This window comes from Petrotoga sp. HWHPT.55.6.3, from assembly GCF_002895495.1.
In the GTDB taxonomy this organism is placed as follows: domain Bacteria; phylum Thermotogota; class Thermotogae; order Petrotogales; family Petrotogaceae; genus Petrotoga; species Petrotoga mobilis.
In genome coordinates, this window is the sequence record NZ_AZRJ01000023.1 from 1 (window position 1) to 50,927 (window position 50,927).

59 protein-coding genes are annotated in these 50,927 nt (G+C 34.9%); 10 read left to right on the top strand and 49 right to left on the bottom strand.

What is annotated here, in order from left to right; translation table 11 throughout:
* Positions 1–184: 184 nt before the first annotated feature.
* From rpsM to X926_RS07390, 42 genes are all read right to left on the bottom strand, one after another.
* On the bottom strand, positions 185–550 hold the full coding sequence (rpsM, locus tag X926_RS07185) for a 30S ribosomal protein S13 (protein ID WP_103065573.1): 366 nt from the start codon (positions 548–550) through the stop codon (positions 185–187).
* A 30-nt stretch (positions 551–580) separates the two neighbouring features.
* Positions 581–697, bottom strand: a complete 117-nt coding sequence (rpmJ, locus tag X926_RS07190; RefSeq protein WP_012208593.1) for a 50S ribosomal protein L36 — start codon at positions 695–697, stop codon at positions 581–583.
* Between the two features lie 49 nt (positions 698–746).
* Positions 747–977, bottom strand: coding sequence for a translation initiation factor IF-1 (infA, locus tag X926_RS07195; protein ID WP_041534284.1), 231 nt, complete (start codon positions 975–977; stop codon positions 747–749).
* Between the two features lie 525 nt (positions 978–1,502).
* Positions 1,503–2,255, bottom strand: a complete 753-nt coding sequence (map, locus tag X926_RS07200; protein WP_103065574.1) for a type I methionyl aminopeptidase — start codon at positions 2,253–2,255, stop codon at positions 1,503–1,505.
* Positions 2,252–2,899: an adenylate kinase gene (locus tag X926_RS07205; protein ID WP_012208596.1), complete on the bottom strand. Its 648-nt coding sequence runs from the start codon at positions 2,897–2,899 to the stop codon at positions 2,252–2,254. The genes map and X926_RS07205 overlap by 4 nt, the downstream gene beginning before the upstream one ends.
* A gap of 7 nt (positions 2,900–2,906) precedes the next feature.
* A complete protein-coding gene (gene secY, locus X926_RS07210; protein ID WP_012208597.1) occupies positions 2,907–4,187 on the bottom strand; it encodes a preprotein translocase subunit SecY in 1,281 nt (426 codons plus the stop codon).
* A gap of 1 nt (position 4,188) precedes the next feature.
* Entirely contained in the window at positions 4,189–4,644 is a 456-nt protein-coding gene (rplO, locus tag X926_RS07215; protein ID WP_012208598.1) for a 50S ribosomal protein L15, read from the bottom strand.
* A gap of 32 nt (positions 4,645–4,676) precedes the next feature.
* Positions 4,677–4,862, bottom strand: coding sequence for a 50S ribosomal protein L30 (gene rpmD, locus X926_RS07220; protein WP_012208599.1), 186 nt, complete (start codon positions 4,860–4,862; stop codon positions 4,677–4,679).
* Between the two features lie 3 nt (positions 4,863–4,865).
* Positions 4,866–5,399 (bottom strand): 30S ribosomal protein S5, encoded by a 534-nt coding sequence (gene rpsE, locus X926_RS07225; RefSeq protein WP_012208600.1) that lies wholly within the window; start codon positions 5,397–5,399, stop codon positions 4,866–4,868.
* A gap of 16 nt (positions 5,400–5,415) precedes the next feature.
* Positions 5,416–5,784 carry a 50S ribosomal protein L18 gene (gene rplR / locus X926_RS07230; RefSeq protein ID WP_012208601.1) on the bottom strand — a complete coding sequence of 123 codons (369 nt, stop codon included), beginning with the start codon at positions 5,782–5,784 and terminating at the stop codon, positions 5,416–5,418.
* Between the two features lie 30 nt (positions 5,785–5,814).
* Positions 5,815–6,375 (bottom strand): 50S ribosomal protein L6, encoded by a 561-nt coding sequence (gene rplF, locus X926_RS07235; protein ID WP_103065575.1) that lies wholly within the window; start codon positions 6,373–6,375, stop codon positions 5,815–5,817.
* 12 nt (positions 6,376–6,387) lie between these two features.
* Entirely contained in the window at positions 6,388–6,792 is a 405-nt protein-coding gene (rpsH, locus tag X926_RS07240) for a 30S ribosomal protein S8 (RefSeq protein ID WP_012208603.1), read from the bottom strand.
* Positions 6,793–6,806: 14 nt separating this feature from the next.
* Positions 6,807–6,992 (bottom strand): type Z 30S ribosomal protein S14, encoded by a 186-nt coding sequence (locus X926_RS07245; protein WP_012208604.1) that lies wholly within the window; start codon positions 6,990–6,992, stop codon positions 6,807–6,809.
* A gap of 16 nt (positions 6,993–7,008) precedes the next feature.
* The gene (rplE, locus tag X926_RS07250) at positions 7,009–7,566 is read right to left on the bottom strand and encodes a 50S ribosomal protein L5 (protein WP_012208605.1); all 558 of its coding nucleotides are present in this window, start codon (positions 7,564–7,566) and stop codon (positions 7,009–7,011) included.
* Between the two features lie 68 nt (positions 7,567–7,634).
* On the bottom strand, positions 7,635–7,955 hold the full coding sequence (rplX, locus tag X926_RS07255; protein ID WP_012208606.1) for a 50S ribosomal protein L24: 321 nt from the start codon (positions 7,953–7,955) through the stop codon (positions 7,635–7,637).
* Between the two features lie 9 nt (positions 7,956–7,964).
* Positions 7,965–8,333, bottom strand: coding sequence for a 50S ribosomal protein L14 (rplN, locus tag X926_RS07260; protein ID WP_012208607.1), 369 nt, complete (start codon positions 8,331–8,333; stop codon positions 7,965–7,967).
* Positions 8,314–8,646, bottom strand: a complete 333-nt coding sequence (gene rpsQ, locus X926_RS07265; RefSeq protein WP_012208608.1) for a 30S ribosomal protein S17 — start codon at positions 8,644–8,646, stop codon at positions 8,314–8,316. The genes rplN and rpsQ overlap by 20 nt, the downstream gene beginning before the upstream one ends.
* Before the next feature lie 5 nt (positions 8,647–8,651).
* Positions 8,652–8,852 (bottom strand): 50S ribosomal protein L29, encoded by a 201-nt coding sequence (gene rpmC, locus X926_RS07270; protein ID WP_012208609.1) that lies wholly within the window; start codon positions 8,850–8,852, stop codon positions 8,652–8,654.
* On the bottom strand, positions 8,852–9,277 hold the full coding sequence (gene rplP / locus X926_RS07275) for a 50S ribosomal protein L16 (RefSeq protein WP_103065576.1): 426 nt from the start codon (positions 9,275–9,277) through the stop codon (positions 8,852–8,854). The genes rpmC and rplP overlap by 1 nt, the downstream gene beginning before the upstream one ends.
* Positions 9,278–9,446: 169 nt before the next feature.
* Complete coding sequence (gene rpsC / locus X926_RS07280) at positions 9,447–10,079, bottom strand: 30S ribosomal protein S3 (protein WP_012208611.1); 633 nt, start codon at positions 10,077–10,079, stop codon at positions 9,447–9,449.
* A 15-nt stretch (positions 10,080–10,094) separates the two neighbouring features.
* On the bottom strand, positions 10,095–10,544 hold the full coding sequence (gene rplV / locus X926_RS07285; protein WP_103065577.1) for a 50S ribosomal protein L22: 450 nt from the start codon (positions 10,542–10,544) through the stop codon (positions 10,095–10,097).
* Between the two features lie 12 nt (positions 10,545–10,556).
* Complete coding sequence (gene rpsS / locus X926_RS07290; protein WP_012208613.1) at positions 10,557–10,850, bottom strand: 30S ribosomal protein S19; 294 nt, start codon at positions 10,848–10,850, stop codon at positions 10,557–10,559.
* Between the two features lie 146 nt (positions 10,851–10,996).
* Positions 10,997–11,821 (bottom strand): 50S ribosomal protein L2, encoded by an 825-nt coding sequence (rplB, locus tag X926_RS07295; protein WP_103065578.1) that lies wholly within the window; start codon positions 11,819–11,821, stop codon positions 10,997–10,999.
* A 16-nt stretch (positions 11,822–11,837) separates the two neighbouring features.
* The gene (rplW, locus tag X926_RS07300; RefSeq protein ID WP_012208615.1) at positions 11,838–12,134 is read right to left on the bottom strand and encodes a 50S ribosomal protein L23; all 297 of its coding nucleotides are present in this window, start codon (positions 12,132–12,134) and stop codon (positions 11,838–11,840) included.
* Positions 12,134–12,799: a 50S ribosomal protein L4 gene (rplD, locus tag X926_RS07305; RefSeq protein WP_103065579.1), complete on the bottom strand. Its 666-nt coding sequence runs from the start codon at positions 12,797–12,799 to the stop codon at positions 12,134–12,136. The genes rplW and rplD overlap by 1 nt, the downstream gene beginning before the upstream one ends.
* A gap of 16 nt (positions 12,800–12,815) precedes the next feature.
* On the bottom strand, positions 12,816–13,457 hold the full coding sequence (gene rplC, locus X926_RS07310) for a 50S ribosomal protein L3 (protein WP_103065580.1): 642 nt from the start codon (positions 13,455–13,457) through the stop codon (positions 12,816–12,818).
* A gap of 59 nt (positions 13,458–13,516) precedes the next feature.
* A complete protein-coding gene (rpsJ, locus tag X926_RS07315; protein WP_103065581.1) occupies positions 13,517–13,828 on the bottom strand; it encodes a 30S ribosomal protein S10 in 312 nt (103 codons plus the stop codon).
* Positions 13,829–13,905: 77 nt separating this feature from the next.
* Complete coding sequence (gene tuf, locus X926_RS07320) at positions 13,906–15,105, bottom strand: elongation factor Tu (protein WP_103065582.1); 1,200 nt, start codon at positions 15,103–15,105, stop codon at positions 13,906–13,908.
* A gap of 34 nt (positions 15,106–15,139) precedes the next feature.
* A complete protein-coding gene (fusA, locus tag X926_RS07325; protein WP_103065583.1) occupies positions 15,140–17,227 on the bottom strand; it encodes an elongation factor G in 2,088 nt (695 codons plus the stop codon).
* Positions 17,228–17,252: 25 nt separating this feature from the next.
* On the bottom strand, positions 17,253–17,720 hold the full coding sequence (rpsG, locus tag X926_RS07330; protein ID WP_103065584.1) for a 30S ribosomal protein S7: 468 nt from the start codon (positions 17,718–17,720) through the stop codon (positions 17,253–17,255).
* Positions 17,721–17,739: 19 nt separating this feature from the next.
* Positions 17,740–18,114 carry a 30S ribosomal protein S12 gene (gene rpsL, locus X926_RS07335; protein ID WP_012208622.1) on the bottom strand — a complete coding sequence of 125 codons (375 nt, stop codon included), beginning with the start codon at positions 18,112–18,114 and terminating at the stop codon, positions 17,740–17,742.
* A gap of 204 nt (positions 18,115–18,318) precedes the next feature.
* Complete coding sequence (locus X926_RS07340; RefSeq protein ID WP_103065585.1) at positions 18,319–20,439, bottom strand: ATP-dependent helicase; 2,121 nt, start codon at positions 20,437–20,439, stop codon at positions 18,319–18,321.
* Between the two features lie 15 nt (positions 20,440–20,454).
* Positions 20,455–21,699 carry a sigma-70 family RNA polymerase sigma factor gene (locus X926_RS07345; protein WP_012208624.1) on the bottom strand — a complete coding sequence of 415 codons (1,245 nt, stop codon included), beginning with the start codon at positions 21,697–21,699 and terminating at the stop codon, positions 20,455–20,457.
* Positions 21,700–21,761: 62 nt separating this feature from the next.
* Positions 21,762–23,078 carry an RNA-guided endonuclease IscB gene (gene iscB / locus X926_RS07350; RefSeq protein WP_012208625.1) on the bottom strand — a complete coding sequence of 439 codons (1,317 nt, stop codon included), beginning with the start codon at positions 23,076–23,078 and terminating at the stop codon, positions 21,762–21,764.
* A gap of 322 nt (positions 23,079–23,400) precedes the next feature.
* Complete coding sequence (gene dnaG / locus X926_RS07355; protein WP_012208626.1) at positions 23,401–25,140, bottom strand: DNA primase; 1,740 nt, start codon at positions 25,138–25,140, stop codon at positions 23,401–23,403.
* A gap of 44 nt (positions 25,141–25,184) precedes the next feature.
* A complete protein-coding gene (rpsI, locus tag X926_RS07360; protein ID WP_012208627.1) occupies positions 25,185–25,592 on the bottom strand; it encodes a 30S ribosomal protein S9 in 408 nt (135 codons plus the stop codon).
* 15 nt (positions 25,593–25,607) lie between these two features.
* The gene (gene rplM, locus X926_RS07365; protein ID WP_012208628.1) at positions 25,608–26,063 is read right to left on the bottom strand and encodes a 50S ribosomal protein L13; all 456 of its coding nucleotides are present in this window, start codon (positions 26,061–26,063) and stop codon (positions 25,608–25,610) included.
* Between the two features lie 13 nt (positions 26,064–26,076).
* Positions 26,077–26,637, bottom strand: coding sequence for an ECF transporter S component (locus X926_RS07370; RefSeq protein ID WP_012208629.1), 561 nt, complete (start codon positions 26,635–26,637; stop codon positions 26,077–26,079).
* 7 nt (positions 26,638–26,644) lie between these two features.
* Entirely contained in the window at positions 26,645–26,914 is a 270-nt protein-coding gene (gene rpmA / locus X926_RS07375; protein ID WP_012208630.1) for a 50S ribosomal protein L27, read from the bottom strand.
* A gap of 4 nt (positions 26,915–26,918) precedes the next feature.
* Positions 26,919–27,215 (bottom strand): ribosomal-processing cysteine protease Prp, encoded by a 297-nt coding sequence (locus X926_RS07380; protein WP_012208631.1) that lies wholly within the window; start codon positions 27,213–27,215, stop codon positions 26,919–26,921.
* 5 nt (positions 27,216–27,220) lie between these two features.
* Entirely contained in the window at positions 27,221–27,535 is a 315-nt protein-coding gene (rplU, locus tag X926_RS07385; RefSeq protein WP_012208632.1) for a 50S ribosomal protein L21, read from the bottom strand.
* 115 nt (positions 27,536–27,650) lie between these two features.
* The gene (locus X926_RS07390) at positions 27,651–29,696 is read right to left on the bottom strand and encodes a transglycosylase domain-containing protein (RefSeq protein WP_103065586.1); all 2,046 of its coding nucleotides are present in this window, start codon (positions 29,694–29,696) and stop codon (positions 27,651–27,653) included.
* 483 nt (positions 29,697–30,179) lie between these two features.
* Between X926_RS07390 and X926_RS07395 the strand changes: the two genes are divergently transcribed.
* The 5 genes from X926_RS07395 (at position 30,180) to X926_RS07415 (ending at position 34,590) form a co-directional block, all read left to right on the top strand.
* Positions 30,180–30,935 (top strand): YebC/PmpR family DNA-binding transcriptional regulator, encoded by a 756-nt coding sequence (locus tag X926_RS07395; protein ID WP_103065587.1) that lies wholly within the window; start codon positions 30,180–30,182, stop codon positions 30,933–30,935.
* A 71-nt stretch (positions 30,936–31,006) separates the two neighbouring features.
* Entirely contained in the window at positions 31,007–31,774 is a 768-nt protein-coding gene (locus tag X926_RS07400) for a hypothetical protein (protein WP_103065588.1), read from the top strand.
* Between the two features lie 15 nt (positions 31,775–31,789).
* A complete protein-coding gene (locus X926_RS07405) occupies positions 31,790–32,599 on the top strand; it encodes a protein-glutamate O-methyltransferase CheR (protein ID WP_103065589.1) in 810 nt (269 codons plus the stop codon).
* A 314-nt stretch (positions 32,600–32,913) separates the two neighbouring features.
* Positions 32,914–33,963: an S-methyl-5-thioribose-1-phosphate isomerase gene (mtnA, locus tag X926_RS07410; protein WP_103065590.1), complete on the top strand. Its 1,050-nt coding sequence runs from the start codon at positions 32,914–32,916 to the stop codon at positions 33,961–33,963.
* 159 nt (positions 33,964–34,122) lie between these two features.
* The gene (locus X926_RS07415; RefSeq protein ID WP_158245216.1) at positions 34,123–34,590 is read left to right on the top strand and encodes a metallophosphoesterase; all 468 of its coding nucleotides are present in this window, start codon (positions 34,123–34,125) and stop codon (positions 34,588–34,590) included.
* Positions 34,591–34,602: 12 nt separating this feature from the next.
* Here X926_RS07415 and X926_RS07420 read toward each other — a convergent pair whose 3' ends face one another.
* The 6 genes from X926_RS07420 to X926_RS07445 are packed head-to-tail and all read right to left on the bottom strand — an operon-like array spanning position 34,603 to position 41,052.
* Complete coding sequence (locus X926_RS07420) at positions 34,603–35,730, bottom strand: family 1 glycosylhydrolase (protein WP_103065592.1); 1,128 nt, start codon at positions 35,728–35,730, stop codon at positions 34,603–34,605.
* A 14-nt stretch (positions 35,731–35,744) separates the two neighbouring features.
* Complete coding sequence (locus X926_RS07425) at positions 35,745–36,953, bottom strand: ABC transporter permease (RefSeq protein WP_103065593.1); 1,209 nt, start codon at positions 36,951–36,953, stop codon at positions 35,745–35,747.
* Complete coding sequence (locus X926_RS07430) at positions 36,940–37,638, bottom strand: ABC transporter ATP-binding protein (protein WP_103065594.1); 699 nt, start codon at positions 37,636–37,638, stop codon at positions 36,940–36,942. The genes X926_RS07425 and X926_RS07430 overlap by 14 nt, the downstream gene beginning before the upstream one ends.
* Positions 37,635–38,714: an efflux RND transporter periplasmic adaptor subunit gene (locus X926_RS07435; protein WP_012208642.1), complete on the bottom strand. Its 1,080-nt coding sequence runs from the start codon at positions 38,712–38,714 to the stop codon at positions 37,635–37,637. Before X926_RS07435 ends, X926_RS07430 begins: the two co-directional genes overlap by 4 nt.
* The gene (locus X926_RS07440) at positions 38,711–40,054 is read right to left on the bottom strand and encodes a TolC family protein (RefSeq protein WP_103065595.1); all 1,344 of its coding nucleotides are present in this window, start codon (positions 40,052–40,054) and stop codon (positions 38,711–38,713) included. The genes X926_RS07435 and X926_RS07440 overlap by 4 nt, the downstream gene beginning before the upstream one ends.
* Positions 40,051–41,052: a TolC family protein gene (locus X926_RS07445; RefSeq protein ID WP_103065596.1), complete on the bottom strand. Its 1,002-nt coding sequence runs from the start codon at positions 41,050–41,052 to the stop codon at positions 40,051–40,053. The genes X926_RS07440 and X926_RS07445 overlap by 4 nt, the downstream gene beginning before the upstream one ends.
* A gap of 254 nt (positions 41,053–41,306) precedes the next feature.
* Between X926_RS07445 and ftsH the strand changes: the two genes are divergently transcribed.
* The 5 genes from ftsH to X926_RS07475 all read left to right on the top strand — a co-directional run bounded on the left by ftsH (position 41,307) and on the right by X926_RS07475 (position 48,358).
* Positions 41,307–43,199 (top strand): ATP-dependent zinc metalloprotease FtsH, encoded by a 1,893-nt coding sequence (ftsH, locus tag X926_RS07450; protein ID WP_012208645.1) that lies wholly within the window; start codon positions 41,307–41,309, stop codon positions 43,197–43,199.
* Positions 43,200–43,235: 36 nt separating this feature from the next.
* Entirely contained in the window at positions 43,236–43,505 is a 270-nt protein-coding gene (locus X926_RS07455) for a metal-sensitive transcriptional regulator (RefSeq protein ID WP_012208646.1), read from the top strand.
* A gap of 40 nt (positions 43,506–43,545) precedes the next feature.
* Positions 43,546–44,826, top strand: a complete 1,281-nt coding sequence (locus tag X926_RS07460; RefSeq protein ID WP_103065597.1) for a S41 family peptidase — start codon at positions 43,546–43,548, stop codon at positions 44,824–44,826.
* A 1-nt stretch (position 44,827) separates the two neighbouring features.
* Positions 44,828–45,517 carry a hypothetical protein gene (locus X926_RS07465; RefSeq protein ID WP_103065598.1) on the top strand — a complete coding sequence of 230 codons (690 nt, stop codon included), beginning with the start codon at positions 44,828–44,830 and terminating at the stop codon, positions 45,515–45,517.
* A gap of 438 nt (positions 45,518–45,955) precedes the next feature.
* A complete protein-coding gene (locus X926_RS07475; protein ID WP_158245217.1) occupies positions 45,956–48,358 on the top strand; it encodes an RND family transporter in 2,403 nt (800 codons plus the stop codon).
* Here the strand turns inward: X926_RS07475 and X926_RS07480 are convergent, their stop codons facing one another.
* Positions 48,359–50,803, bottom strand: coding sequence for a hypothetical protein (locus tag X926_RS07480; protein WP_103065601.1), 2,445 nt, complete (start codon positions 50,801–50,803; stop codon positions 48,359–48,361). It lies immediately after the preceding gene.
* Positions 50,804–50,927 lie beyond the last annotated feature (124 nt).

A 50,927-nucleotide genomic window follows, 5' to 3' on the forward strand; every position in this document is an offset into this window, starting at 1 on the left:
CCCTTCGCCCCGCTCCCCACCCATGTGGAAGAGGGACCTGCGGTCCTTTAAACCCTGCTACTCCCTCATAAGGTTAAATTAATTTTTATCCATTTACATAGCTTCCCACCCATGTGGAAGAGGGACCTGCGATCCTTTAAACCCTACTATTCACCTTTAAGGATGATGTGAGGTTCCATTTTTGTTATCTCTTTTTGATCTTGGTTAGTCTTGGTCCCTTTCTGGTTCTTGCGTTGGAGTGGGTTTTCTGCCCTCTTACGGGTAACCCCGCTTTGTGCCTTTTCCCCCTGTAACTGCCGATGTCTATCAAACGCTTAATATTTTTGTTAATTTCTTGCCTTAGTTCACCTTCAACTTTATAATTTTCGTTGATGTGGTGACTTAGTTTTGAAATTTCATCGTCGGTTAGTTCTTTTGCTTTTTTGTTTGGGTCAATCTCTAAGGTATTTAATATATCAAGTGCTGTTTTTCTTCCTATTCCATAAATATATGTTAATCCTACAAATAATGCTTTATTATCTGGTACTTCCACACCTAAAATACGCGCCATCCTTTTATCCTCCTTATAAAGAAATTCATATTATCCTTGTCTTTGCTTGTGCTTTGGATTTTTAGAACAGACAACCCAAACCTTTCCGCCTCTTTTTACTATTTTACAGTGCTCACATCGTTTTTTTACAGAAGCCCTCACCTTCATAATTAATTTCCTCCTTCTTGATTCTCATCATCTATATTAATCCATTTTTTCAATCTTTGTTGACTTTTTCCCTTTTAACAATTCTTCCTTTGTTTAAATCGTAAACGGAAACTTCCACAGTAACTCGGTCTCCTGGAAGTATTTTGATGAAATTTTTTCTCATTCGCCCAGAAATATGGGCTAATATTTCATGCCCATTATCTAATTTAACTTTAAAATTTGCATTAGGTAAAGCTTCAATGATGTATCCTTGCATAACAACGACGTCTTTTTTAGCCAATACAATCCCTCCTTTTTCAGGGATTTTTACTGTCATTAGAAACTGTAAAGTACGATTTAGCGCCCTTCGCCCCGCTCCCCACCCATGTGGAAGAGGGACCTGCGGTCCCTTTAGACCCATTCGTTAAGGGGCAAGCCCCTTAAAAACCCCAAATTCGTGTATCATCATTTGCATACGTCATTTGCGAAGCAAATGAGGGTATGGAAATTATTCTAAAACAATTACAAAAAGACGTTTTGCACGAAGCAGCAAAAAACTTTTTGCATAAGGCTGCAAAACCATTTTGCACAAGACCGCAAAAGGGCTTCACCCTGTGACCCTTTTAAAAGTAGAACGTTTTTTGTGAGTTAATAGTTAGCATCGTTTTCTCGTAAGCTGCGTTTAGCCTTTATTAGCGTCCTTCCCCCGCTCCCCACCCATAAGGATAAAAGGCTTTTTATCCATTTGCAAACCGCAGCCCACCCACAAGGATAAAAGGGATAAAGTAAGGATTCTCCATGTTGACCACAAAAATAAACCCTTAAATTATAGTTGTGTTAGTATTTCCGGGCCATTTTCTGTCACGGCAATTGTGTGTTCAAAATGTGCTGCTTTTGATCTATCTCTGGTTACCGCTGTCCAACCGTCTTCTAAAATATCTACTTCATAGCTTCCCATAGATACCATTGGTTCTATTGCAAGGGTCATGTTTTTTCTTATTTTTGGACCCCTTCCTTGCCTTCCATAATTTGGAATTTGGGGATCTTCATGCAATTTTCTTCCTACCCCGTGACCTACGTATTCCCTTATTACAGAAAAACCCTTACTTTCAATGTAAGTTTGAACTTCGTAGCCAATGTCACCAATGGTATTACCAACAACAGCTTTTTTTATACCCATGTACAAAGACTCTTTGGTCGCTTCAACCAATTCTTTTTCCCTTTCAGAAACTTGTCCAATTATGTAGGTTCTGGCTGAATCTGCTATGTATCCTTTGTAAGTTAAACCACAATCTACAGATACAATATCTCCATTTTTTAAAACTTTACTTCTCAATGGAAATCCATGGACAACTTCTTCATTTACAGAAAAGTTGATCGCATATTTGTAACCATTATAACCTTTGAAGGTGGGTATAGCATCTTCCTTTTCCATGTATTCTAAAACATATTTTTCAATTCTTTCTCCGTTAACGCCTTCTTTTACTATTTCAGGAAGTAAAGCGTCAAGAAGACGGGCAAGCTTCTTTCCAGCCCGTCTCATCATTTCTATTTCTTGATCAGTCTTAATTATTATCATTGTTTGTTAAAACTCCTTAGTATATTAAACAATTCTTTTGTAACGTCTTCAACATTTTGGGCACCGTCTATTGTAATTATTTTGTTATTTTTTCTATAATATTCTATTACGGGCTCGGTATTTTTCTTATATACTTTATACCTTTCTCTGACTACTTCTTCTTTGTCATCGTCTCTTTGAATTAATTTTGTACCACATACATCACATTTTTCGTCTTCTTTTGGTTGAAGGGTAATTAAATTATATACTTTTCCACAGTTTGGACAGACTCTTCTATTACTTATCCTTTTTACTATTTCTTCTTCGGAAACGTCAATTAGTACTGCCGCATCTATTTCTTTTTGTAACTCTTTTGTTGCTTGGTCTAAAAATTTTGCTTGGTCTAAAGTTCTGGGGTAACCGTCAAGAATAAAAGAATCTAATTCTTCCAATCTTTCTTTTACCAAACTGTTCATTATTTCATCCGAAACTAATTCTCCACGATCCATAATTGCTTTAGCCATTTTACCTAATTCTGTACCTTTGCTAACAGCATCCCTTAAAATATCTCCGGTGGATATGTGTACAATTTGAAACTCCTGGGCAACTTTTTTGGCTTGGGTTCCTTTACCTGCACCAGGCGGTCCGAAAAATAAAAGTCTCAAAGAAAATTCATCTCCTTCCTCGTAACCTTCCTTTTTTCATGAAGCCTTCATATTGTCTTACTATCATGTGTTGCTCCATCTGTTGGACAATATCTAAAGCAACTCCAACGGCTATTAGTGTACTGGTACCACCTATCCAGATTTGCTGCATCCCTGAAGCGCCTCTGATAAAGTAGGGAACCAAGGCAATTACTACTAAAAAGATCGCTCCTATGAAAGTTACCCTGGTCATGACTGAAGTGATGTAATTAACAGTCGGTTTTCCTGGTCTTAAACCTGGTATGAACCCACCATAATTTTGTATGTTATTTGCTACGTCGTTTGGATCCATAACAACAGAACTGTAGAAGTATGTAAAAAAGAAAACCAGCAAACCATACAACACAAGATAAAGTGGAGAACCTATAGCAAATAGTCTATCGTCTACGGTAGTGTTTGTTACCCCAGCAATCATACTGGGTAGGGTCATAATAGCGGAGGCAAAGATTATGGGAATTACCCCTCCACCATTTACCTTAATAGGTAAATATGTTGAGGAACCTCCATAAATTTTTGTGCCGACTACTCTTTTTGCATATTGAATATTAATCCTTCTTTCAGATGTTTGAACCGCTACTACAGCTATTACTATAAATATAGCAACAGCGGCTAAGAGTATCCATTCTAATGGGGTTAAACCTATGAGAGCTTCGGCTGCATATGTAGGGTATCTGGATACTATACCAGCAAATATTAAAACAGATACCCCGTTTCCTATTCCTTTTTCGGTGATTAATTCACCTATCCATAGTAAAAACATCGTTCCTGCAGCTATAGAAACGGTTGCTAAAGTTACAAAGAGAACTGGTGATAGATTGGGGGATCTGTAATTGTTGGCAGCTATGGACATTAGTAATCCTTGTCCAAAAGCTAATACTAAAGTTAACATCCTCGTGTAGTGAGCGAATTTTTTTCTCCCACTTTCACCTTCTCTCAACATCTCTTTCAAACTAGGTATTATAGAAGAGAGAAGTTGAAAAATGATCGAAGCCGTAATATAGGGTGTCACTGAGAGAACAAATATTGATAAATTGCTTAACGCCCCTCCAGCAAAGACATCAAAAAAACCTATGAATCCTCCAACCGCTCCTTGGGATGCTCCACTTAAAGCAGCTTGCCAGGCTTCTACATTTATTCCCGGAATGGGGATGTATATACCTATTCTAAACCCTATCAACGCTAAAAAGGTGAATATAACTCTATCCCTTAATTCAGGAATCCTAAAAACGTTTCTAAAGGCTTTGAACATGTTATTCAATCACCTCTATTTTCCCGCCAACAGCTTCAATTTTCTCTCTAGCGGTTTGAGAGAAAATGTTAGCTTTGACAACAAGAGGTTTTGATATTTCTCCTTTTCCTAATATTTTTACTCCATCGTTCAATTTTTTTATCAATTTCTTTTCTAAAAGTATGTCTGGAGTTACTTCTTCATTTTCTGAGAAATACTTTTCTAATGTTTCTACGTTTACAACAGAATATACTTTTTTGAATGGTGCATTAGAGAATCCAAATTTTGGAGTTCTTCTAATAATGTTTGTTTGTCCACCTTCAAATGTTCTACCAATTTTACCTCTTCCTCTAGCCTTTTCACCTTTATGCCCTTTGCCAGCTGTTTTTCCTAATCCTGAGCCTATTCCTCTTCCTAACCTTTTTTTGGGTTTCCTTGATCCTGGTGTAGGTTTTAGATCTTCTATTTTAAGTGGCATGTATATAGCCTCCTTATTTACAATTTGTTTAATTAAGAATCGATTTCTTCCCACTCAACTAAGTGATGTACAGTCCTTATCATTCCTCTAATTTGGGGATTGTCAGGTTTTATTACTACTTTATCTTTTCTAGTTAAATCTAAAGCATCGAGAGTAGCTAATTGTCTTTTGTCTTTCCCTGCTCTTCCTTTTACTAACTTTATCTTTAGACTTGACATTACTCATACCCCCTTGTGAGCGCCAAAGAATACTTGTTTAACAGTTAAATCTCTCAACTTTGCAATTTCTTGAGGAGATCTCAACTTTTTTAATCCATTGTAAGTGGCTTTAGCTAAATTTAATACGTTCGTTGAACTAATGGATTTACTTAGAATATTATCTATTCCGGCTAATTCAACAACAGCTCTTACAGCTGAACTGGCTATAACACCGGTACCTGGGCCTGCTGGGAACAGTAATACAGTGGAAGCATCTTGTTCACCGATTATTTCGTAAGGAATAGTTCCGTTTTTAACGGGGACTTCTATCATATTGTTCTTTGCATTTTCAATTGATTTTCTTATGGCTTGTGGAACTTCTCGGGCATTCCCGATTCCTAATCCTACTTTTCCATTTCGATTACCTACTACCGAAACTGCACGAAACGAAATGGTTTTTCCACCTTTAGTTACTTTGCTGACCCTTCGAATTTCGATTACTCTTTCTTCTAATTCATTTGCAGCATCAGTAGCTTTTACTTTCTGATCGTTCGGCATAAATTACCAACACCTCCTAAAACTTTAAGCCCGTTTCTCTTGCTGCTTCAGCAAGAGCTTTTACTTTTCCATGGTATTTGTAACCGCTTCTATCAAAAACAATTTCTGTTATACCTTTTTCTTTTGCTTTTTCGGCTATGAGTTTCCCTACTTCTTTTGCAGCGTTTTCATCCCATGTTTTTTCTAATTTTTCTTTCAGTTGTTTTTGGGTTGTTGAAGCTGACGCCAAAGTAACACCTTTAGTGTCGTCTATAATTTGAGCATATATGTGCTTTTGACTTTTAAAAACCGTCAATCTTGGTTTTTCTGATGTTCCTCTAACGTTTTTTCTCACTCTTAAGTGCCTTTTTTGTCTAAGGGCTTTTTTGTCTAATTGTTTTATCAATTTAAAAGGGACCTCCTTTGCGGAAATGTTTTAAACTTTCTTTCCTTCTTTTCTTAAAACACTTTCTCCAACATATTTTATACCTTTACCACTGTAAACGTTAACTTTTCTTAAGCTTCTTATCCTTGCGGCGACTTCTCCGACTTTGTATTTATCTATACCTTTAACGACTACTATTGTGGGTTGTGGAACTTCTATAGTTATTCCTTCAGGGACTGGAAATTCTACGGGGTTTGAATAACCAAGATTCAAGATTAAGTTTTTACCTTGAAGTTGAGCTCTGTACCCAATACCGGCAATTTCCAATTCTTTTTTGTATCCTTCAGTTACACCTTTAATCATGTTTCTCACATGAGAGGTGAACGTGCCTCTTAGCGCTTTTAATCGCTTCTCGTCTGAACTTCTTTTAACTACGCCTTCTTTTGTTTTAATCATTAATTCGTTGTTATCTCTGTCAACTTCCAAATATTCGGGTAAATTGAGACTTAATTCACCATTTTTACCTTTGATTTTTATTGTTTGTCCATCCACAGATAATTCTACACCATCAGGAATAATTGTTGGTTTATCAGCTATTCTCGATTGTGGCATCTAGGCACCTCCTCACCATACATAACAGATTACTTCTCCACCAACTTTTTTCTCTCTTGCTTCTTTATCGGTCATTACTCCTTGGGATGTTGAGAGTATAGCTATACCTAATCCACCCTTGACTTTTGGTATGTTACGGGTATTAACATACACTCTTCTTCCGCTTTTTGAAACCCTTATGATCCCTTCCATTATAGGTTTTTTATCTCTTCTTGTACCTTTGTACTTCAAATAGACTTTGAGTATTCCTTGTTTACCATCGTCTATGAATTTATAATCATTGATAAATCCTTCTTTTTTCATTATTTCTAAAATGTCTTTTTTTAAGTTTGAAGCGGGTATTTCAACACTTTCTTTGAACACCGAATTGGCGTTCCTTATTCTGGTTAGCATATCAGCTACCGGATCGCTCCACATTCGTTTTTCCCTCCTTACCAGCTAGCCTTCTTAACTCCAGGAAGTTTACCTTCCAGAGCTTGTTCTCTGAAACATATTCTGCATAAACCAAATTCTCTATAAACAGCTCTTGGTCTACCACATACTTTACATCGTGAGTATTCTCTTGTTTTATACTTCGGAGTTCTTTTAGATTTTTCTATAAGTGCCTTTTTTGCCATTACTCACACCCTCCATTTATTTTTTTTGTAACGGGAAACCAAAATATTCTAATAATTTCCTGGCTTCTTCATCAGTTTTAGCTGTGGTTACGATTGTTATATCCATGCCTTGAATTCTACTTATATCATCAGGCCTGATTTCAGGAAAAATTAGTTGTTCAGGAATTCCGAAGGTATAATTGCCTCTTCCATCGAAAGAGTCGGCGGGTAGCCCTCTAAAATCCCTCAATTTTGGGAGCACAACATGGTTTAATTTATACAAGAAATTATACATTTTCCATCCTCTCAAGGTAACTTTCACACCTATTGGCATACCCTCTCTAACCTTAAAATTGGCAACACTTTTCTTTGCCCTGGCTATTAAGGCTTTTTGTCCGACTATCTTCGTTAACTCTTGGGCATGTTTTTCAACAACTGCTCTGTTCCTGGAACCTTCTCCAACTCCCATATTAACAACTATCTTTACAAGTTTCGGCACTTGTAATTCGTTTTTGTAGTTAAATTCTTTCATCATTGAAGGTATTACTACTTCTTTGTACCTGTCTTTCAGAGGTATATACTGAACTTTCTCCATTGATAGTCCTCCTTTTTACTTCTTACCATACCTACTTGATTTTTACAAGTTTTCAAAATTTGAATGGATTAAGATTTTTCTACTATTTCACCACATTTTTTGCAATATCTTACTTTGCTTCCATCTTCAAGAAATTTAAATCCCACTCTGGTTTTTTGATTGCAGTTTGGACAGACTAACATAACGTTTGAAATATCAATAGGACTGGGTTGCTCAATAATTCCGCCTTCCCTCATCTTTTGAGTGGGCCTTTGATGCTTCTTGACGACGTTTACGTTATCCACAATGACTTTTTTGTCCTTTGGAATAACCCTCAAAACTTTGCTTCTCTTTCCTTTATCTTTTCCAGAGATCACTACTACTGTGTCGTCTCTCTTTATTTTATACATATTTTCACCTCACCAAACTTCTTTTGCTAACGATGCTATCTTCGCGTAGCCTTTTTCCCGTACTTCTCTGGCTACTGGACCAAAAACCCTCGTTCCTAAAGGTAACTTATTTTTATCAATCAGTACCGCAGCATTGTCATCAAATCTAATATAGGTTCCATCTTTCCTTCTTATCTCTTTTTTCGTTCTGACAATAACGGCTTGAACTACTTGACCTTTTTTCAAATCTGTGTGAGGTATGGCTTCCCTAACGGAGCAAACAACGGTGTCTCCGACGGTTCCTTTTGATTTATGAAACCCACCGAGTACTTTGATAACTCTTAATACTTTTGCTCCAGAGTTATCAGCAACTCTGATTTTACTCTCTAGTTGTACCATCAACCTCACCTCCAAAGGCTTCTTTTAATTCTTCTTCAACTGAGTCTGGTGTTTCAACTTCTTCCGATAAAATATTTTTTCTCACAATTCTTTTTAAAACAAAAGCCTTTGTTTTGGAAAGCTTCCTGGATTCTTCTATTTCAACAATATCTCCAATCTCACATTCGTTATTTTCATCATGTGCATGGTATCTTCTGGTTTTTCTGACAAATTTGTGGTATTTGGGATGTTTTGTAAGTCTATCTGTTTCAACTGTTATCGTTTTGTCCATCGCATTGCTTACAACTTTTCCAGTTATTATCTTTTTAGACATGAAATTTACCTCCTTATTCCGAGTTCCCTTTCTTTGAGGATGGTCTTTATTCGAGCTATATCTTTCTTAACTTGTTTGATACTTGAAGAATTTTTTAGTTGTCCAAGTTCGAGTTGAAACCTCAATTGAAATAATTTTTCCTTCAAATTGTTTAATTCTTGATTGAGCTCTTCGTCTGTTAATTCTCTCATCTCAGTTATTCTCATCAGAGCTCCCCTCCTATTTCATATCTTTGAACTATCTTAGTCCTTATCGGTAGCTTGGAGGCGGCATACTCTAAGGCCCTTTTAGCAGTTGCTTCATCGACTCCACCTATTTCAAACATCACTCTTCCCTTCTTTACAACCGCTACCCAACCTTCCACATCACCTTTACCTTTTCCTTGCCTTGTTCCAATTCCTTTAGAAGTTATTGGCTTATCGGGAAAAACGTTAATCCATATATTTCCCGTTCTTTTTAATGTCCTTACCATAGATAACCTACATGCTTCTATCTGTTGAGCGGTTATCCATGAGCTTTCCATCGCTTTTAATCCCCAGTCGCCGAAATGCACCAAACTAGCACCTTTTGTCATTCCTCTGACTGTTCCGCGTTGTTGTTTTCTGTATTTTACTCTTTTAGGCATCAACATTTAGGATTTCCTCCTTTTTACCATTTCTACGATCTTTAACTTGCTTAGCGCCCCTTCGCCCCGCTCCCCACCCATCAGGATGGAAGAAGGAGATCTTCACTACGTTCCCCACCTATAAGGACGGAAGAAGGAGATCTTCACTACGCTTCCCATCCATTTGGAAAGATTATTAAATCAGCGTATCACCATGATAGACCCAAACTTTTATCCCTATGGTACCATATTTAGTTTGAGAATGAACGACAGCGTAATCTATGTTTGATCTCAAGGTTTGAAGAGGCAATCTTCCTTCCATATACCATTCTGTTCTCGCTATTTCGGCACCACCGAGTCTACCAGAAACCATTATTTTCACACCTTTAGCGCCTCTTCTCATGGCATTGGTTATAGCTCTTTTCATTGCAACTTTGTGCGAAACTCTTCTTTGAAGTTGACCGGATACATCTTCAGCTATGAGTTGAGCAACAACGTAAGGATTTTTTACTTCTTCAGCGTAGACCTTAATATTTTTATCCCCTACAATGTTTTTCAAATCATCTCTAATTTTTTTCATTTCTGCGCCTTTTCGTCCAATCAAAATTCCTAATCTGGCACCATAAATATCTATTCTTATTGACGAATCACTGGGTCTTTCAATTAATATCTCTGAAATTCCAGCAGCTTCGTAATTGGATTTTATATAATCTCTTATTTTTTCATCTTCATGCAAATAATCAGAATAATTCTTTTCGTTAAACCATACAGATTTCCAAGTTTTATTGTTTCCTAACCTGAAACCGTTTGGGTGCACTTTTGATCCCACTTATTTCACCTCACTTTATTTATCAGCACTTTTGTCTCTTAAGGTTATATAAATATGGCTCATTCTTTTTTGAAGAATATCTGCTCTTCCATGAGACCTTGGCCATAATCTTTTGAGTCTAGGACCTTCATTCACCATTATCTCAGAAACATAGAGATTTTCAGCGTTTAATCCAAAATTATTTTCAGCATTCGCAATTGCGGACATCAAAGTTTTATATAGTATACGTGCGGATTTTTTTGGACTAAAAGTGAGTATTTGAAGTGCTTCACTTATATCTTTATTCCTTATTGAGTTTGCCATAGATCTAGCTTTTCTAGGTGATATTCTTACATATTTTGTGACTGCTCTAGCTTCAACAATTGGTTCAGAGGCTTCTTTCTCTTTTCTCATTCTGTGATATACAGATCTTTTTACTTTTCTACCATCTTCTTGAACTCTGGAAACATTAGTATTAGTAGCCATGAACTACCCTCCTCAACCTTGCTTTTCTATCTTTCCTTTAACAGCTTTTTTGTCTGGATGTCCTCCAAACCTTCTGGTTGGAGAAAATTCTCCCAATCTGTGACCAATCATTTGTTCAGTTATATAAACCGGTATGTGTTTCATTCCGTTATGAACTGCTATTGTATGTCCAACCATTTCTGGCAGGATCATCGAGGCCCTTGACCAAGTTTTAATAACCTTTTTTTCACCCTTTTCGTTCATCTCTCTAATCTTTTTGATAAGACTTGGATGAACATAAGGACCTTTTTTTAAAGACCTTCCCACCTACTGCACCTCCTTGCTCTTCATTCTAGGTACCTTTAGAAACTCTAAAAGCTTGTTAATAGCGCCCCTTCGCCCCGCTGCCCACCCATAAGGAAAGGGTTTGCGGTTCCTTAAACTTCGCTCCCCACACATAAAGATAAAAATGCTTACTTTACTCTTCTTCTTACTATAAATTTATCGGATTGTTTTTTTCCTCTTCTTGTTTTATACCCTTTAGCAGGGGTTCCCCAAGGAGATTTAGGAATATGACCTTTGCTTCTTCCTTCTCCACCACCCATTGGATGATCTACTGGATTTTGTACCATACCTCTTACTTTGGGTCTTCTTCCTAACCATCTGATTTTTCCTGCTTTACCGTAAACTTCATTGGAGTGGTCTTCGTTCCCTACTACTCCGATGGTAGCCATACAACTTAAACGAACTCTTCTCAACTCACCAGAAGGCATTTTTAAAAGTGCATATTTGCCTTCTTTAGCCATTAACTGTGCATAAGTCCCTGCAGATTTTGCTATTTTTCCACCTCTACCAGGTTCAAATTCTATATTGTGCACAAGAGTTCCTAGAGGAATATTCTCCAAAGGTAAGCTGTTACCTACTTTGATTTCAGCTTTTGCACCACTCATTACAGTTTCTCCTACATGTAATCCCTTGGGAGATAATATATACCTTTTTTCTCCATCGGCGTATACCAATAGAGCTATCCTTGCACTTCTGTTAGGATCGTATTCTATTGAAGCAACTTTTGCAGGGATATTTATTTTGTCTCTTTTAAAGTCTATTATTCTGTACTTTCTTTTGTGCCCACCACCTCGATGCCTCATTGTAACTCGACCATAATGGTTCCTTCCACCTGTTTTTTTCAAGGGTTCGAGTAAACTTTTTTCGGGTTCGACTTTTGATAATTCAGAAAAATCAGATGTCGTCATATATCTTCGCGATGGTGTTACAGGTTTGTATTGTTTTAACGCCATTATTTATCCACCTCTCTTACAGACTGCCTTGCAATTCTCTGATTACGTATCCTTCTCCTAATTTAACTATCGCTTTTTTCCATCCTCTTGTATATCCTTCACTTCTTCCCAATCTTTTTGGTTTGGGTTTCATATTCATTACGTACACTTTCTCTACTTTGACTTTGAATATTGTCTCAATGGCTTCCTTTATTTCTGGCTTGGTAGCTTCTTTCATAACTTCAAATGTATATTTGCGTTCTTGCATGAGAGAATAGGTTTTTTCTGTTAAGATCGGCCTAGTAATAATATCGTACGCTTTTTGAAGCTCCATCAGCCGATCACCTCCTCGATTTTATTCACCATTTCTTTGGTAAGTACAATTTTCTCATTGTTTATTAAATCAAATACATTCAAACCATCCACATTTTTTTTATTTTGTCCAGGATTATCAGCAATAATTACTTTCACCTTTGGTAAATTTCTTGCAGACAATTTGAAGTTTTCGTATTGTTCTTGCTTATAAGGAAATAAAAATAAGACCTTTGTACCATCCATACCAAATTGGGTCAAAATATTTTTTACATCTTTTGTTCTAGGTTTTTCAAATTTAACATCATCCAAAACAATTAAGTTATTTTCTCTATACCTGACACTCAATGCAGATTTTAATGCTAATCTTTTCATTTTTTTGTTGAGATCTTTGTGAAATTCCCTAGGTTTTGGTCCAAAAGCTACTCCACCGTGTCGGAAAATAGGAGATCTAATTGATCCGGCTCTTGCTCTACCTAAATGCTTTTGAGGCCACGGTTTTCGGCCTCCTCCCCTGACTTCACTTCTAGTTTTTGTCGAAGCTGTACCTGCCCTTTTGTTGGTTAATTGCATATCCACGTATCTATATAGTACATCCATATTTGGGTCGATATTAAAAATTTCATCTTTAATATCTAACGTTCCCACTTTTTCATTTTTAATGTTGTATACATCTATCTGTGACATTTTTTAATTGACCTCCTTACTTCATTTTTGGGCGTTTAGCCTTAACGGCTTCTCTTATTGTTACTAATCCGCCCCTCGCTCCTGGGACTCCACCTTTGACCGCTATTAGATTGTTTTGTACATCAATGTAAACTACCTCTGAGTTTTGAATGGTTACCCTTTCATTTCCGTATTGACCAGCCATTTTTTTCCCTTTGAATACCTTAGAAGGATAGGATGCATTTCCTGTTGATCCTAGATCTCTATGAAATTTTGAACCGTGAGTTTTCTCTCCCCCTGAAAAGTTCCATCTTTTCATAACTCCTGAGTATCCTCGGCCTTTTGATTTACCTATTAAATCAATCTTTTCTCCTTCAGAAAAAATTGATACATCAATTTTTTGACCGATTTCGTAATCATCGACATTGTCTACTCTAAATTCCCTTAAATATCTCATGGGTTGCACTTGTGCCTTTTTGAAGTGACCCATCAATGGTTTGTTTGCTTTTCTTTCCGGTATCTCTTCAAAACCTATCTGTATAGCGTTATATCCATCTGTTTCTACGGTTTTCTTTTGAACTACCACACATGGTCCAGCTTTGATAACTGTCACCGGGATGGCTTTATCGTCTTTAAAAATTCGTGTCATTGCAACTTTTTTACCTAAAATACTCTTCATTTTCACACCTCCAGAGCCCGAATGATATCCGTCTTAATTTTTTTAGATTTACAATGGCATTAAGCCTTTATGTCTACAGATACTCCTGCTGGAATATTGACTTTCAACAGTTTAGTAACCGTATCTGATGAAGCATTGTAGATATATATAACTCTTTTATGAACAACTTTTTCAAATTGTTCCATTGAATATGAATATTTGTGTGGGGATCTTATTACCGAATATACAGTTCTCTTATTTGGTAATGGAATAGGACCAGAAACTTTAGCTTCGGTATCTTTTACGGCATCAATAATTTTTTTTGATGATTCATCTAGTAATCTATGGTCGTATCCTTTCAATCTAATTTTTATGTACTTATTATTGGCCATATTTTTTTAAAAAGCCTCCTTTTAACTCATTAGTAAGGGGAGCTGAAGCTCCCCGTACAATAATACATTCAAATTGATTATTCAATTATTTCTGTAACAACACCGGCTCCTACTGTCCTTCCACCCTCTCTTATAGCGAATCTCATCCCTTCTTCAAGGGCTACAGGGTAAATCAGTTCTACTGTCATATTGATATTGTCACCAGGCATTACCATCTCTGCACCGCTGGAAAATTCTACAAGAGTTCCTGTAACGTCTGCTGTTCTAATATAAAACTGAGGTCTGTAACCTTTGGTAAAGGGTGTGTGTCTTCCTCCCTCTTCCTTTTTCAATACGTATACCTCAGCCTTGAATTTTTTGTGAGGAGTAATTGAACCTGGAGCGGCGAGGACTTGACCTCTTTTTACTTCATCTTTTTCTATACCTCTTAAAAGACATCCGACGTTGTCTCCAGCTTCACCTTCATCCAATATCTTTCTAAACATCTCAACACCGGTTACAACAGTCTTTTTTGTTTCATAGCTCAAACCAACTATTTCAACTTGATCTCCAGTGTGAACAACACCTCTTTCGATTCTTCCAGTAACAACCGTTCCCCTTCCAGTAATGCTGAAAATATCTTCTATGGGCATTAAGAAAGGCTTATCAGTTTCTCTGACTGGATCTGGAAAGTAATTATCAATCGCATCTAGAAGTTCGTATATCTTTTGTGTCCAAGGACCGTCTGGGCTGTCTTCTTCCAATGCTTTTAGGGCAGAACCTTTAACAACTGGGACTTCATCTCCAGGAAATTCGTAGCTACTTAGGAGATCTCTAACTTCCATTTCTACTAAGTCTATTAATTCTTCGTCATCAACCATGTCAACTTTGTTTATAAAAACAGCTATAGCAGGAACGTTAACCTGTCTTGCCAACAAAACATGTTCCCTTGTTTGTGGCATAACACCATCAGTTGCGGCTACAACCAAAATAGCTCCATCCATTTGAGCTGCCCCAGTTATCATATTTTTTATGTAGTCCGCATGACCTGGACAATCTATATGTGCATAATGCCTTTTTTCTGTTTGATATTCAATGTGTGAAACGTTGATGGTGATTCCCCTTGCTTTTTCTTCAGGAGCTTTATCTATCATGTCAAAAGGTGTAAAATCTGCCCAGCCTTTGTAAGATAAAGCCTTGGATATAGCGGCGGTTAAAGTTGTTTTCCCGTGGTCAATATGACCGATAGTTCCTACGTTCATGTGTGTCTTTTCCCTAACAAACTTCTCTTTAGCCATTGTTCTATCTCCTCCTTATAAATTATTATTGAACTTATTCTCTACTTAAGAGTTTTTGAGTTACTTGCTCCGGAACCTCCTCATAATGAGAAAATTGAATCGAACTGGTTGCTCTTCCTTGCGAAAGAGATCTCATTACTGTGGCGTATCCGAATAATTCTGATAATGGAACATGGGCATGTATTATTCTGGTATTCGTTCCTCCCACGTTTTCAAAACTCTCTACTCTTCCTCTTCTTGAGCTTAAATCGGCAATTATATCTCCCATGTATTCTTCAGGAGTTGTAACGTCCACTTTCATGACAGGCTCTAACAAAACTGGTTTGGCTCTCTTTACTGCATCTTTAAAAGCCATAGATGCAGCTATTTTAAAGGCCATTTCTGAAGAGTCAACTTCATGGTATGAACCATCAAAAACTTCCACTTTAATAGCCACCATTGGATATCCCAATAAGACGCCATCTTGCATACTTTCCTTAACACCATTCTCTATGGCTGGTATATATTCTTTTGGTATGACTCCTCCCACTATTTTATCAACAAATTCGAATTCTTTTTCGCTATTCAAAGGCAGCGGTTCAATTCTAAGTTTAACATGTCCGTACTGCCCACGACCTCCAGTTTGCCTTATATATTTACCTTCAGCTTCGGCTGGAAGTTTTATTGTTTCTTTATATGCTACACGCGGCTGACCTACTTTAACGTTCACCTTGTATTCTCTTTTAATTCTCTCAATGATAATTTCTAAGTGCAATTCTCCCATTCCAGATAATATGGTTTCTCCAGTATCGTGGTCGACGTAGCTTCTTAAACTTGGGTCTTCTTCTGTTAATGCATTTAGGGCTTTACCCAATTTTGCTTCATCATCTTTGGTTTCAGGTTCTATGGAGACCGAAATAACAGGTTCTGGGAATTCAAGTTTTTCTAGAACTATATTACATTCTTTATCTGAGAGTGTATCCCCTGTAGAAGTATCCTTTAAGCCAATTAATCCAACAATGTCTCCAGCCCTTATGTAATCAACTTCTTCCCTTTTGTCAGCATGGAGAAAAACAAGTCTAGATACCCTTTCTGTCTTATTTTTAGTTGTATTGACCACGTAGCTGCCCTTATTTAAAGTACCGGAATAAACTCTAGCAAAAGTCAACTTACCAATAAAAGGGTCCGCCATTATTTTAAAAGCCAACGCAAAAAAATCTTCGTCTTTGGAAGGATGAATATCTTTTACATATTCCCCCGTCCTTTCATCAAACGCCTTAACAGGGGGCATATCTAATGGCGACGGCAGATAATCGATAACTCCATCCAACACGGGTTGTATACCTTTGTTTTTAAAAGCACTTCCACAAAAAACAGGTACTATTTTGTTTTGAATAGTGGCTTTTCTTATCGCTTCTTTTAATTTAGCCAGGGGAATTTCTTCCTCTTCTATATAAAGTTCCATTATATCTTCATCAACCTCCGCAATTGCGGCAATTAAATCTTCTCTCTTCGATTCACAAAAATCTATTAAATCATCTGGAATACTGGTTCTTTCGATTGTTTGGCCACTTTCATCTTTCCAATAAAGTGCTTCCATAGTTAGTAAATCAACTACACCTTCAAAATCCGACTCAGAACCTATTGGAACTTGCAAAGCAACAGGATTCGCACCCAACTTATCTTTCATTGTTTGTATAGCGTTAAAAAAATTCGCTCCTATTTTATCCATTTTATTCATAAAAGCAATTCTCGGCACTCTGTACCTGTCAGCTTGCCGCCAAACAGTTTCAGATTGTGGTTCAACTCCAACTTGAGCGTCAAAAACGGCAACCGCCCCATCTAAAACACGTAATGATCTTTCCACCTCAACCGTAAAATCAACGTGGCCTGGTGTATCAATTATATTTATCCTATGATCCTTCCAAAAGGCGGACGTTGCAGCGGAGGTTATGGTAATCCCTCTCTCTTTTTCTTGATCCATCCAATCTGTTTCAGTTGTACCTTCATCAACATTCCCTAATTTGTGTTTTGTCCCCGCATAAAACAAAATTCTTTCGGTAGTAGTTGTTTTCCCTGCATCTATATGCGCAACTATTCCTATATTTCTTATTTTTTCTATGGGGTATAATCTTTCTTTCAAAACAATCCCTCCTAAAACTGCTATACTACCATCTGAAATGTGCAAAAGCTCTATTCGCTTCAGCCATCCTGTGAACGTCTTCTTTCTTTTTTACGGCAGGTCCCGTATTGTTGTACGCGTCTATCAGTTCTTGAGATAATTTACTAATCATATCTCTTCCTTTTTTTGATTGTGCAGAAGTAACTATCCATCTTATAGCTAAAGATGTGGCTCTGTTTTCAGGTACTTCAAAAGGTACTTGATATGTTGAACCCCCAACCCTTCTTGATCTTACTTCTACCACAGGTTTAACATTATCTATCGCTTTATGAAAAGCCTCTATTGGATCTTCTTTTGTAGCTTCAGCCAACCTCTCCAAAGCAGAATAAACTATTTGTTGTGCTAAAGATTTTTTTCCATCATACATCAACCTGTTTATAAATTTGGAAAGTAAAATATCCCCATAAATAGGATCTGGAACTATGTTTCTTTTTTCGGCAGTTCTTCTTCTCATTCAGTAAAGAGCCTCCTTATTAAGCCTTGGGTTTTTTGGTACCGTATTTACTTCTACCTTGTTTTCTACCTTCAACACCGGCAGCATCCAAAGTCCCTCTGATTATCTTATACCTTACACCAGGTAAGTCTTTTACCCTTCCACCTCTTACCAAAACGTTAGAGTGTTCTTGTAGGTTATGACCTTCTCCAGGTATATAACAAGTTACTTCGATTCCATTCGATAGCTTAACCCTTGCAATCTTCCTTAAAGCTGAATTAGGTTTTTTCGGGGTCATAGTTGAAACCCTTACACAAACACCTCGTTTTTGAGGGTTACCTCGTAATGCAGGAGATTTGGTCTTTTTCTTTACAGATGTTCTTCCGTACCTTATTAATTGATTAATCGTTGGCACTTAGATTTCTCTCATTTCAAGGGAAGCCATTAAATAAATGCCCTCAAAAATGAGAGTTCACCTCCTTCTGCTTTATTTTAATTTATATTAGTGTAATATATATTTTTCGTATATTTGAAAAAATAAGAAAACGCCAGTGGATATTTTACATTATTGGACCTTAATTAAAAATTAATTAAATATAACAATTTAAATAATTTACGGTTATTTATATTTGATTTTCAAACGATTGACCGTTTCCTCCGGAATTTTTTTGATAAAATCGTTTTCTTTTTTTACAAAATAAAATGAATTTTTTAGATACGGGTTGGTTGTACCGGTTAGCTGTTTCAAAATGTATAATTCATTCTTTGCTCTTGTTATGGCAACATAGAAGAGCCTTTCTTCTTCATCTAATTTTTGTTCTTTAATTGCAAGTCCGTTGGGAAAATCTCCTGGATTCACCGATATGAGAATAACTACTTTCCATTCCAATCCCTTAGCCCCATGAATCGTTGTGAGCGTTAACTTATTCTCATCTTTATCCCTACTCGCAGGTATTACTCCTATTTCTTCACTAAGCGTCAAATCTTCTATAAAAGCGCTTACCGAATCATAACGACTGGCAATTTCACTGAATCTTTCAATATCCATGTTCCTTGATTTAGAATCTGCATAAGTTAAGAAAGAATATTCTTGGTAGAAATCTTTATAAATGGTATCTATCAACTCATCAGGACTACTTTCTTTATTATCGAAAAGTTTTGTTAATAATTCCAAGGGTGTTTTGAACTTATTTATTTCAGTTTCCTTCAATATATTTGAGATGTTATCGTTTTCTTCTCCTTGACCCCGCTCGGGGCTTTTCCCTATTCCAGTTTCAATCTCTTCATAGATCTTAGATGCAGTTTTGTTACCAATTCCAGGAAATAATTTTAAAATCCTACTCCACGAAATCTTATCTAAAGGATTGTTTAATACCTTTAAAAAAGCCAATATATCTTTTATATGTGCCGTTTCGATGAATCTCAATCCTGATAGTATTCTGTAAGGGATACCTTTTGAATCCAATTTTTGTTGTAACACCATAGATAACGAATGCGATCTATATAGCACAGCGATATCTTTATAATCTAAACCTTCTTTTAATTTATCTTCTATGATTTTGACTACGGCATCTGCTTGTTCCAAATCGTCAAAAGTTTCCACAACGAAAGGTTTTAAATAACTTTTTCTCTTAGGTTTAAGGACTTTAGGAACAGAATTAGAAGGTATTAGGTGATTAATCAAACCAACTATATCAGAGGTACTTCTGTAATTACTTTGTATTTTAAAAACCTTTGTTCTTTCATCTTCTATAAAATCTTTTACGTTTTTAAATAAAGCTCCTCTGAATGAATATATACTTTGAGAATCGTCTCCAACAACTATCAGATTCCCATGAGCCGATGATAAAGCCTCAACCAATTCTATTTGAATTTTGTTGGTATCTTGAAATTCGTCAACTAAAACATATTTAAATTGGCTTGAACACTTGTTTAGTACTTCTGGATGAGTTTTGAATAAAACTAAAGTATTTACTAACAGATCATCATAGTCCATTGCATTCATATCTTTTTTTAATTGGATATATATACTCCATATTTGCTCAATATCTCTTTCAAAATTCAACAAATATGGGGCTCTTTCAAGTATTGATTCTCTTAAAGAGGTCAATGTGTTACATGAATAGCTTATAATTTTCATTATTACTTCTTCTTTTGGAAGCTTGTAATTATCACTGATTTCTTTGATGTACTCGCTTTTAGCCATTTTTAACAAATCTTTTGAATCTTCTTTGTCGAGGATGCTGTAATTATTTTTATAGTCTAAAAGCGTGGCGTACTTTCTAAGAATAGAATTACATACATGATGGAATGTACCAGCTAGCATTTTATCTATATTTCTATTGGTAACATTCTTTACCCTTTCTATCATTTCCCTTGCCGCAGCCCTGGTGAAGGTGACTAATAAAATATTTTCAGGTTCAACTCCATTATTCAACAAATAAGCAATTTTATAGGTTATTACTCTAGTTTTACCAGAGCCAGGACCCGCAACTATTATCGATCTTCCTTCTGATTTTATGACAGCTTCTCTTTGTTCTTCATCCAACTCATTTTCGAATAAAGATGACGGGCTTCCGCCACTTAAGGAGGGGAATTTTTCCTTGACCCCGTTCGGTGTGTTTCCTTGAACTCCCTTCGGGGTGTTCTCCTCAACCTCGTTCGGGGTGTTTCCTTGAACCCCCTTCGGGGTGTTTTTTTCTCCCAAAAAGAGGAAATCATTCCCCTTGTTTTTCGCCATTTATTTCCACTCCCGTTATATGTCCTTCTTTTCTATCATATCGCTTATTTCTTTTAATTGCAAGCTTCTGGAGGGATGCCTTAACTTCCTTAAGGCTTTTACTTCAATCTGCCTTATCCTTTCTCTTGTTACGTTGAAGAAGTTTCCAACCTCTTCCAGTGTTTTCATTTTACCGTCAAGCAAGCCATATCTCATTTTTAACACCGTAGCTTCCTTGGGCCTTAAAGATTCCAAAACTTTTTCAATTTCTTCTTTAAGTATCATTCTCACCGCAATTTCCTCTGGTTGATCAGCTTCAGAGTCCTCTAAAAAATCACCTATATAAGCTTCTTCATCATCAGAACCACTTATAGGTGCATCAACGGAAATGATCTCTTTAGTTGCCAATAAAATTTCATCCATTTTTTCTAAGGGTTTATCCAGTAATTCTGCTAACTTTTCGGTAGAGGGGTATTCACCTGTTTCTTGGAGGTGTTTTCTAATAACTATGTTCATCCTGTTTATAGATTCAACCAAATGAACAGGTATTCTAATTGTTCTAGCTTGATCGGCTATAGCTCTGGTGATAGCTTGCCTAACCCACCAAGTAGCATAGGTTGAGAATTTAAATCCTCTTTTCCAGTCAAATTTTTCTACGGCTCTAATTAAACCTATATTCCCCTCTTGAATCAAATCCAAAAAGGTTAATCCTCTTCCTGTGTATCTTTTGGCTATACTAATCACCAATCTTAGATTTGCCTTCACCAATTCGTCTTTGGCTTTTTTGTCGCCTTTCTTAGCTCTTATAGCAAGCTGCCTTTCCCTGGAGGGAGTTAAAAGTTTGATTCCCCCTATTTCTCTCAAATAAATCTTTATGGGTTCATTTACGGCAGAGTTGTCGAATATCTGAGATTCCCTTTCTTGAAAAAGCTCCTCTAACCCATCGTTAAAAAATTCTTCTTCCTCTTGGATTTGGTCCTCTTGGGAGGATTCTATAATTTCTATCCCTTCTGATTCGAGCTTTTCATGGATCTTATCTAAAAAGCTGCCGTCAATCACATCAGATAAGTTATGAGGTATGCATTCATCTATATCTCGATAAGTTATGGTATTGTTCTTCTCTTTAGCTATTTCAATAAGTTTTTCTAAACCTCTCTCAAGTTCTTCTATATAACATTCTTTGTCTCTTTTAACCCTTATTTTATCTTGATCAACGATCTCAATTTTTTCAATTTCTTCTATTAATTCTGAAAAATCCACCTTTTTCTCAAGCTTTTCCATAAAAAAATCTGCAGGGGACTCACCACTTTAATGGTGAGAGGAACGCAGAATCTTTCCTCCTTTTAAGATATTTGATATCCATAACCGTCATTTTTTTGTAGTAATGTAAGATATTTTGGATGTACATCACCAACACCATTTAATAAAAAGCTTGGCCTATGTCGTATTGCAATGCGTCCAATATGGATACCCATATTTTTTCCTTTTGGTATAACTGCCAACACTATATCGCCTGTTTTGTATCCCATATATGTTCGTTCTTTTGGACGATATTTTTTTGGGAATCCGTATTTATCTACAAAACACATTCTACGCATTCCATGACCCATTGCTTTGATCTCTAAAACTTGCATATCAGGTTCAATTTGAACGTTTTGACCACTTTCTCCAACACAAGCTGCATCTATCCAATGCTTTTTAGGATAGTTTTGTGTCTCACGATTGTACTTTGTTCGTCCTCCTGTTCCAACTTCAATAGGTAATTCTTCCTTACCTGCCGTGAGGCTGTTTCCTCGTAATTGATTGAATATATACCAACGTGTAGCATTGAGTGCTGCTGTATCTTTGAGTGGTCTCTTTGATTCTGATTTGATCTGTTTCAGCCTTTCTGGATTATTTGTTAAAAATTCTTCAATTGATTGATTACCTTTCTTCTGATTGCATTCGTGGCAAGCTAATGTAAGGTTACTTATCCTGTCACTTCCACCTTTAGATTTAGGTACGATATGTTCTATTTCTAACGGTACATTCTCTTTACCACAATATACACATTTCCTACCCCATTTCTCAAGAAGGTACTCTTTTATTTCGTATCCATACAACGTTCCTCGTTGATACTCTATTCCATTAATTTCTGGATCTTGTAGTTTTTGAGTATCAAAACGTACTAATTCCAATGAAATACCTGTAATTGGTGAAAAGCGTCGAATACGTTTAATCCATGTGAGTATATTTTCTACACGGCTTATAAGACTAGGTGGTAACCAACCTTTTGAACGTTTTCTGTTGTCAAACCTTGCTATACGATACCTTATCTTTCGGTTTCTTCGTGAACGTCTTACACCTCTACGAGTATCTAATGCTTTTTTGATACTTTGACCTCTGTGATGAATCTCAGCACCCCAAATTACTTTCTTACCGTTCTTAAAATCGCCTACTAAAGTAACTCCAGTGATCTTACTTCCAGGATCGATCTTAACCTGTATAGGTTGCGTGTCGCCGCCTTCACGATCTTTTAGAATAATTGTGAATGGATGGTATCGAAATACTGCTGCTTTACCTTTCTTCAATAACTCTCTTGCCCTAGCAGGATGACATGGCATAAGTGGTTGTTTGTTTTTATCTAATACAAAAACTCGTTGTACAGATTCCTTTTCCATGGAAGTTACCTTCCTCTCCCTTTCGGGTTAAAGTGAGCCTCGCCAATGTTATTCTGGCTTTTTACATTCAACACACTGGTTTCAACCCCGTATACCTGTTTAATGTTGAACGACAGGGCTTGGAACTGGCTCCAGCATTCCAAGGTGTCATGACCAGAATAACGTAGTTCTTCAAATTTGCCGTGAGGCTGTCTTCGAACTTAGGCTGGTCAACTCCGAGGCTTCAAGCCTCCGTCTTTAGACGGGGGTAGTTGACAGGGAACGTTATTAGATCGCTTAATAAACAAATAAAATTCTAATTTTAATGTGTGTAGTTCACTATTCAATTGACTATTTTTAATTTTGAATAAAGTTGTATGATTTGAGACGTAATATTCGTCTTTTCCGAAAGATCTTTTGTTTCATGAAGTTTTTTCTTCAACTCTTCTATTTGTTCATTTATTTTTGTTCTCCTAATACTTTCTTTTAAAGAAGAAAGAATCCTCTCAGGATTAAAAAAATATTCAATCTTCCAAACCTCTACTATCAATTCACTTAGTTCTTTTGAAGAATTTTCAAGTAGAAACCCAATATCTGAACTTTGTGAGGTTAAAGTAAAAAATTCTTTGAGCAACTGACTAGAAAAATCTTCCTCGCTGAAATAATTTTTGAGTATCTCTCTATAGTGAGGATATTTAATCCATAGGTATAAATAAGATTTCGCAATATCGTATCTTATATCCTTTTCTACGTAAAGAGTATCTTTCGTTTGAGAATTAGACTCATTTGAAGCAGAGCTTACAGGTATTAGTGCAGAAGTTCTTTCTAGTATTTTTTGAATATACTCGGTACCTTTTCCCGTTTTTTTTGAAATATTTTCAATAAAACTTTGTAAATAACTTATTCTTCCAACATCTTCAAATTTTTTGTACCATCTTGACATCTCTTTTAAGTATTTCTCTAAAGCAAATTCATTACTTAAATCGTATTTTTCTGAATAATAATCAACGATGAACTCATGAAATTTGTAGGAGTTTTTTAATATTTCGGCGATGTATTTGTTATCGTGCTTCTTGGTTAGTTCGTCAGGATCTTTAGTAGGATACTTTGAAACTGCTATTTGGAAATCCTTAGCAAATAAAGCATCTATGGTGGATAAAGTGGCTTTTTGACCAGATTCATCCATATCGTACATCGTAATTACTTTGTTAGTTGCTTTCAACAATTCAACGGCGTGATCTTTTGTAAAGGCAGAACCTAAAATACCCACAACATTTTTGAAATCTAATTTGTACATAGAAATTACATCAAAGTAGCCTTCAACCAGTATTACAAAATCATTTTCTTTTATGAATTTTTTGTTTTTATGATACCCGTAAAGTATTTTAGATTTTTTAAAAAACTTATTTTCAGGAGTATTCAGATACTTGGGTGCATTCGTGTCTTCTTCTATTTGCCTACCTGCAAAGCCAACTAGCTCTCCATCATTGTTTCTTATTGGGATAATTAAACGATTATAAAAAAACTCTTTTTCTCCATTGATCAACAAACCAGTATTCTTTGCAATGTCTTTATCAAAAAGATTCTCTTCGATCACTTTTTGAATTTCTGAGCCCGTGGCAAACCCTAATTCAAATTCTTCTACTAACTCTCTAGTTATCTCTCTCTTTTTCAAATACTGCCAAACTTTATGATTAGAAGAGAGGTTGAGAAGATTATAGTTATAAAGTTTGGAAACTTCTTCATTAAAAATTATCTCCACAGGTTTTTCTTTTTGAGTTATATCTAATTCAATTCCCGCATAAGTAGCTATTTTTTTTAAGGCATCCAAAAAACTAATTTGTTCATACTTTTCCAAAAAAGTGATCACATCACCATGAGCTCCACATCCAAAGCAATGGAAGGTTTGGGTTTCAGGAAATATATAAAAAGATGGGGTATCTTCTGCATGAAAGGGGCATAAAGCTGTGTAATTTTTTCCCCTTTTAGAAAGAGACAAATAAGAATTGACGAAATCAACTATATCAACTTTATTTTTAATTTCGTCAATTACTTTTTTCAGACTATCATAATTTCTGCTCATAAACTTCACTATTCCTTAAAAATACGAAACAGATAAAACAGTACTCATCTTTTTGAAAATTGAGCTCTTTTTCTAGCTTTTCTCAAACCATATTTCTTTCTTTCTACTTCTCTTGGATCTCTAGTTAAGAGACCTTCTTTCTTCAAAATAGGTCTGAAGGATTCATCGTAGGAAAGTAAAGCCCTGGCAATTCCAAGTCTAATGGCACCAGCTTGGCCACTCAATCCTCCACCATTAACCCTTATAACCAAATCAAATTGTCCATTTGTAGATGTGACGGTGAGCGGTTTTAAAGCTTCTATTTCCCATACCTCGTTGCCTCTTAAATATTCTACCAAACTTTTGTATTCTTTTCCATTTATTTTTATCTTACCGTTGCCTGGCCTTAAATGTACCCTTGCCACGGCTGTTTTTCTTCTCCCGGTACCGTAATATTCGATAAGTTCTGCCATTCGAATACCTCCTGATTAAATATTTTCTATTTTTATCTCTTTTGGATTCTGAGCTTGGTGTGGATGATCAGGACCAACATATACCTTTAGTTTCTTCATCATATGCTTGGCTAAAATAGTTTTGGGCATCATACCTTTTACAGCTAGCTGAATTATCCTTTCAGGGTGCTTACTTTGCATCTGTTCAAAAGAAATTTCCTTGAGCCCTCCAGGATAACCACTGTATCTTCTGTATATTTTGTTTTCTTTTTTGTCCTTCGAAAGTTTTATTTTTTCCGCATTCACTACAACAACAAAATCCCCACTATCTATATATGGTGTATAGGTCGGTTTGTGTTTCCCCTGTAGTATTTTTGCAATCCTCGATGCCAGTCTTCCTAGTGTGTAGTCTTTTGCATCGATCAAGAACCATTCTCTTTTTATATCTTCTTTCTTAGCGGTATATGAAGGCTGCACTAATTTAGAATTCATTTCAAAAACCTCCTCATTCTTCTGATTTTGTTTGAGCGAAACTTGTTATTTTAGTTTTTTTCAATAAAAAATGTGAAATAGACGAATCTACAAAAAACTTAATGAAATTAAACAATAGAACTAGTAAAAAAAACAATTGCAAACTTATGCCTATGTTGCTAACGAATTGTGATGTTGGTTGATTAGTATAAACTGGTATCGCTACAAAATAATTCAACCCGTACGCTACAACCCCCGTCAGTAAAGAAGAAATTACGTAATTAATCCAGTTGTTCAACTTAACAAAATTTTTTAATAGATACAACGTCGTTATAAAAGCGGTTCCAGCTATAAAATTCATCAATATGCCGATTAAACCACCATCACCAGCTCTAAAAATAAATAAAAAGCTTTTTATTACAAGGGTGAAAAAACCCGGGAAAAAACCATAGCCCATTGTAACCAAAATAATCAAACTGTCACTGGGATCGAATTTTAGAAACGGCAACAAAGGTATTATTGGAAATTCTATAAAAGTTAAAAGAAACGAAAGTGCCCCAAAAATCCCGACAATTGCTACTCTTCTACCATGCATAAACGAATCAGTCCTTTAGGGCATAAACATCTACAAACTTCCTGTTGTTTTTTGTTTTAAACTTAACGACACCGTCTATTTTAGCAAATATGGTGAAGTCTCTCCCTATTCCAACGTTTTCCCCAGGATGAATTTTAGTGCCTCTTTGCCTAACAATTATGGTACCGGCTCTAATTTTTTTCCCGTCAGAAGCCTTCACTCCAAGATACTTGGGGTTGCTATCTTTTTTATTTACATCAGAACTTTTTTTGGCAAAAAGTTGTAAATCTATTTTCATAATCTTATCTAACCTCCACTTTAAGATTTCTTGGGTAATCTTTAGATATGGCAACCAAACTTTTTAGCAAGTAATCTAATAACAAATTGGAGAGGTGAGTTTCTTGCTTGAGCGAAATCTTTAAATAACCCTCTCTTTTCTCAATATGACCTAAACTTTCATTTTTTAGAATTTCAGCAACAAATTGAGTTAAAACACTGACAGCACTGCAAACTATATCATTCCCAAAAGAAGAAAATTCGGCATGTCCAAAAATTTCTACACTGGGTCTTTCAGAATTGTTATAAATTGCCGTAATCATTCGCGTTATCCTTCAATTTCTTTTATTTTTAGAGCAGTATACTCTTGTCTATGACCTTTTTCTCTTCTATAATTTTTTCTTCCTTCAAATTTGATTATTTTTACCTTCCTATCTTTTCCATGCTCTACAACTTCGGTAATCACTTTTGCTCCCTCAACATAAGGTTTCCCAGCTTTCTTTTCTTCTTCTTTACTTAGATAAATAACTTTGTCTAATACTACCTCGTTACCTGGATCCACATCTTTTACTTTTTCAGTGTAAATCACTTGATCTTTTTCTACCTTGTATTGTTTACCATTAAAATAAACTATAGCGTACACTTTTGCACCTCCGATCTCTCAAAATTTTCTAAAATCCATTTGCCTATTTTACCATCTAAATAAACGGGTAGTATTAATTAATTGTTAATTTTAAAAAAATAAAACTAGACATTTTTTACTGTAAGAACTTTTTAATTACTTCAGCTTGATCCGGATAAATATATTTTATTTGATTATAAATCTCCCGTAATTGTACTTGCACATCTTTATCAATATTGATGCCGTTCAAGTAACTTTCCAAATCGTAACCGTTTTGAATGAAGGAAAATGGTTCTTGAAAGAAATCCGTCAGATTCTCTTTTTTCCATTGCTCGATTTCTTTCGCCACATCAGGATAAAGATATTGAATTTCTCTCAAGGCTTCATTTATCTTTTTTTCAAGTTCTTTAAACGGATAATCTAACTTGACCGAATTTAAATATCCCACAATGTTTCCTCCTGTGGAAACGAAATCAATAGGGCTTTCAAAAAAAGAAATACTTTCTTGTATACTTTCTAAACTCAGATAAACATAAACCTCTTCACTTTGACCATAATAAAGTAAAGAAGTGGCAATTTCTCTTGCCCAGGGAACAGCGTTGTACGAAGATAGAAGATCTTCTCCTTTAACCATAGTGGACAACACCTCACTACCGGTGTAACCCATAAACCATGCTGATAAATCAGAAGTTCCAGTTTTACCATGTAAATCCAAATCTAAGACGTTTGCTCTTTGACCTGTTCCTTCCAGTACGACTTTTCTCATCAAAGTATTCATTGTGGCATATGAATCATTGGAAAGACCTTCAATTTTTCTTTCAACATTTGGATATCTTTTATATATTAAATTCCCTTTCTTATCGTAAACTTCTGAAATTATGTACGATGATGGAATGATACCATAATTTGGGAAGATTGAATAAGCTTTTGTGAACTCGTATGGACTTGTCTCTAAAGTTCCCAACGCTAAAGTTAAATCATTCGGATATTTACCTTGAACTCCTACTACATTTGAAAGAAAATTTTTAATAGTTTCTATAGACCTTTGAGGAGATATATCTATATGAGAAGCAAGGTAGATCGATGGAATGTTTATAGAATCGACTAACGCTTCTTCTAAAGTGACCGTTCCTCTATATGTTTTATCAAAGTTTTCTGGAGCCCAATCACCAAATTTCATAGGCTGATCGGGAAGTGTTGTATCTTTATCATAGCCATTTTCCAAAGCCAAAAGATAATAAAATGGTTTAATAGCAGAACCAACCTGTTGTTGAGAATAAAAAACATCGTATTCTCCACCCCAAAAACTTAATATCTCACCTGTTTTGTTGTTGATAACAATTGCGGAGGTTGATGAGTCTACAGTAACAGTATCAAATAGATTTTTATTAAAGGTGGTCTTTACAGTATAACCACCTCCTTTTAAACCTATAGCTTCTTCCTCCGCTTTGATTCTATAAATTAAATTTAAATACCTTTCATCGTAAGTCTGAGGATAAAAAACCATCTTATTTATTTTTTCTTTAACGTCGTCTTTTTCTTCCATTATGAAATTGTTAGGCAACGAATTTAAAACTATCATCCCCTGATTTTTAGCTCTTTCTGGGTATTTATAGGGATTGTAAACTTCTGGTCCGTTTATGATCCCTATTAAAACTAGCATCTCTTCATAACTTAAATTTTGTAGCTCTTTTCCGTAATATCTTTCCGCTGCAGCCCCAAATCCTGAAATGTCGTTCCCCAAATAAACACTGTTCATATAAGCTTCCAAAATTTCTTCTTTAGTATAAGACCGTTCCAGAAAAAAAGCAAGCATAATATCCATTATTTTTCTCTTAATAGTTCTTTCATTTGTGAGATAAACAGTTTTGGCAAGCTGTTGAGTCAGGGTGCTCCCACCTTGGACTATAGAAAAGTTCTTTATGTTTGTTAATGCTGCTCTGGTTAAAGACTTAACATTGATTCCATTATGTTCGTAAAACTCCCTATCTTCCGTCCACAAAAGGAAGTATATTAATTCTGGAGGCATCTCGTCTAACTTAACATACTTGTATTTTGTAGAAAGTATTTGTTCTCCATTATCGAATAGATAAGTGTTGTACTTTGGATCAACAAGAAAAATAGATGTAGAATCGTTGTAATAATCGTATACATAGAAGAATAAAGCTAAAAAAATTACCATTCCGGTAAAAAAGCCTATAATGAAACTCTTTATAAAAAAACACCTCCACTTGTTTGCTGTATTGTGCAAACGATGTTTTTTTGATGCTTTATGCAAAATGGTTCTTTATAATGCCTTAGAACTAACTTCCAAATTCTCATTTGCGAAGCAAATGATGTACGGGAATCTTAAGGGGGTCACCCCTTAACGTCTGAGGATATCATACCATATTTTGATTTATATTTTTTGAAAATTTGAGTAATAAATTATATTATAAAAAATATTTTGCTTGTTTTTCCAAATAAAAAATGTTAAAATAATGATGAAAGAATTTATAAGTACAACAAATTTCTCATAAAAGTTAAAAAATAGCAATTAAATTGATAAAAAACAAAAATGCTTATGTAATCCTTAAAAGTATAATAGTTTTTGTCAAAAATTTAATTGGCTCAAGGAACCGCAATAAAAATAATTTATTCATTGTTTGTGAGGAGGTTGAATATTATGTCAGGACATAATAAATGGGCAAATATTAAACACAGAAAGGGCGCACAAGATGCAAAAAGATCCCAAATGTTTACGAAACTCATCAGAGAGCTTACAATAGCTGCTAGAGAAGGCGGAGGAGATCCAGAATCTAATCCACGCTTAAGAACCGCAGTAGAAAACGCCAAAGCAGCTAACATGCCTAAAGACAAGATCGAATCAGCTATCAAAAAAGGAACCGGCGAATTAGAGGGTGAAGAACTCACCGAAATAATGTACGAGGCATACGGTCCAGGCGGAGTTGCACTCCTAATTTCAGTTGTAACCGATAACAAGAATCGAACTGCTCAAGAAGTTCGCCATGTTCTTTCAAAATGGGGAGGAGCTTTGGCAGAATCAGGTTCTGTTTCATGGAATTTCGAACGAAAAGGACTAATAACCATCCCCAAAGAAGAAGTTGAAGATATTGACGAGCTAATGTTACTTTCGGTTGAAGCTGGCGCAGAAGATTTAGATGAAAACACCGATCCTTTAGAAATTATAACCGCCCCGGAAAATCTGACTCAGGTGAGAAATGCTTTAAAAGAAGCAGGTTATACCGTCTCTGAAAAATTAACCTTTTTGCCTAAAACAACCGTTAAGCTTTCTGATGAAGACGCTGAAAAGTTATTAAAATTGTTAAACGCCTTGGATGATATGGATGACGTCCAAGAAGTATTCGGAAATTACGAGATCGACGATGAAGTAATGGAAAGACTTGCTGCAAATATTTAAGAGCCCATAAATGGGGACGAAAGTCCCCATTTTAAATTATTTGGTAATTATTTGGGAAAGGATAATTGCAAATGAAAAGATTTCCCTTAGTACTTATATTAATTACATTAATATTCTCCACCTTGAATTTTGCCTCTAGTCCCTCTAAGGTACTTTTTCTAAGTGATTTTACTCAATCTTTAAAAAACGAATTAATTTTTGATTTAAAGTTTGAAGATATTTATGAAACTAGGTTTAGTTTTGACTTTGAATCTTTAGAAAACGAAGTTAAATTATCGAACGTAGATAACGTAATTAATTATTTCAAATTTGATCAAGCAGGCTTCGAATTTTCGTATAGAAATCCCGGAAATAGAAACGACCCATACTTTTTAACAGAAAGTTTTGATAGTTTCACCATGGTGTTGGACGATTATTTTGTACTAACCTTCAATGATTTGAAAATTGGGATTATCTTTAAAGAATCCCTTTTTAACATGTCCTTTTGGACTGAGGTTACAGACCTTTCTCAATCAAAAGTTGCCATGACTTTAGCAACTCCAAACAACTTGGGCATATCTCTAGGATTTGAAGATATTATGAAGTATTATTTTAGAGCCGGAGATTTACTTTTTTCTTTAGATGATAATGCTCTTGACTCTGTTTATATTTTGAACCAAGATTTTTTATTGGAGTACAATGCAAGCACCCAATCTCTTTGGGTTGATTCGATATATTTCGATAAAAATGATGAAAATTTCTATTTTCGAATACCTGTTACCAAAAATTTATTTTTTACTTATTCCAATCTTGGAATAGGAGTTTCTTTCTATGTAGAACTTTTAGGTGAAAATAACTAAATTTGGAGGAAAAAGATGTCAGAATTTTATTCTTCCCCTTTTGATGACGAAGACTACAAATTATTTTTAAAAAAGTTGGTAACCCATTTCAATCTAGATCTTTCTGGATACAAACAACACAGAGTAAGACGGAGAACGGATATATTACTCAAAAAATATGGTGTCAATTCGTATTCGGAGTATCTAGAATTATTACAGAAAAATAAGGACAAATGGCTCGAATTTTTAGATAAGCTCACTATCAATGTCACGGAATTTTTTAGGAACCCAGAGAAGTGGGAATATTTAAAACAAGAAATAATACCCGAATTCATTAAAAACTACAAGTCGAAGATAAAACTCTGGAGTGCAGGTTGTTCTACCGGGGAGGAACCGTACACCCTTGCTATCGTGTTAAATGAATTAGGTATCTCTGGCAAATCAACAATAATCGCTTCAGATTTTGATGAAGGTGCTTTAAAGCAAGCCAAACGTGGCATATATAATGAAAAAAGTTTAATAAACTTAAACGATGAATACAAAAGAAAGTACTTCACAAAAATAGGAGAAGATAAATACGAAATAAAAGATTCCATCAAAAATAACGTTACTTTCAATAAAATAAACCTCCTATTTGACGAATTTGAAAAGAATTTTGATTTAATTATATGTAGAAATGTTGTCATATACTTTGACAACGACGCTAAAGAAAAATTATACAAAAAATTTTATGATGCTTTGAATCCTGGCGGAGTATTATTTGTTGGTTCCACGGAAAGAATTTTCAATCATAAAGCCTTTGGTTTTACTTCCATTGCCCCTTTTTTTTACAAAAAAATTATTTAGTTAAGGGGCTAAAGCTTTCTGTTCTTCCTTATGGGTGGGGAGTGTTTGCCGTTTTATGCAAAAAACTTTGATTTTGGATTTGGGGTTTTAAGGGGTTTACCCGTTTGCTGTTCTGTGCAAAAAAATTTTTTTAAAACAAAATTAGGTTTTGGGGTTCTTAAGGGGCTTGCCCTTTTGCTGTTCTGTGCAAAAAAATTTTTTTAAAACAAAATTAGGTTTTGGGGTTCTTAAGGGGCTTGCCCCTTAACGTTCGGCAAAGGAGCGCTGAAAGAAGCTTTAGAGATTTTAAAATCAAAATGTTTAGGAGGCAACAAATGGAAAAAATAAAAACTATGACAATGGAATGGACAGGTAACAGTCTAATTTTGATAGATCAGAGGTATTTACCTATTGAAGAAAAGTATGTAGAATGTCGAAATTATCTCGACGTTGCCAATTCAATAAAAGACATGGTAGTAAGAGGAGCTCCTGCTATAGGAGCAACCGCAGCATTTGGCTTTGTTTTAGGGGCAAAAGAGTTTTCCTATCTTTCTGACAAAAATCTATTTTTAAACAAATTAGAAGAAGTAAAAAACAGTTTATCTAAAACTCGCCCCACTGCCGTAAACTTATTTTGGGCGTTGAACAGGATGGATAAACTTTTAAAAGATAATCTTCCCACAAAAGAAATAAATGACCTTGTCACCATATTAGAAGAAGAAGCACTGAAAATTGCCTACGAAGATATTGAAATAAATAAACAGATCGGCAAGAACGGAGAAGCTTTATTAAACGACGGTGACACCGTTTTGACGCATTGCAATGCAGGAGCATTAGCAACTGTTGATTATGGAACCGCTTTAGGGGTTATTAGAGCGGCAGTAGAAAATGGTAAAGATATCCAGGTCTATGCAGATGAAACCAGACCATACCTTCAAGGGGCTAGATTAACGGTTTGGGAATTGGTTAAAAGTGGTATCAAAACTACACTAATTACAGACAACATGGCAGGTTGGGTAATGAAACAAGGAAAAATAAATGCTGTGATAGTAGGAGCCGATAGAATCGCACGTAATGGGGATGTTGCTAATAAAATTGGAACGTATTCTGTAGCTGTTCTTGCAAAAAGGCACGGCATTCCTTTTTATGTTGCTGCTCCACTTTCTACTATAGACATAGAAACAAAAAATGGGGAAGGTATTCCCATCGAAGAAAGGAACCATAATGAGGTCAGATTTTGCCACAAAACTCGTTTAGTAACAGACGATGTAAATGTATACAACCCTGCTTTTGATGTAACTCCAAATGAATTAGTTACAGCGATAATTACCGAAAAGATGGTCATAAGACCACCTTATGAAATAAACATAGTGAAACTATTTTAGCTTGCCCTTTTGCAGCCTTATGCAAAAAGTTTTTTGCTGCTTCGTGCAAAACCTCTTTTTGTAATTGTTTTAGAATAATTTCCAAATTCTCATTTGCGAAGCAAATGATGCACGGGGATCTTAAGGGGTTTACCCCTTAACGCACGGAGGTAGATACCTTTGAAAATACTTGTAATTAGCGATCTACATATTCCTATAAAATCAGACTTGAAAAGTCTTGACAAATTAAACTTTGGACTTTATGATCAAATATTCTTACTCGGTGACATCGTGGATATCGAAGTACTGAATTACTTAGAAAATCAAAAGCCCATACTTCATGCTGTGTATGGAAATATGGACGATTTTTATATAAAAAATCGACTCCCCGAAAAATTGTATTTAGAATTATTTGACAAAAAAATAGGTCTTATCCACGGTCATCAAACTGGTCGTGCAATACCTGAAAAACTGTTGAAATATTTTAATAAAAAGATCGATTTGATGGTCTTTGGACACTCGCATTATCAAGAGAAATATGAAATAGAGGATACTTTGATATTGAATCCGGGGGCTTTTTGCGAAGGTGAGTATGCAGAAATAGAATTGAATGATAGTATCCTTGAAATCAAGTTACTGCATCTGTAATTTTACGATAAGCTAATCAATATATTTTAGGTATCTTTCGTTTATGCTATTATCTTCTATGATATTCGAATAGACTTTTGCAAAGTTTCTTAAACTGATATAATTATTTTTATCGTCTATTCTGTACAGACCTGTTTTTAAAAGACGATTATTGATTTTAATATCACTTAAGGAATTGTAGATGTATCCGAAAATTTTCACATTACTTTCCAAAGATTGATTAATCTTGTATAAATTATTAACTAAATAACGGCTTTTTAAACTATCGTCCTCAACAGTTGATATATTCTCAGTTATTAGAAAAGGCAGGTAATATTTAGAAGAAAATCTTTTTATTACTTCATCAAGATCAATGTTATTCTTCTCTTTTGAAAGCTCTTTTATTAAAGAAGTATATTCTTCTGAATTTGAAGTTAAATCATTGAAATCTATCCCGATAAAATCTATTTCAGACTTTTTAAAAGCCATGTTTTCAAAAAAAGGGCTTTTCCCCTTAACAACTACATCGATAAAAGAAAAAACAAAATCTAACTGTTCTTCTTCCTCGACATTGAATTCCTCACTTACCGATACTTTAGCGTAAGGGTTAATACTTTTTATAATACGAACACTCTTATCGTAAAAATTTAAAAGATTTTGAACCGTTTCATTTAATTCGGTCTTATCAACATCTGTACCTTTGAAAAATCTTCTTTTTAGGTATTTGGTTGTATGATTCAAAATAATGTAATATTGAACCTTGTATTTAAAAGAGAAGACAATCTTTTCTATAATTTCTATAAATTTCGAGATATTTTCTTCGTTTTCTATAGTATCAATAATTTCTTTTTGATTGTACGAAAGAACATCAAAGTCGATGAGATTTACTATAGGTTCAATTTCCCTTTGACGTAGTTGTTCTATAAAATTATCATACATGGTGCAAGAATAAAAAGGATCAAGATACAACAAATCCCAATTTAAATTGAATCTAAAAGAGTTAATTTTCAAACTCTTCAAGAAGGATAATTGTTCGCTTAAGTCTTTTTCTGCATTTTCAAATATTCGTTGTTTCGTTTCTTCCCTTGAATTTTCCAAAAGAGGAAAGAAAGGGGAGTTTACTCCCCACAAAAACGCTTTCGGAAAATTTACATCTTCCACATAAAACACCTTCTTTACTCGTATCTTAACGCTTCTATTGGACTCAACTTTGATGCCTGATTTGCTGGGTATATACCAAAGAATAGACCTATTCCTGCAGATATCCCAAATGATAAAGCGATCGATTTCCAGGTAATAACCGCCGTTAATCCAAAAGCTCTACCAAAGTATGCTATCAAACCAGAAAGGAACCCACCTAATATCATACCTATTATACCAGCTACGACCGTTAAAACTATACTCTCAACTAAAAATTCCATCAAAATCCTATGTCTTGTGGCTCCAATAGCCATCTTTATACCTATCTCTCTGGTTCTTTCTTTAACGGTGACGAGCATAATATTCATTATTCCTATTCCACCTACAACTAAAGAAATTGCCGCTATTCCCACAAGTATCACATTCATTATACCAGTTATTTGGTTTACAGCTTCTAAAATAGCATCTTGACTTAATATACTGTACTTATCAGAATCTCCAAATTTTCTATAAAGATAAAAATCGGTCCCCATAGTTGCCAACTGTGCAGAGTTTTCATCCACTGCTGATACAAAAATAGAACTCGTTCTTCCATTCATATGAAACAGCCTATAATCTGCTACATTATGTGGGAGTATTATCATATCATCAACATTAAACAACAATCTGCTGCCTGTTTTTTCCAAAACGCCAACTATTTCAAAAGAAACTTTTCTACTACCAGAATCTCCACTTTGAATAACATTGATTCGTTCACCAACAACATTTTGACTACCAAATAATTCATTAGCTATATTATAACCTATAACGGCAACTGAATTTAACTCTTCTTCATCAGTTTCCTCTAACCTTCTTCCAGAAGCAACCTCTAAATTCATTATATCAAAAAAACTAGTCATAACTCCAAATACCGATCCAGAAGTGGTTTCACCACCACTTTCTACTGTCAGATTTGAATTCAAAACACCCGTGGCATCTTTTACTTGTGGAACCATATTTTTAATGTTAATAGCATCCTGAAATTCAAGTGGCTGGGATGAAAATCTGGAATACACAGTTGAGTTAACCATAATAATGTTTGATCCAAGAGAAGAAACGGTATTGTTTATTTCTTGCCTTGCCCCATCACCTATGGCAATTATCGTCATTACCGCACCAACACCTATTATTATTCCCAACATTGAAAGAAACGTTCTCAACTTGTTAGAACGCAAAGATCTAAAGGTCTCTTTAAGTATTTCCAACTGTGTTCACCTCAATCGCTTGGATCTTCCCATCCAACAATCTTATTATTTTGGAACCTTCATCCAACATTTTTAAGTCATGAGTAACAACGACTAACGTTTTACCCATATCGTTTAACTTCCTAAATATTTGAAGAATTTCTTCTCCACTTTTAGTATCAAGATTCCCAGTCGGTTCATCCGCCAAAAGAAATGCTGGATCGTTAGCTAAAGCCCTTGCTATTGCTACTCTTTGTTGTTGCCCACCCGATAGTTGAGTTGGCCTATGATTTATTCTGTCACCTAGCCCTACTAACTCTAATTGCTCTTTTGCTATCTCCCTTCTTTTTTTCTGAGGTACACCTGCATATATTAAAGGAAGTTCAACATTTTCTAATGCACTCAATTTTGGCAGTAAATTGAAACTTTGAAATACAAATCCTATCTTTTTGTTTCTTACCCTTGCCAATTCTCTATCTTTCATTTTGGACACTTCCACATTTTCGATGTATATCTGTCCTTTCGAAGGTTTATCCAAACAACCTAGCAGTTGTAACAAAGTTGATTTACCGCTTCCTGAAGGTCCAATTATTATTGCATATTCGCCATCTTCAACACCAAAAGATACACCACGTAGTGCCTCAACTTTCACTTCTCCTACATCGTATATCTTCCATACCTCTTTCAGTTCCATTACCGCCATCAAAATCCACCTCTTCCAGTACCTCCGCCAGGGCCTTGTGGTACGGTACCTGGAGCCATGGGTATCCCCATTGGAATACCATAATTTTGCATTATTCTTTGTGCTTCCTCTTGAGATGGCAATATCAATACCTTATCTCCCGGTTTTAAACCTTGGGTTATTTCTATCATGCTATCCGATTCTTTCCCAGTTTGTACTTGAACAGGTTCCATACCACCTTCTGAAGTTTTTTTGTATACTATTTTTGTTCCATTAGCCCCTTCGTGAATGGCATCTTTAGGTACTGCCACAGTGTTTTCCAATTTTAAGGTAACTATTTCGACATCCGCCGTTATTCCTGGAGTTAAGAGATTTTGAGCATTATTTTGTGTAAATTCAATCTCAATGGGTATAACAACTACGCCCATATCCGTTTGAGTAGTTGGACTAATCCATGTTATTTTGCCCGGTTCTTCTAGATTCAAAGGATCTATTCTTATCGTTGCATCCATCCCTTCATTTATAAGCGGGAAGTCTATTTCATCAACAGCAGTTTCAACTTTTATTGTACTTCTGTCCACTATCGTCAAAATAGCGGATGTTGTCCCAACCATATCTCCCTTCGAAATATTTACTGTGTTTACTATCCCTGAAACGGGAGATTTTATTTCAGTTTCTTCCAAATTCTTCTTTGCTTTTTCCAACTGTAATCTCTTTACTTCTTTCATCCGTTCACCTACGTTGGTTGATGATTCGTAATCATTTAAGGCATTCAAATATGCTATTTGATAGTCAAGATCGTCTATTTTAGCTAATATCTGCCCTTCTTCAACCTCGTCTCCTTTTTCTACGTATACCTCAACTATCTCCCCAGAAACTTTTGGAATCACTGATTCAATCTCAGCGGTTATGTTTCCCACCACTTCGATCGAATCTCCTACACCATCTGATTTTACCTCATATTCTAAGTATATTGAAGGTAATCCACTTGATTCAGAAGTTGTAAGTGAGCTTTGCCTTGGGAAAAATATTATCCCAACTACTACGACTATAGCTACTATCACTATTGTCCATATCGTTACCTTTCCTCTTTTTTTCAATTTATATCACCCCATATGTCCACATAGTATTGCTGCATTATTCTTAATTCGTTTGTCAGAATGTCGTTTTCCACCTTTTCACTAGCTAATTGTGCCCTTCTCAACGATATTTCTGATAATTTTAATTCTTCTTTCGTTATGTATCCTTGATCATTTAATTCTTTATTTCTATCGTAATCTTCCATAGCGTTTTCTAAATCTATTTGTTTTATTTTAACGTCATAATTCAAAGTTTTTCTTGTTGTTTCCAAATTTCTTATCGCATTTTCAGTTTCTATTATACTTTCGTCGTATGTCAAAGCAGAAACGTTTGTTTTCATCGTATCAGACGCCAACTTTCTTTCTCCTTTATCTAATATAGCTAATTGAAATCCTACACTTATACTCAAATTATCAATCAAATTTTCTCCTTCTTCAAAAAATGGATTCATAGACACACTTATCGTATTGAAAGGCAGGTAAGGAATGAACCAGAAATTACTTTCTATTTCCGATGCCTCTTCTTGGAGTTGCAATGATTTTAAATCTAACCTTTCTTCAACATTCGTTGGGTAGTTTTGATTTTCGTTTATTATTCTTTCTACCGTATCTTTTGCTTGAAGATACAAATCATCTGTGTATTCAAAGTATTCTAAGGGTGCGTTGCTTGCCCTTAGAGTTTCTAAATTCTTCTGTGCAGTTAATATCTGTTTTTCTAAGCTTTCTTTTTCGTCTTCATCGGTTGATAAATTGTACTGTTGGTTCAATATTTCTATTTCATCTTGGTACGTTTGAATCATCTCTTCATTGTAATGTCTTGTGAATATATCTTCGATCGTGGTTATGAGTTCATTCGTTTGAGCGAAGTAATATTTAGAGAGTGCATCGTAGTAACTGCTTTCAGTTTTCAACCTTTCCGCCCTGTCAATGATTGTTAGATCACGAGATAAGGAGATTGCTATCTCTGTTGCTGGAGGAGTGTCTATCGTCCATTCATCTGTATTTAAAGTAAAAGGAAACGAGGCACCTACCTTTGCTCCCCATACTTCTAAAAAGTTTACGTCCAAAGAAATCCTGTAACCTTCCAGTTTTCCTTCCCCCCCAAAAACTAACCCACTAAGGGTGGTTGGCCCTACTGGACTTATCTCTGTTTTCATTGTATCAACAGATATTCCTAAATATGGAACAAAGAAGTTATCTATTTTATTCATCTCTAATTGCGCGCTTCTTAAGTTCAACTCTGCTTGCATATATGATGAACTTTTCTCTAAGTTTTGTTCGTATAACTCTTCGAACGTCATCCCAAATATGCTCAGGATTCCTACGAGAAGGGTTATTACTAAAACTATAAGTTTTTTCACAATCCTACCTCCTCAAGGCTCCTTCCTGTGTCTATTACGTAGTTGATGTATGCTTTTATGTAACTTCTCACACTTTCATAATAATTCTTTTGTGTTGTTAGATAGTTTATGTTCGCAGTGTTTAACTCCAATTCAGATACCAATCCTTTATTGAATCTATCCATTGTGTCTTTGTATGTACTTTGAGTTAAGCTCATTCTTTCTTCTGAGTTCTTCAGATTTTTGTAAAGAGTTTCGATACTATTTTTTGTTGTTTTATGTGCCTCAATCAATGTATCTTGAGTGTCTTGCAAAGTTAAGATATTTTTTTGGTGGGTTATCTCTGTTATCCTTTTATCGTAAGATGATGCGTTGGCAGGTAAGTTGTTGAGATCGTATTGTGAAATATCTACGTTTATTTGTGCAAGTTTTAAGTTGTAGTTGTTGTTTAAATATTCTTGATCACTCACGAATATGCCTTCATACGTAGGAATGTTTATTTCTATTTGGCTATAATCTCCTTCGTATAATTCTTTTAAGTTATCTTGGGCGGTTTCTAAATTTAATTTTGCACTTTCCAAATTGTTCTGTGCATCACTTACATCAAGTTCAGAACTTTTAAGATCATCTTCTGAGATCAATCCGTTGTTGAACAATTCAGAGTTATTATCGTAAGTTATCTGGGCGTTTTTTAACTGCAAATCCGCAGTTTTTACATTTATTTCCTCTACGTAAACATCCAATACTCTGTCTACTATGTCACCATAGTAATCTTTCATAGAAGCATTGTAGTTTGAAAGACCTGAGTAATAACTTAATTCCCCACTTAATTCTAACTTTCTGTTCGTTGCCTCTATCTTAGCCTTGTTGTAATCGAGGTTAGCCTTTTCGAGGTCGAGCTGCGCAGTTTTGTATATTGTACTACTTGCTTTGGCTGTATCAAACACCTCTGTTAAACCCGCTGAAAACATCCCCGTCACTAAAATCAGTGTAAATGCTATCAATACGACTTTCTTCATCTTTTTTCCTCCTTTAGTTGTTTTTTAAAATAATAAATTCACGAAGCCTTTTTAGTATATAATTTTTCACTTAAATATAGCTTAAAAAATCCATTTTTTTAGAATATAATGAATTCTTTAACAGCTTCTAATTGTAGACAATTCCTTTCTTCAAAAGTTAGTACGAGAAAATTTTTTTATAACATTTGCAAATGTTATAATATTATTATAAAATATAAGTGAAATAAAATTCTATTTTTTATAAGGAGGCTTTCATGAATAACAATCCAAACAGAAGAGGGTCCCTAATTGGACCGTTGTTTATATATTTTATTTTAGCTATGCTTATCTTTATGAGTATTTCTCAGTTGAATACTTCGAACATAACTGAGATAAGTTACACCGATCTCGTGAATTTAATAAATCAAGATACAATCATTAGTTTGCAGATCGACACAAGTGGGTTAATCCAAGCAAAAGCCAAAAACGGGCAGCTTTTTCAGGTTTACGCCCCCACTTTGCTTATGGATCAAGCTTACGTAAGGGCATTGGCAAATGATGGCATTAAGGTTGAGTATATTCAAAACACCGGAGCAAGTTGGTGGGTTACCATGCTTATTTATATGTTGCCATTAATAATACTAATGTTTTTTTGGTTTTGGATGTTCAGAAGATCTGGAACAGGAGAAGGAATACCTGGAGCCAATTATAGGAGAAATCCTGCTAGAAGATACGATTCTAAAAGAAACAAAATTACTTTCAACGACGTAGCTGGAATCGACGAAGTTAAGGAAGAATTGGAAGATATAGTTAATTTTCTAAAAGACCCTAAAAACTTCAGTGCATTGGGGGCAAAAATGCCTAAAGGTGTTCTCTTGTCAGGACCTCCGGGTACAGGAAAAACTTTGGTAGCTAGAGCGGTTGCTGGGGAGGCCGATGTCCCATTTTATTTTATGTCGGGTTCCGATTTCGTAGAATTATTTGTAGGTGTGGGAGCAGCCCGAGTCAGAGATCTTTTTAAAGAAGCAAAAGAGAATAGCCCTGCAATAATTTTCATCGACGAACTGGACGCCGTTGGAAGGCAAAGAGGAACAGGGTTAGGTGGAGGCCATGATGAAAGGGAACAAACTTTGAACGCTTTGTTGGTTGAAATGGATGGTTTTGATCCACGAGAAGGCATAGTTGTAATGGCTGCAACAAATAGGCCTGATATCTTAGATAAAGCCCTCTTAAGGCCAGGAAGGTTCGACAAAAAAATATTCTTAGATGTACCTGATTTGAGAGCAAGAGAAGAAATTATAAAGATCCACCTAAGGGGAAAAAGAATCGCAGACGATATAGACGTTAAAAGTTTGGCTCAAAGTACCCCGGGTTTTGTCGGTGCTGATTTGGAAAATATGGTAAATGAAGCAGCTTTACTGGCAGCCAGAGACAACAGAGATCACATAACTAACGATGATTTCCAAGAGGCAATAGAAAGGGTGATTGTTGGTCCTGCTCGTAAATCACGCAAGATAACACCCAAAGAGAAAAAGGTTATTACCTATCACGAATTGGGACATGCCGTTTTAGGTTACCTTTTACCTTACGCTGATCCTGTTCACAAAATCACTATAGTTCCTCGCGGACAAGCGGCTTTAGGTTACACTATGCAACTTCCAAGTGAAGATAGATTTTTAATCACAGAACCAGAAATAAAGGATAAAATAGTAGGTATGTTGGGTGGAAGAGCTGCTGAAGAAATTGTATTCAACGAAATCACGACAGGAGCAGGAAACGATTTAAAGAGAGCCACAGAGCTAGTAAGGGAAATGGTTGCCCAATTAGGTATGAGTGAAAAGATCGGCCCCATCGCTTGGGGTGAAGAAGAAGGAGAAATATTTCTGGGAAGAGAAATAACTCGAATGAAGAATTTTTCCCAAGAGACGGCTAAAGAAATTGATTCAGAAATCAAGAATTTTATTCTTAGCAGTTATGAAAAAGCTAAGAACTTACTGTCAGAAAATAGGAAACGACTTGACCTTTTAGCTATTTATCTGTACAATAAAGAGAATATCTCTGGAAAAGAGTTCAAAAAAATGATGGAAATGGATATAGAGGAGCTTAATGACTACGTTTTAAAAGATAAAGATGTAAAAGAAACGAATCTTTTTGTTTCTTATGCCTAAATATTTATAGACATTTTAATTTTGAGAGGTGTGTTCATGTCTTCAAACTACGACAAAGATAATTTAATCAGACGATTAAAAAGAATAGAAGGTCAGGTTAGGGGCCTTCAAAAAATGTTGGAAGAAGAGAGGAGATGTGCAGATATTTTAACGCAGTTATCTGCTGTGAAGGGGGCTTTAAATAAAACCGCTGAAGAAATAATGAAAGGTTACACGAAAAGTTGTATATTAGAGTATGAAGAATCTGGAAATGAAAAGATGTTAGACGAATTAATACAAGTTTTATCCAAATTTAGAGAAATATGATTGTGGACCATATAAAAATTTTTATCAAGGAGAGACTTAGATGAGTAAAAAAAAGAAAAAATTACTATCCGTAATAATAATTTTTGGTTTATTTATTACTTCCTGGATTTTTGCAGACACTGTTTCTAACAGTTATCAAAAAGATTCTGTAACACAGATCTATTTAGATAAGTTCGAAGAACCTATTTACTCAACGCTATACTACATCGTCAATTATTATTATGACAAAGATAACGTTGATTATGACAAAATAGTGGATTCTGCAATTGAAGGGATGATGAAAGGGCTTGATGATCCTTTTGCCTGGTATCTTGATTCCGTTGAGACAGAAGAAAGTCAAATAGACATAGAAGCTAAATACGGTGGGGTAGGCTTAACTATTAGATACGATTATGAAATGGATGCAGTTATTATCGTTTCACCGATGAATGGAACTCCTGCACAAAGGGCGGGAATAATGCCTAACGATTACATTTTATCCGTTGACGGTACCCCCACATCTGAACTCGGCCTTAACAAATCAGCTTCGTTAATGAGGGGCGAACCTGGAACGGAAGTTACCTTAGAAATATACCGAGACTCTTGGACAGAGCCAAAAAATATTACGTTAATAAGAGAAATAATCGAAACTAAGACGGTAAAATTTGATACGATAAATTACAAAAATAAAAATTTAGGCTACATATTACTCACCAATTTTGCTAAAACTAGCTCCCAGGAAATGAGTGAAGCTTTAAATAATCTATCAAATCAGAACATAGAAGGATTAATAATCGATTTAAGAAATAACCCGGGTGGACTTTTACAATCAGCTGTTGATATTATTTCCATGTTTTTAAAGAGCGGTGAAGTAGTTAGTGTTAAGTATTTTGATGGCACAAAAGAATCTATTCCAACTATTCCAGGTAATTATTACAGCTTTTTACAAAATATCCCTATTGTTTTGTTAGTCAATGAAGGTTCGGCTTCTGCATCTGAGATCTTAACCGGGGCACTTAAAGATAATGGTATAGCAACCGTCATTGGAGAAACAACGTATGGAAAAGCGGCTGTACAGAACGTGTTTGCCTTATCTACGGGAGGAGAAATTTGGTTACCTATAGCCCATTACTTCACACCAAGCGGGTCAGATATTCATTTAAAAGGGATAAAACCTGATATAGAGATCAGTAATCCAGAAAGGGAAGTCATCTCAATGACAGAAATATCTGAAGAAGAAGCAACTGAGGCTTTCTATACGACTACAGAAAAACCTGTACTAAATATTGAAGAAGATCTGCAACTGAAAACAGCCTTGGACTTTTTAACAGGAGGTAACTAAGTTGCGTTTTTATGGATGGGTTATATCTATTTTTTTAATATTCTTCTCTTTGTCCATCGGGTTATATTTCTCGATGGGCAGACTGGAAAGTACCAATTACAATATAGAAAAATCTCCCAAATTTACAGTAAAAAATGTCAATTATGATATTTCTTTTTTGAACGATCAATTAAATGATGTGAACAATCTTTCTATTATCACTCGTAATATAATGGATGATGGAGTTTTTGTAGGAACTTTAAAATTTGATTTTAGAAACAACAAACTAACTATCAAACCTGTTACTAAAAACGCTTACGACGATTTTAGAAGTTTGATTATCTCCACAGATGTTAGGTACAAAGAATCAAGAAACGATTACGAACTATATGGTTTAACCTTAGCCTACTATCAACTCATAACTGACAATTTATACTTAGAATTAACTCCAAAGATATATGTTTTGAATCTGGAAAAATTTGATGAAAACACGATAAATATAATGAAATCCAGGTATAATTTATTCACACAACAGGATTATAGATCGTATTCTTTCAATAGAGATATTTTAAATTCATTGAACGAATATGGTGGAGTTATCGTCGATGAGGATTTACTTAATAACCCTGCGGTGACACCTTTATTAGATGTTTTTAGGCAGGAAAATATAGATATTGAACCGAATGTTTCCGTTCTTGTCTTCGAAGGATGAAAAAATGTCAAATATTTTTTTAGACTTTTTCAATTCCCTTATAAATCCAAAAAATATTTTCAACGTTACAAAAAAATCTTTTTTTATACCATTTCTTATATGCCTATTTTACCTTTTCTCTCCGGTATTTTTGAGAAACATACAAATACTTGAAGTGGGACGTTTCGACGTTTCAAAAATTAAATTACTTATTTTTATTCTGCTTTTTTCTTACTTAAGTTCGGGCATAAGAATGCTTTTTTGTTCTGATTCTAATTTACTATATGCATACATTTCTTCCGTTTCCCCTGTTATATTTGGCCTATTAGGAAAACCTTTTCTTTATTTCTCCGTTTTGTGGGTAATTCTTCTAAGATTTTATATAGATTTAAAAAAGAAGAATTACTATTCTTTAATTATAGGTGTTACTTTTGACCTTTTTCTATTATGGTGGTTGCTGTGAGAGAAAAAAAGGACTTCTTTTTAGAACTTGCTAATTTTATCACCCGAAACGCTTATTACATAATAGCGGTAGTTGTGGTCTTTACCATTATCTTTGGTTTTTTTTCCACTAGATTGAAGGTTAACTCCGACTTATTGAAAATATTACCTCAAGACTCGGAAGTTGTTGTTGAACTTCTAGAAGAGCAAGCATTTCTTGAAGGATCTTCTGATATTATGGTTGCTGCATTTTTTCTCAACGATAATGTGCAGCCTTCACAAATTGCCTCAACTTTTCATGATTACATGCAAAAAGAACCTACGTTTTTAAGTTTTGTGCAAACGGATCTATCTTTCCTTTTTTCATACGGCATCATAAACTTAAGCCAAACGGATTTAATTTACACTATGTATGAGAACTTACAAAGTTTTGGCAGTTTATTAAGTAGAAATTTCACTTATAATTTCGAGTTATTTGAAAAAGCTGACAGCTTTTTGGAAGATATTTACGATTTAGAAAATATTCTTCAAACTGATGAAAATACTGATTTAATAAGTTCCTACTACACTTTATCACCTGATGGAAAAGTTATGATAATGGGACTTACTTTCAACAAACCTTCCTCCGATTTAGATTACGTAAATTACATAGTTCCAAAAGTGAATTCAATTTTAACAGAGATTGAAAAGACTTTCAATATAAAAACTGGTTTGACTAATTCCTACATCACGGAATACGAATCTAATCGTACGGTTATGGAAGATTTTAGACTAACAACAACCTTATCGATTATATTCATTACCATTTTATTCGCTTTTGCATTTGGTAATTTCACTTCTTCTATAATAGTACTTTTAGGTTTGATAGTATCTACACTTTTAACGATGGGGCTCATCACGTTAACTTTCGGAGAATTGAATATAGTAACTTCTTTTGTCATGGCAATAACTTTAGGTTTGGGAATAGCTTACGGAATACATGTGATGACCAGATTTTCAAAAGAAATTGATGAGGATGATAACTTCACTACTGCATTGGCTTCTACTTATAAAGGAATTCTTTTTCCTCTCTTCTTTGGAATGATAACTACTATCATCGTTTTCTTAACGCTTTTTTTCATGGGATTACCCGCTTTTAACGAGTTAGCAATCGTTAGCTCAATGGGTTTATTGGTTTTTTTCTTTATAATGATTTTTTTTGTTCCAACATTAATTTACGCTTTAAAAGTAAACATAAAAATTTCCCCTTTTACGGCCAAAATAGACAATGCCTTTAAAAAATTCCCTCACTTTATTTCAAAAAACTCAAAAATAATTTTTATTGTAGTTGTTCCGGCAGTTTCAATCTTCAGCGTTGTGGGTCTAATTAATTACACTAATTTTTCGTATACCCCTCCAGGGCTAATCTCTTCCAATTCAGAATCCGTTAAGGTCGGAGAACAAATTTTGGATCACTTTGGAAATATTTCCTTTGATACGTTGCAGTATCTAATGAGAGTTGACGAAGATATTGAAACGGTCAAAAAAGAACTATTAGACACTGGTGTTGTGGAAACTGTCAACAGTTTGCCAGACATAATTCAAGAAAATCTTGGAGAATTTTCTAAGATAAAATCACAGTTAGAAGGTTTATCTCAAGTTATAAATAATCCAATAATAATATCCATTTTAAAAAAATATAATTTATATTCTGACAGTCTAAAACTGATAGATGCAGCCGCACGCTCTTCTGACCTCTACCATTTTACTTTGAATATCATGGATATTTTCCCTGAGGACCTCAGAGGCAACTTTTTAATAGAGAAGAATGGTCAAAAATATCTTATTCTGGAAGTAACTCCCAAATTCAGCCTTTGGAGTAACAACGGAATAAAAATTTTCTTTGACGCATTTGGGGAAAAAGGAGAAAACATTCTGGGTTTACCAAAAGCAACATATAAAATAATGGAGATGATTAGACAAAGATTTTATATACCATTATTTCTATCTTTCATCTCCATATGGGGTATAACTGCAATTGTTAGAAAAAACATTATTCAATCATCGGAAGCAATGCTTAGCCTGATAATTTCTGTATTAGCTACTTTTGGTGTGTCGTATTTAATAGGTATAAGGGCTACTTTCGTAACCGTTCTAACTTTTCCCTTAATCTTTGGTATAGGTATAGATGGATTTCTCCATCTATACCATACGTTCAGCAATAACAAGACAAACTTTTGGAATATCTTAAAATCTATAACATTTTCACTATCTACAACAACGCTCTCTTTCTTGAGTTTTCAATTTTCTAGAGGAGAACTTTTAAAGGAATTTAGTTTGACTATGTCTATGTCCTTAGGTTTTACCTGGCTATTCACAACCGTTATGTTCATTGTAAATAGAGAAATGCTCCGAAAGTTTTGGAAAAGAAAAAGTAGTTAACTATTCTGCTTTGAAAATGTCGCTACTTATCTGCAATGGTACATTCAACCAATAAAAGATACTCAGATCGAACTGAATGTAAACAGAATAATCAAATTCTTCTTGTCCAAAATCATACTTGATATCTCCTCCTGCCTTTATTCCATCGAATCTATACTTTCCAGATTCAAAGGAGATATATGGTCTCCATAATATCTTTTCAACGTTGGTTCCAGCGTATATAGATCCATCCGCATACCCAAGGTAAGGATCAACCTTTGTATCAAGCACAACAAAAGGCTTATCTATATTTGCCTTTATACCGGAACTTGAATCATACGTGATTCCTATACCCATTTCATAAATATCATAATTGTTAACAGAGTAGGGACCTATTTGGAAAATAGAATCTAAGACATATGAATCAAAAGAAGTGTTTTTAAATGAACCCCCACCTCCCAAAAATGTGTTTATCGTATTCCCTAAATACCAAAGATAACTATTGGAAATATAAAAACTTGTTAAAAAATCTTCTTCTGTCAAACTCAAAGTTATACTGTTAGTCGTATAATAATCATAGGTCAAGGATAAATCCCCGTACACTTGGTTTCCATCTGAATACGCATCTACAAACCCTATGTAGTTCATAGCCTCGCTGATAAAAAATGCTCCAGCTCCGTATAAAATATTATCATCCATATCAACGGCTAAAATTGGAAACGGCAATATATAAGGCTTTTCAAACGCATATTCTTTCACTTCAACATCTTCAGGATAACTCATTTCATAACTTTCAAAATTAACTTGTGCAACTGGACTTTGTAAAACAAAACTTTCTTTAACCGCACTTTCTAAATCTAAATAACTCAAATGGTATCCCTCATGATCGTAAACTAAATGGTACAACTTATCGTTCAAAACTACTGGTTCAAAACCTCCGCTTAAATAATTTGTCAAGCGCTCAACTATTTTGTTGGTTGTGTTTAATCTATAAATATTGTATATACCATCTTCGTAATTAGCTGAATAATAAATAAAATCATTATCGATAAATAAACCAAGCTCTTTAACTTCATCATTGGTAACTTGATAAATCTTTTCTGATGATAGATCATATGAAAAGATATCCGTTTGGTTCTTATAATTAGCAGAAAAATAAATTATATCTTCTTCTCCTACAATATCGTTAAAAACATACTTACCATAATCTATTAACTTTTTAGTCTCGTTAGTCCTTAAATCGTACAAATACAAAGCTGTCAAGCCTTTGTCTAATTTTGAATAAGCTATCTTATCGTCTCCTACAAAACCAAAAGCTTTAACCCTCTCATCTATGAGCCTTTCCCCGTTTAGACAGTCACAATCATAATACAACTTATTTGTGTAATATCCCATGTTGTAGGTAGTCACTAAGTACAAAAGATCGCTTCTTGCATTTACATCGAATGAACTTACTCCTTTTTTAATTAACTCGTTATCTTTGTATATACCCTTTGCTTGATCAGGCATAACCAAATATCCGTAAAGAGAAACCCCATCAGTTTTAAGATTCCCCGTATCTTGATAAGTATCATCGATTTTTAACCAAGATAATTTGTAACCTTTTTCTTTTAATTGATCGTATTCCTTAAGATATTTTTGCTTAATATCGATCAAAAATCTATTCCAACTATTCCCCGTTACCCAATAAAACGCTTCATCCAAATTCAAAAAAACGTTGGTATTTAAGGCTCTTATTATCTGTCTTAAAGCACCTTCTCCGTAATTATCCACTATTTCTTTCACCAAAATTGTTCCATACATATAGTTAAAACCAGCAGGGCTCCATATATCAATTGAAGAACCTGAACCCAAATAATATCTTGGGAAGTTATTACTCAGTATCTCAGATCTTAGGTACATATTGAAAAGATCATCTTCAAATCTTCCTCCAAACTCTTTACTTTCCATGTAAATAGAGAGACCTTCATGCAAATAGCTCGGCTGATGATACATGTTAAGCGTGTTTTTAATCAATTTACTAGGAACCCAAGATATAAAAGGATCTCTAACATCACTCCCATAAAAAATGTGATTCAACTCATGCGAAAAAACAAATTTACTCCAATCTTCTACGTTTCCTCCCAACGCCAAAAAATCTTCTGGAGGATTAACGTAAAGCCTTAAGACATTGGTACCTGTGGAGGCAAAAGAGTTTGTAAAATCAACATCATCTAAAATATAAACCGTTATTTTACCAGGATTTGAACCATAAAAATAAGTGTACTTTGTATACAATTCTTCCGCGGTATCAGCGATCTCTTCGTAAAAATAATAAAGGTCCTTCTCAAAAACAAACCTATAATTCTCTGTTTCTACTTGATAAAGATCTTTAGGTGGTGTATAAACAGAAGAAGAAAAAATCGTTAAAGAAAGCGATAAACAAAAGATCAATACAAACAATTTTCTATATCCTTTAATTGTCATCCACAAATCAACTCCTTTGATTTTTTTAATGCTTACTCAATTATAATATAATTTCCTTAAAATTTATAAAAAATCGGATATATAAATAAAAATGGTCGATGAGGTACGTGTTAGATCATAATTA

Bases quoted from the DNA above. Each gene is read 5' to 3' on its own strand.
- rplB (WP_103065578.1), bottom strand. From the start codon at position 11,821: ATGGCGTTAAAACAATACAAACCTGTAACACCATCGCGAAGATATATG.
- rplO (WP_012208598.1), bottom strand. From the start codon at position 4,644: ATGCCACTTAAAATAGAAGATCTAAAACCTACACCAGGATCAAGGAAA.
- X926_RS07245 (WP_012208604.1), bottom strand. From the start codon at position 6,992: ATGGCAAAAAAGGCACTTATAGAAAAATCTAAAAGAACTCCGAAGTAT.
- X926_RS07370 (WP_012208629.1), bottom strand. From the start codon at position 26,637: ATGCATGGTAGAAGAGTAGCAATTGTCGGGATTTTTGGGGCACTTTCG.
- rpsG (WP_103065584.1), bottom strand. From the start codon at position 17,720: ATGAGAAGAAGAACTGCCGAAAAAAGAAACATAGTTCCAGATCCTATT.
- rplW (WP_012208615.1), bottom strand. From the start codon at position 12,134: ATGGAGCTTCAAAAAGCGTACGATATTATTACTAGGCCGATCTTAACA.
- X926_RS07340 (WP_103065585.1), bottom strand. From the start codon at position 20,439: ATGGCGAAAAACAAGGGGAATGATTTCCTCTTTTTGGGAGAAAAAAAC.
- rpsM (WP_103065573.1), bottom strand. From the start codon at position 550: ATGGCGCGTATTTTAGGTGTGGAAGTACCAGATAATAAAGCATTATTT.
- dnaG (WP_012208626.1), bottom strand. From the start codon at position 25,140: ATGAGCAGAAATTATGATAGTCTGAAAAAAGTAATTGACGAAATTAAA.
- rplM (WP_012208628.1), bottom strand. From the start codon at position 26,063: ATGAATTCTAAATTAGTGCAGCCTTCATATACCGCTAAGAAAGAAGAT.
- X926_RS07400 (WP_103065588.1), top strand. From the start codon at position 31,007: ATGAAAAGATTTCCCTTAGTACTTATATTAATTACATTAATATTCTCC.
- rpsJ (WP_103065581.1), bottom strand. From the start codon at position 13,828: ATGGCCAATAATAAGTACATAAAAATTAGATTGAAAGGATACGACCAT.
- rplC (WP_103065580.1), bottom strand. From the start codon at position 13,457: ATGAAGAGTATTTTAGGTAAAAAAGTTGCAATGACACGAATTTTTAAA.
- rplP (WP_103065576.1), bottom strand. From the start codon at position 9,277: ATGTTGATGCCTAAAAGAGTAAAATACAGAAAACAACAACGCGGAACA.
- rpmJ (WP_012208593.1), bottom strand. From the start codon at position 697: ATGAAGGTGAGGGCTTCTGTAAAAAAACGATGTGAGCACTGTAAAATA.
- X926_RS07460 (WP_103065597.1), top strand. From the start codon at position 43,546: ATGAGTAAAAAAAAGAAAAAATTACTATCCGTAATAATAATTTTTGGT.
- X926_RS07455 (WP_012208646.1), top strand. From the start codon at position 43,236: ATGTCTTCAAACTACGACAAAGATAATTTAATCAGACGATTAAAAAGA.
- X926_RS07345 (WP_012208624.1), bottom strand. From the start codon at position 21,699: ATGGAAAAGCTTGAGAAAAAGGTGGATTTTTCAGAATTAATAGAAGAA.
- X926_RS07390 (WP_103065586.1), bottom strand. From the start codon at position 29,696: ATGGTAATTTTTTTAGCTTTATTCTTCTATGTATACGATTATTACAAC.
- rpsQ (WP_012208608.1), bottom strand. From the start codon at position 8,646: ATGTCTAAAAAGATAATAACTGGAAAAGTTGTAAGCAATGCGATGGAC.
- X926_RS07380 (WP_012208631.1), bottom strand. From the start codon at position 27,215: ATGATTACGGCAATTTATAACAATTCTGAAAGACCCAGTGTAGAAATT.
- X926_RS07445 (WP_103065596.1), bottom strand. From the start codon at position 41,052: ATGAAGAAAGTCGTATTGATAGCATTTACACTGATTTTAGTGACGGGG.
- X926_RS07480 (WP_103065601.1), bottom strand. From the start codon at position 50,803: ATGACAATTAAAGGATATAGAAAATTGTTTGTATTGATCTTTTGTTTA.
- ftsH (WP_012208645.1), top strand. From the start codon at position 41,307: ATGAATAACAATCCAAACAGAAGAGGGTCCCTAATTGGACCGTTGTTT.
- rplE (WP_012208605.1), bottom strand. From the start codon at position 7,566: ATGGAGAAAGTTCAGTATATACCTCTGAAAGACAGGTACAAAGAAGTA.
- rpsI (WP_012208627.1), bottom strand. From the start codon at position 25,592: ATGGCAGAACTTATCGAATATTACGGTACCGGGAGAAGAAAAACAGCC.
- rplX (WP_012208606.1), bottom strand. From the start codon at position 7,955: ATGTATAAAATAAAGAGAGACGACACAGTAGTAGTGATCTCTGGAAAA.
- iscB (WP_012208625.1), bottom strand. From the start codon at position 23,078: ATGGAAAAGGAATCTGTACAACGAGTTTTTGTATTAGATAAAAACAAA.
- map (WP_103065574.1), bottom strand. From the start codon at position 2,255: ATGATAATAATTAAGACTGATCAAGAAATAGAAATGATGAGACGGGCT.
- rplV (WP_103065577.1), bottom strand. From the start codon at position 10,544: ATGGCTACTAATACTAATGTTTCCAGAGTTCAAGAAGATGGTAGAAAA.
- X926_RS07395 (WP_103065587.1), top strand. From the start codon at position 30,180: ATGTCAGGACATAATAAATGGGCAAATATTAAACACAGAAAGGGCGCA.
- rplN (WP_012208607.1), bottom strand. From the start codon at position 8,333: ATGGTACAACTAGAGAGTAAAATCAGAGTTGCTGATAACTCTGGAGCA.
- X926_RS07405 (WP_103065589.1), top strand. From the start codon at position 31,790: ATGTCAGAATTTTATTCTTCCCCTTTTGATGACGAAGACTACAAATTA.
- mtnA (WP_103065590.1), top strand. From the start codon at position 32,914: ATGGAAAAAATAAAAACTATGACAATGGAATGGACAGGTAACAGTCTA.
- secY (WP_012208597.1), bottom strand. From the start codon at position 4,187: ATGTTCAAAGCCTTTAGAAACGTTTTTAGGATTCCTGAATTAAGGGAT.
- rplF (WP_103065575.1), bottom strand. From the start codon at position 6,375: ATGCCACAATCGAGAATAGCTGATAAACCAACAATTATTCCTGATGGT.
- rplD (WP_103065579.1), bottom strand. From the start codon at position 12,799: ATGTCACAGATAGATGTATACAACATTAAAAATGAAAAAGTGGGAACG.
- rpsH (WP_012208603.1), bottom strand. From the start codon at position 6,792: ATGTGGAGCGATCCGGTAGCTGATATGCTAACCAGAATAAGGAACGCC.
- tuf (WP_103065582.1), bottom strand. From the start codon at position 15,105: ATGGCTAAAGAGAAGTTTGTTAGGGAAAAGACACACATGAACGTAGGA.
- rpmD (WP_012208599.1), bottom strand. From the start codon at position 4,862: ATGTCAAGTCTAAAGATAAAGTTAGTAAAAGGAAGAGCAGGGAAAGAC.
- rpmA (WP_012208630.1), bottom strand. From the start codon at position 26,914: ATGAAAATAGATTTACAACTTTTTGCCAAAAAAAGTTCTGATGTAAAT.
- rpsE (WP_012208600.1), bottom strand. From the start codon at position 5,399: ATGCCGAACGATCAGAAAGTAAAAGCTACTGATGCTGCAAATGAATTA.
- rpmC (WP_012208609.1), bottom strand. From the start codon at position 8,852: ATGAGAATAACTGAGATGAGAGAATTAACAGACGAAGAGCTCAATCAA.